A 57671-nucleotide genomic window follows, 5' to 3' on the forward strand; every position below is an offset into this window, starting at 1 on the left:
CGGCCAAGCAATCCAGGAGTAATGGGAATGAATATCGGCTTTATCGGCCTTGGCATCATGGGCCGACCGATGGCGGGCCACCTGCTCGCCGCAGGACACCGCCTCGCAGTGGTCAAGCACCGTTCGGACCTGCCCGCCGAACTGGTCGAAGGCGGCGCGCTGGTCTGCGCCAATCCGCGCGAAGTGGCCGAAGCATCCGACGTCATCATCACCATGGTTCCCGATACGCCCGACGTCGAACGGGTGCTGTTCGGGGCCGATGGCGTGGTCCATGGCCTGGCGGTGGGAAAGCTGGTGATCGACATGAGCTCGATCGATCCGATCGCGACGCGTGAATTCGCCTCGCTCATCGCCGAACTGGGGGCGGACTATGTCGATGCACCGGTGTCGGGCGGCGAAGTCGGTGCCCGCAATGCCGCGCTGACCATCATGTGCGGCGGCACACCCGAAGCCTTTGCCCGGGCGCTTCCGCTGTTCGAGGCGATGGGCAAGAACATCACCCATGTCGGCGGGGTCGGCGATGGCCAGGTGGCCAAGGTCGCCAACCAGATCATCGTGGCGCTCAACATCGAGGCGGTGAGCGAAGCGCTCGTCTTCGCCGCCAAGGCCGGAGCCGATCCGGCGCGGGTGCGCGAGGCGCTGCTCGGCGGCTTTGCCTCGTCGCGCGTGCTCGAGGTTCATGCAGAGCGCATGATCAAGCGCACCTTCGATCCGGGTTTCCGCATCGAACTGCACCAGAAGGACCTGAACCTGGCACTTGGCAGCGCACGCGCGCTTGGCCTGTCGCTGCCCAACACGGCATCGACCCAGCAGCTGTTCAGCGCCTGCGTGGCGCAGGGCGGCGCGGGCTGGGATCATTCCGGACTGGTCAAGGCCATCGAAACGCTGGGGCAGTTCAGCCTTGGCGAATGACCGGCTTGGTTCGCCGGCGCTGACGCGCTACGAACCGGTCATGGCAGTCACCTCGATCCGGCCCGAAAAGCTTGCCGACGCCGTCGCGCGGCACATCCAGGAGCTCATTCTGGAGGGCGCCCTGCCGCCCGGCGAACGCCTGCTGCCGGAACGCGAACTTGCCGCCAAGCTCGATGTCTCGCGCCCTTCGCTGCGCGATGCGCTGGAGCAACTGGTCGAGCGCGGCATGCTGATGACCGATGCCAACGGGGCCTGCTATGTCAGCGACAAGATCGGCAAGTCGATCCGCGACCCGCTGATGCACCTGTTCGACGATGCCCGCGGTCGGTTCGATTGCATGGAATTTCGCGCTGTCGTCGAAGCTGCGGCTGCCGGCCTTGCCGCCGAGCGCGCCTCCGAGGCGGACCGGGAGGAAATCACCCGCTGCTTCGGCAAGATGGAAGCCGCCCACGAAAACGGGGACATGGATGCAATTGCCGCCACCGACGGCGATTTCCACTTCGCCATCTATGGCGCAGCGCACAACGTGATGCTGCTGCAGGTGATGCGCAGCCTGGAATCGATCCTGCGCTCCAACGTCTACATGAACCGGCGCAACCTCTACGAACATCGTCGCGACCGCGAGGAGCAGCTGGCCGAACACCGCGCGATCTATGAGGCGATCATGGCCCGCGACGCCGCCGGAGCCGAAGCGGCTTCGCGCCAGCACATGGTTTCCACCATGCAGACCCAGCGCGAAATCCACGAAGAGGAACAGCGGCTCGAAGCGGCAATCCGCCGGTTGGCGCGCAATGAACTTCTCGCCACGCCCAAGGGCAAGCGCTGAAGCGGCTTACCCCCGGGTGTAAAGGTCCTCGGGGGTCAGGGGGTTGAGCATCGGTTCGCCCGCTTCGAAGCGCCGGATATTCTCGACGATGATTTCCAGCGAACGCGCCGTGCGGTCTGGCACGGCAGGTGTGACGTGCGGGGTGATCAGGGCGTTCGGCGCGTCCCAGACCGGGCTGTCCTGCGGCAGTGGCTCGACCTTGAAGGTATCGAGCCCCGCCCCGGCAATCGTGCCGGCATGGAGCGCGCGCACCAGCGCCGCCTCATCGACGACAGGCCCGCGCGCCATATTGACGAGATAGCCACGGGGCCCGATCAGCTGCAGTTCACGCTCACCGATCAGGCGGTGGGTCTTGTCCGACAAGCCGAGCGCCAGCACTACGAAATCGCTTTCGGCCAGCAGCGTGTCGAGGCTTTCGCCGGCATCTGCGCTGAATACCTTGTCCACGCCGGCCGGCGCCTCAGCATCGCGCCGCCGGTAACCCAGCACCCGCATGCCGAAGGCCTTGGCCCGCAGCGCCAGTTCCTTGCCGGTATTGCCCAGGCCGACGATGCCCATGGTGCGGCCATAAAGCCCGCGCAGGTCTTCCTGCCCCGGCACGCCCCACCGGTGCGCGCGCTGGGCATCGAGGAAATCGGGATAACGATAGGCAAGCGCCAGGCAGAAGAACAGCGCATGTTCCGCCAGCACCGGCGCCGATCGGCCCGAGGACCCGGTCACGACCAGTCCCTCGCGGAAAGCCTCGGGCTTCGCTGCCCGGTTGAGGCCGGCATGATCGACATGGATCCAGCGCAAATTGGGCGCGGACAGGATGTCGATACCCGGGTCCTTGGCCAGGATGGCAATCGTCGCGCGGTCCAGCGCCTCGGCGAAGCCGGGACTTTCCGGACTGTCGAAGCGCAGCACCTCCGCCTCGCCAAGGGCATCGCGCAGCCCCTGCCAATGTGCGCCCTGGTAGCGCAGTGTTGTAACGACCGTGTGCCCTTGCATGGCGTCCCTCACGCTTTCGCCCGCGGCAGGACGAGCACTTCGAAGTACTTCACCGGCGGCACATCGATCCAGCAATAACCTTCGGCATCGACAGACCCGGACGCGATCTCCGCTCCGCTGACCAGCGCCTTGCCGGTGCCCGAGACATCGCGCACGCCAAGTCGCAGGCCCGCAATCGCCGGCGGCTCCTCATAGGCACTGCCGCGCTGGCCGGCGTAGTTGACGAGGTGGACCATCCGGCAATCACCCTTGTCACGCACGGTAACCTCGATCGCGCCCGCACCCTCAAGCTTAATCGGTGCGCGAGTTGCCCGCTTGATGAGCTGCGCCAGCAGATCACGATGCTCGGCCAGGCCATCGCGGAAATAGAGCCATTCGGGAAGCCAGGGCAGCCAGACAACGCGCCCCTCGCCATGCGCCCGCGTGAGCACGCCCGGACCGGCGGAAGCCAGATCCTGCGGGAAGCAGAGCTCGGGCGGGCCATATTGCTGGACCGGCATCAGCGAGAGCATCGCTTCTGCACCGGGTTTGGCCGCGGCGGGGAAATACCATCCGTCGAGATGGGCAAGGCGGGTTTCGGGAAAGTCCAGTTCAGCCTCGCCGATGGCGAAATAGGTCTCAAGACCGGCAATAGCTTCGCGAGGCGCCCCGGCAGGGAAAGAGGCAAGCGCGAATTCGCCGCGCCGGTTGCCGCGATCGTCGTAAAGCCCGGTTTCGCCCGTGGCGATTACCGTGCCGCCTGCCGCGACATAGGCATCGAACGCTGCGGCTTCGGCATCGCTCATGCAGGCGGTGTTGGGCAGGACGATCACGTCATAGCGGGCGAGTTGCTCGGCAATGTCGGCATCTTCCATCTGCTCGTCGCTGACGAAGTCGAACGGGATGCGCGCTTCCAGCAGCAGGCGGTATGCCCCCCGGAAGCACTGGTTGCGCGTCTTGCCGCTGGCGGTTGCCCCGGCGTGAAGGTCCGCCGTGCGCGAATGGTACAGCGCGACGCGGGCGGCGGATCGCGTGCCGGTCAGGTGCTCGCCATTGGCCTTGTGCCATTCCATGAAGCGGTGGACCGGCTCAAGCGGTTCGCGGTTCGGCTGGTCGAAAAGGCCAAGCAGGTAATAGTCGATCTGCGCGCCATTCGCGATCTGCTGGCCGAAGCGCAGCATGTGGTTGTGCGACGTTTCCGAGGCATAGCGCCACTGGTAATCGAGGAAATTGGTGGAGGCGCAGGAATAGGCACGGCCCCGCCCGATCGCCGCGCCCCAGCGGGCAAGTTCGCCCGGCTGATGCGGCCATTCGGGTGCCGGGCGACTGACGGCGCGCTGGATTTCCAGCCGCATGAAATCGCAGGCACCCTTGCCGTTGCCCATGATCCCGGTGGAGGGGCGCAGCTGCTTTACCGTGTCGTAGATGTTCTGCGCCGCCGCCTGGCTCGTGCGGCGCTTGAACAGGATGTAATCGGCATAGGCGGGATCGCTGAAGTCCTCGCGCTCCGGCAGCTCCCGACCGAACATCCCGGCAAAGGCGGATTGGCAATTGGCGCAATGGCACATGCCGCGGTTCCGGCCGCTGTAATCGACCGGCTGGTATCCGGTCATGTTGAAGAAGGCGCCGTCGAGGTCGTAACGCGAAATACCTTCGCGCAGGATCTGCAGGGCGTAGTCCTTTGCCCAGCCACCGTTGACGCAGGCCTGATAGGTCCCGTTGTACTCCTGCGGTTCGCCTGCCCTGTTGTGCACGAACCATTCGGGGTGCGCGTCGTAGGCCAGCTTCGTTCCCTTGGAGAGATCGAAGCGACCGACCATGCGCAGGCCTTCACGGCGCGCGGCGGCGAGCATTTCGCCGGTCAGGTCGCCGGTGATGTAGGGGTTGCGGGCGTGGAGCGGCAGCTCGGTGGGATAGAAGGCATAGATCCCGCCCACGTTGAAGGTAATAGCACTTGCGCCAAAGTCCCGCGCCTGCCGGGCCAGCGATGCCGGATCGAGGCTGGCATCGATCAGGCGCAGGTTAGTCTGCACGATGCGGTAGGGCTGTTCCCACCACATTTGCTTGTCAGTCGCCAAAGTCCGAATCCCTTCATCAAGCCGCGGCAGGATCGTTCCACCTGATTTCATCATGCGAACGCGCCTGGCAAGCCGGCGGGGTAGACGACCGCGAAATCATGGTCAAATTATTTGACCGAAACTGCGGAATCGGACTGGCAAGGCGCAGCAGCGATGCTAACCAGAACAGGAGCTGGCGTCGGCACGTATCCTGGGGAGGAACTGCCGGCGCCAGTTCATTTCCGGCGCTCACGAAAAAGCGGCCCTCCCCGCCGGGGGAAGGCCGCTATTATCGAAGATTGCCGGTCAGAACTTCTTTTCGAGACTGACGCTGAAGAACCGGCCGATGAAAGAGCCCTGGCCAACGCCGCCAATCTGCCCCGTGCCCGTGGCGCGGTTGATGAATGACGGCTTTTCATCGAGCAGGTTGTCGATGTTGACCGAGATCGTCGTTCCTTCGAGGATTCCCTGCCTGGGCAGCTCGTAGCTGGCGTAGAGGTTCACCGTCTGGAAGGATTCCACATAGGTCTGGTTGGTCACGCCCAGCACCGGATAACCGCCAAGGTAATCCCACGCGACGCGCGCTTTGACCGGACCGCTGGAATAGTTGAGCGACGCGGTGAAGGCATCGCGCGGATTACCGTTCAGGAACTGGTTGACGAAGGGCGCGCCCGACGGGTTGGACAGGTCCAGCTTGATACCGTGAGTGCCGGCAATCGCCGGCGTGAAGGTGCCGATGCCGGTGTCGATACGGTACTGCAGCGAGTAATCGATCCCGGAAATGCGCGATTCCCCAAGGTTCGCAGTGCGCGAATCCACGACGATCTGCGGAATGCCGAGGCGGTCGACCGAGCCGCCGCCTTCGATCGGCAGGCCGGACAGGCCGTGGAAGGCGTTGATCTGCGCCAGCTTCTGCGCATCCGTGCCGGTGGGGATCACGTAGTAACCGGCATAGGCCGGGGTTGTCAGGAACTGGCTGGTATTGGGGCCTGCAACCACATTCTTCATGCTGATCCAGTAATAGGTCACACTGGCTTTCAGCCCCGGCGCAAAGGCAGGCGTAAAATCGATGCCCACGTCGAAGGTGCGGGCGGTTTCAGCCTTGAGGCCTGGATTGCCGCCCTGGATTGTCGCCATCGGCAGGTTCGAATTGCCGCCCGGCGGGATCAGCGCCGTCGACGTGGTGGACGACAGCACGACCGAAGGCGGCTTGGCCATCGAGTTCAGGCTCGGCGCGACGAACGCGGTGCCGTAGCTGGCGCGAAGTGCGATGCCGTCCACCGGCGTCCAGGTGCCGGCGATCTTCGGATTGAAGGTGCCGCCAAAGTCGGAATAGTCATCGTAGCGGCCCGAGATGTTCAGGATCAGGCTCTGGAAACCGGACACCGCATTCTCTGCGCTGAACAGCGGCAGCACCACTTCGGCGAAGGCCGAATAGACCGTGCGATCGCGATAGGCGATGCCGCCGGCCAGGGCCGGATCCTCCTTGCCGAGCGGCCCGACCGCTTCGATGCTGTACTGGTCTTCCCAATACCGCTCGCCGCCCACCGCCAGCTTCACGTCGCCGCCGGGCGCCGCGAACAGCGGGCCATCGAACACGATCTTGGAATGGACCGTCTCGTGATCACGGTGGGTGTACTTGTTCCAGTTGCGGATCTGTTCAAGCAGGGCCGGATTGGTCTGCGAAAGGTTGAACGGATTGAGCGCGGTTGCAGTCGTCAGCGGCGCGCCGGTCGCTCCGGGATCCAGGGCCAGCTTGTAAGCCGGGTTGATGTCACCCTGATTCACGGTGCCATCGCCGTAGCCATAGTTGAAGGTGGCAACCCCGCGCCAGCCGCCGCCGATGGTCCACTTCAGGCTGGGCATCACCTGCCAGGTCTTGAAGTCCTGGTCAGAGATCACCGAATTGCCGAAGACGCTGCCGAAGGTGAAGTTGACCGTCTGCGAGGTGGTTCCCGGAACCGGGGTCTGGAAATAGGGATTGGCCCGCGTTCCCGTGGATCGGATCGTGCCCGTCGCCGCCGTCTGCTGGAAGAAGAACTGGTCGTTCCGCTTCGAGAAATAGGCATCCACGCCGAATTCGAGGTTGTCGGTGATCTGCTGGTTGAACGAACCCAGCACGCTCCACCGCCGTTCGTGCGGATAGATGTCCTGGTAGTCATTCGGATCGCAGCGGTTCGCCGTCGTCGACCAGTTCGGATAGGCGTAGGTCGTCGTACCCACCACCACGTTGGGCACCGCGCAGCTGGTGAGGCGGAAGTCGCTGCCGCCGCGCGAACGCAGGTCATTCGAGACGAAGCTGCGGTCCGAACCGAGAATGTTCGAGTGCCCCGAATAATCGACCGCAACGAGGACATTGCCGGTGTCCCAGACCTTGCCCCAGGCGCCGCTCATGTTGAACTGGCTGTATTCGTCCGCCATGCCATAGGTGCCGCGCACCTCTGCGCCGTCGAGCGTCTTGCGGATCACGAAGTTGATCGTCCCGGCCACGGCGTCGGACCCGTAAATGGCCGAACCGCCGCCAAGCACCACTTCGACACGGTCGATCGCCGAAGTGGGGATGACCGCGGGATCGGGCCGGGTGCTGAAGCCGCCGCCGACCATGCGGTTGCCGTTCCACAGGAACAGCGTGCCATCGCCGGGCTGCGTGTTAGGCAGGTTGCGCAGCGCGGGGATTGCGAAGGACTGCGTGGCCGATGCCTGGCCGGCCGGCGCGCCACCGAAGTTGCGGATCTGCGGGATGTTGGCCAGCAGGTCCACCGTGCTGGTGACGCCGGTTGCCTTCACTTCCTCGCGATCGACGGCGACGGTGGAGGCGCCCACGGGCTTAACCAGTCCGCGGATCGACGTGCCGGTGACGACGATTTCCTCTTTGGCCGAAGCATCGCCGGCTTCATCCGCGGCAGCCTCTGCCTCCTGCGCCTGGGCAGGAGCCGCGGCAAGGATCAATGCCAGGGCAGTCCCGGCTGCGAGCGTCTGCAGGTGCTTCTTCATTTGCCCCTCCCTTGTTCAAGTGGCGATCGGGGCACCTGTGCCGGTTGCAGGCGGCTAGTTGCCTGCGCGATGCCTCCGGATGCAATTGGTATGACCGCATTTCCTAATGGTCAATCTTTTTTACCACTAGAAAGTGATGGTACTGGCGCCTGACCCAAAAGGAGGCTAATGACGGGCGGCCAGCGGGAGCCGAACAGGCTGCGCAAGTGGCGCGCAAGCCACGTTCGCAGGAGGATTGCCTTGAGTTTCATGAAGGAGTTCCGGCTCAACTGGACGGTCGTCCTGGCGACCTTCATCGGCATCGCCACCGGCAATGCGCTCAGCCATTATACGATGAGCCTCTTCGCCCCCGAACTCATCAAGGAGTTTGGCTGGTCCAAGGCGCAGTTCGCGCTTGTCAGTGCATTGCCGCTGATCACGGCCGTAATCACCCCGCTTGCCGGGCGGTTTACGGACAAGTTTGGCGCGCGTGTGGCAGCGAGCATTGGGCTTGCCGCAATGTCCTTGGGATTTTTCGCTCTCAGCACGCTCAATGGCAACATATACGAATTTTTCGCAATCTGGCTGTTGCAGCACATCTTCGGCGTGATGAGCACTTCGCTTGTCTTCGCACGAATCATTGTCGATCGGTTCGACAGGGCGCGCGGCACTGCTCTGTCGCTCCTGATGATGGGCCCGCCTTTGTCGGGCGCTGTGGTCGCCCCCATTCTCGGGTGGATAATCGCCGCCGATGGCTGGCGAGCGGGGTTCGTCTCTCTCGCCGCTGCGTCGGCTGTTGGCGGGACGATCTGCATTTTCTTCCTCGGGCGCATCGCGAAGCGCCAGGCAGACACAGGAGAGGTTCGCAATCCGCGTTTGTCGCTGGCAGAACTCGGCGCCATCGCGCGTCAACCGGCATTCCTGCTGATTGTTGGCGGCATGTTCATGATCAACATTGCCCAACCCTTTGCCGCTTCTCAGTTGAAGCTGGTGGTGCTGTCCAAGGGAATCAGCGATTCAGCGGGAACGTGGATGGTCTCGCTCTATGCGACCGGGGTCATTATTGGCCGGGCGATTTTCGGCATCGCACTCGATCGCATATCGGCAAACAAGGTGGCCCTTTTTGGACTTAGCCTGCCTGCCGTTGGCTTCGCCATTCTCGGTATGCCCGGCATGACCGTTTCGCTATGCGCCGCTGGGATCATGCTCATCGGCATCGCGCAGGGTGCTGAAGGAGACATCGGTGGCTACCTTGTCTCGCGTCACTTCAATCTGCGTAATTTCAGCCTGGTGTTCGCCTTCGTGAAGTCCGGGCTTGATGCTGGTGGAGCTATCGGAGCCCTGATCCTGAGCTTCACGCTGGCTATGAGCGGCGGCAGCTACGACGCGTTCATATGGATATGCGCGGGGACCACGCTGGTCGGCGCCTTCCTGTTCTTCCTTACCGGAGCTGATCGAACAACGCGGGACCCCGGAACAGTGCTTGAGACTGAGGCAAATTAGGGCCGACCGATGTCATTGAAAATGCCCGATGTATGCCGCGCGACCATTGCCCGCCGCCTGGAGATCGCGGCGGAATTGCGCCGCATCGTGCCCGACGGGGTCATCTGCACCGAGACAGAGCTCAAGGCTTACGAGTCCGACGGGTTGACCGCCTATCGCCAGCCGCCGCTGGTTGTCGTCCTGCCGCAGAACACCGAACAGGTCTCGCAAGTCATGGCCTGGTGCCATGCCGAGGGCATCAATGTGGTGCCGCGCGGAGCAGGAACTTCGCTTTCCGGCGGAGCCCTGCCGCTGGCAGACGGGGTGCTGCTGGGCCTGTCACGGATGAACCGGATCGTCGAGATCGACTACCTGGACCGGGTGGCCGTGGTCCAGCCGGGCGTGACCAACCTTGCCGTCACGCGGGCCGTGGAAGCTGACGGGTTCTACTATGCCCCGGATCCGTCCAGCCAGATTGCCTGCACGATCGGCGGCAACATCGCCGAGAATTCCGGCGGGGTGCATTGCCTGAAATACGGGCTGACGACCAACAACGTGCTGGGCGTGGAAATGGTGCTGGCCGATGGCGAAGTCATCCGGCTTGGCGGTCGGGGTCTGGAACCGGAGGGCCTGGACCTGCTTGGCGTGGTTGTCGGCTCCGAAGGCCTGCTTGGCGTGGTGACCGAGATCACCGTCCGCATCCTGCCGGCCCCGGAGATGGCCCGAGCCATCCTGCTGGGCTTTCCCGACACGCGATCGGCCGGCGATTGCGTTGCCGCGATCATTGCCGAAGGCATCATTCCGGCGGGCATGGAAATGATGGACCGCCCCGCGACCCAGGCTGCCGAAGCCTTCGTCCAGGCGGGCTATCCGCTCGATGTCGAAGCCTTGCTCATCGTCGAGGTCGATGGCCCGCCGATCGAGTGCGATATCCTGCTGGCCCGCATTGCCGAAATCGCCGCCAGCCACGGCGCCTCGACCTCGCGCATATCGCAGGACGAGGAAGAGCGCCTGCGCTTCTGGGCAGGCCGCAAGGCTGCCTTCCCGGCGGTGGGCCGGCTTGCTCCCGATTACTATTGCATGGACGGGACGATCCCCCGCAAGCGGCTCAGCGAGGTGCTTGAGCGCATGGCGCAGCTTTCCGACCATTACGGGCTGGGCGTCGCCAACGTGTTCCATGCCGGCGATGGCAACCTGCACCCGCTGGTCCTCTACGATGCCAACCAGCCCGGCCAGCTCGACAAGGCAGAGGCATTCGGTGCCGACATCCTGCGGATGTGCGTGGAAGTGGGCGGGGTGCTGACCGGGGAGCACGGCGTTGGCGTGGAAAAGCGCGACCTGATGCCCGCGATGTTCGACGAGACCGACCTTGCCCACCAGCAGCGCATCAAGTGCGCCTTCGATCCGGAGCTGAAGCTCAATCCGGGCAAGGTCTTCCCCCAGCTGCACCGCTGCGCCGAACTGGGCCGGATGCACGTGCATCACGGGGCTCTGCCCCATCCCGAACTACCGCGGTTCTGACATGACGCCATCCCCAGCCCTTCGCCCTGCCACAGCGGCAGAACTGGTTGACCTTGTGATGCAGGCCGCGGCGCAGGGCACGCCGCTGGAATGCCATGCCGGTGGCAGCAAGCGCAATGTCGGCAATCCCGCCCGGCGCGCACAGCCGGTTGACCTGGGCGCCTTTGCCGGCATCGTCGATTACGAACCGAGCGAACTAGTGCTCACCGTCCGGCCAGCCACGCCGCTGGCAGAGGTTGAGGCCCTGCTCGCTGCAAATGGCCAGATGTTGGCCTTCGAGCCGTGGGATGCCGGTGCACTGTTCTCGGGCACGACCGGCAAGGCAACGATTGGCGGCACAGTTGGGGCCGGAATAGCGGGACCACGCCGGTTGACCGCTGGCGGAGCGCGCGATCACCTGCTGGGCTTCCATGCGGTTTCCGGCCGGGGCGAGGCGTTCAAGGCCGGGGGCAAGGTGGTGAAAAATGTCACCGGATATGACCTTGCCAAGCTGATGGCGGGATCCTGGGGCCAGCTTGCGATCATGACCGAGCTGTCGCTCAAGGTTTTGCCCGCCCCGCGGTCGACCGCGACGGTGGTGATCGAGGGACTGAGCCCGGAACAGGCCGTGCGGACCATGTCTGCAGCCGTGGGATCGCAGGTCTCGCCGGTCGCAGCGGCCTATTTGCCGGCACAAGGCGGGCGGCCATCGCAGACTTGCCTGCGGCTGGAAGGCTTTGCCGAATCCGTTGCGCTGCGCCGCGATCAACTGGCGGCAATGGTTGCCACCGAGGGCCTCGCCACCGCCTGTCACGACGATGCGCCCGCCACGCTCTGGCAGGACATTCGCGAAGCAGCACCCTTGCGCGAAAGCGAGACGCTGTGGCGGGCCCATCTTTCCCCGTCCCGTGGCGCGGCCCTGGCAGAGGCGCTCGACCGCGCCGGAGCTGACTGGCTGCTTGACTGGGCGGGCGGCCTTGCATGGATCGGTGCTCCTGCCGGAGCGGACATCCGCGCTCTCGTTGCAGCCGAAGGCGGCCATGCCATGCTGATGCGCGGGCCTGATCATGTCCGCAGCAGCACGCCGATCCGCCACCCCGAGGCCCCGGCCCTTGCCGGCCTTTCCCAGCGGGTGCGCCGCGCCTTCGATCCCGCCGGGATACTCGATCCGGAGCGCTGGGGCTGAACCATGCAGACGCGATTTTCCCCCGATCAGCTGCTCGATCCCGAAACCGGCGCTGCCGAAGCGGTGATACGCAAATGCGTGCACTGCGGTTTCTGCACGGCAACCTGCCCGACCTATGTGCTGCTCGGCGACGAGCTCGATTCACCGCGCGGCCGCATCTACCTGATCAAGGAGATGCTGGAGAACGAACGCGAGCCCGGCGCCGAAGTTGTCCGGCATATCGACCGCTGCCTTTCGTGCCTGTCGTGCATGACCACCTGCCCGTCAGGTGTGAACTACATGCACCTCGTCGACCATGCGCGGGCTTATATCGAGGAGCGTTATTCGCGCCCGCTGCACGAACGCGCAATTCGCGCGCTGCTCGCCTGGACGCTGCCCTATCCCGGTCGGATGCGCCTTGCCCTGCGTGCCGCGCGGCTGGCCCGGTGGCTGGAGCCGCTGCTTGGCCGGATAGGCCCGGCAAAGCCGCTTGCCGCCATGTTGAGGCTGGCACCCCGCAGCATTCCCCAGCCGCGTAGCCCTGTTGGCGCCAGCGCCGATGCACGGAGGGGACGGGTGGTGCTGCTGCAAGGCTGCGCCGAGAACGTACTGCGGCCCGAGATCCGCGATGCGACCGTGCGCCTGCTCGCCCGTGCAGGCTTCGACGTCTCTTTCGCAAAGGGCGAAGGGTGCTGCGGAGCGCTGACCTGGCATCTTGGCCGCAAGGATGATGGCCTGGAATCGGCCCGGCGCAATATCGATGCCTGGCGCGCCGAATTGGCCAATGGCCTCGACGCGATCCTCATCACTGCATCGGGCTGCGGCACGACGATCAAGGACTATGGCCACATGCTGCGGCATGATCCCGACTATGCCGAGGATGCCGCGCGTCTTTCGGGCATGGCCAAGGACGTTACCGAGTTCCTTGCCGAGCGGGGGCTTCCCGTAAAAATCAACGCACAGCAGCTCAAGGTGGCATACCTCGCGCCCTGTTCGATGCAGCACGGGCAGAAGATCCTGCGCCAGCCGATCGACCTGATGCGAGCCGCCGGTTTTGATGTCAGCCAGCCGGCAGAAGCCCACCTGTGCTGCGGTTCGGCCGGCACTTACAACATCCTCCAGCCTGACATTGCCGGGCAATTGGGGGATCGCAAGGCTGCCAATCTCGAGCGCCTGGAGCCGCAAGTCATCGCCACCGGCAACATCGGCTGTGCAACGCAGATCGCCGGGCGCACCGGTGTTCCGGTGGTCCACACGGTCGAACTTCTCGATTGGGCAACCGGAGGCCCCACGCCGCCCGCCCTCGCATCCATCCCTGCTTCTACAGAAGGACTTCCCCATGGCTAAGCTGACCCTCGATCAGGCCAACCGCATGGCTGGCGCCGCCCTCGCCAAGGGCCGCGAACTGTCGCTCAAGCCGCTGTGCGTGGCCGTGCTTGACGCGGGCGGCCACCTCATCGCCCTGCAGCGCGAGGACGGGGCATCGAACCTGCGTCCTCAGATCGCCATGGGCAAGGCTTCAAGCGCGCTCGGCCTTGGCGTTTCCTCGCGCGTGATCGGGGAAATGGCGGCCGAACGCCCCACCTTCATCGCCAGCCTTGCCGGGCTGGCCGATGCTGCGATTGTGCCGGCCGCCGGGGGAGTAATCATACGCCAGGGGGATGCCGTGCTTGGGGCCGTAGGCGTGACTGGCGACACCTCGGACAACGATGAAGTCTGCGCCATGGCGGGCATCAGCACGGCAGGTTTCGCAATCTAGCCTGGTAAGCCGGGGCAGCGACCGTCAGCCCCGCCCTCAACCGCCCTGTTCCAGTGCTGCCTTTGCGGCAAAGAATTCGGGCGTGCCGGGCAGCGGCCGCGATGGATCGAAGAAGCTGGAAACGGGCACGCCATCGAAGCCGGCCATCACCCGCGCATGGCGTTCGGCAACCGGCTTGGCATATTCGCCATGGGTGAAGATGTAGAGCCGGTTGGCGCGGATCGCTTCGAGCACCATGGCCGCGACCGTATCGGCCTCAATGCCGTAATGGATCAGCGCGCGGGGTTCCTGCCCTGCGACCATGCGCGAGGATACCGACAGGCGGGTGGCGACAACGCCCGGACAGAGGACCGAAACGCCGACGCCATTGCCGGCCAGCTCGTCGCGCAGGCATTCCGAAAGCGCAACCACGCCGAACTTTCCGGCGCAATAGGACGCAACGCCGCGCGCACTGATGACGCCCTGCGTGGACGAGGTGTTGACGATATGGCCTTCGCCCCGGTCGCGCATAGCCGGGCCGAACGTGTGAATCCCGTTATAGACGCCGGTCAGGTTGATGCCGATCATCATGTCCCAGCTTTCGGGCGACTGATCCACCAGGCCGCGCTTTTCGATCGCATCGCCGCTGTCATTGATGATCCCGGCGTTGTTCATCAGCACGCTGACCGGACCGAACCGACCTTCCACCCGCTCACGCGCGGCCTGCCACATCGCGCGGTCCCGCACGTCGAGCACCACCGGCTCGACCTCTCCGGGAAATTCTCCCGCAACCTGATCGAGCCGGGCGCCGTCGATATCGGCAATCGCCACCCGCAACCCCGCACCGGCAAGGGCATGGGCCACGGCAAGGCCGATGCCGCTGGCGCCGCCGGTAATAAATGCGGTTTTTCCCTTCAGCTCCATCCCACCTGCACTCCGGTCAGAGAAGGGCGCCGCCATCCACCTGGATGACCTGGCCCGTAACGAAGCTGGCCTGCTCGGATGCCAGGTAGACCACCATGCTCGCCACTTCCTCGGGCTTCGCAACCACCTTGCCGAGCACCGTCTGCTTGCCGCGCTTTGCCCGGTCCTCGGGCTTGGTGTCGGCAAAGGCCTTGGCGAAGAAACCGTCCTTCTGGAACCGGCTGCCCGTGCTGAAAGCGCCCGGGTCGTCGGACACTGTGCCATAGGGTGCCACGCAGTTCACCCGCACCCCATGCTGGCCCACTTCCTTGGCAAGCACGATGGAAAAGCTGTGCACCGCACCCTTCATCGCGGAATAGACGGGCAGCATGTAATCGCCGACAATGCCGGCGGTCGATCCGATGTTGACGATCGAACCGCAGCCGCGCTCAACCATTCCGGGCAGGACCGCGCGCGTCAGGCGGAGCATGGTGCCAAGGTTGAGGTCATAGTCCCCCGCCCAGCTTTCCGGATCGGAATCGACGAAAAAGCCGGCACCGACATTGCCGCCGACGTTGTTCACCAGCACGTCGACCGGACCGATGGCTTCGGCTGCGGCCAGCAGCATGCCGGGCGTGACCGGGTCAAGCATGTCTGCCTTGACGAAGACCGCGCGCGCCGCCCCGGCAGCCAGCGCCAGTTCGGCAACCCTGGCGCCCGCTTCTCCGTCACGGCCGGTGATCACCAGGTTGCAGCCCTCGCGCGCAAGGCCCAGAGCAATGGCCCGGCCAATGTTCGCCGTTGCCCCGGTCACGATGGCGACCTTGCCGCTCAGTCCCATATCCATTCCGCACTATCCTCTCTACGCTTTCCACGCAGGGCCGATCACAGCCCCATTCCCAGCAACTCGCCACCATCCACGAGCACGTCCGTCGCGGTTACGAAGCTTGCTGCCGGCGAAGCAAGGAAAACCATCACCGCCGCCAGCTCTTCCGGCCGGGCAAGACGCTTGATCGCCGCGGTTTGGACGATGCGCATGGCGCCGCCGCCTTCGTTGACCTCGTTGCGGACCATGTTGGTATCGGTTGCCCCCGGCGAGACCGAAACGATGCGCGATCCGCGTTCGCCGAAAGCCATGGCATATTGCCGGACCAGCGCGATCACTCCGCGCTTGGACAGCGGATAGGCCGACAGCGGACTGGCGACGAGGTGCATCAGCGCCGCCGTGCCTTCGGGCGGCAGCGGCTGGCTGAAGGCGGCATCGGCTTCGGGCCCCATCGGCATATGGCCGGAGTTGGAGGCGACAAGCACGGCCGCCGATCCCTCTGCCATGTGCGGCAGCAGGGCGGGGACAAGCCGGGCCGCGGCATCAAGGTTTATCTGCATGATCCGCTCCGCCGATCCGGCGCGCGGAGATATGCCCGCCGCGTGGATCAGGGTGCCCACCTGCCGCCCGGCCAGTGCCGCGATCACGCGGGCCGGAAAATCGGCAGCGGAAACGTCGCCCGCTACGATAGCCACCGTGGCTCCATCCGCGCGCAGGGCATCGGCAGCCTCATTCAGCGCAGCTTCGTCCAGGTCGCAAAGGATGAACTGGCCATGCCCGCCCTCGGCCAGCAGGCGGACCACTGCCGAGCCCATCCCGCCGGCCGCGCCGGTAACGATCGCTACGTGCTGGCTCATTCAGCCTCTCTCCCGTTCGTCAGATGATTGCCGCGACATCCGCTGCCGAGCGCACCGCGCCAATGATGTATCCCACGCCCCGGCAGTCTCCCACCATATGCGTGGCAAAGCCTGCTTTGGCGAGTTCGTCATGCAGTGCGGTATCGGGCTCTGCACCTTTGGCGATGATCACCGTATCGGCAGGCAGCGTCTGCGCCGTGCCGCCATTGTCGGTTAAGGCCACGGTCTTGCCTTCGATCCGGATATTGCTCGCACCGGCGTGGAAAGCGATGCCGTGCAGTGGCATCTCGTCCAGAAGCACCGCGCGGCGAGCGGGCGAAAGGCCTCGACCAAGCTGCTCAAGGTCATCGACGACGGTCACCGCACGGCCGCGATCGTGGAGGAATTCCGCCAGTTCGATGCCGACCAGTTCGCCACCGATGATAACCACCTGCTTGCCGATCGGCATCCACAGGCGACTGGCCTTGCGGACAGCATCCGGGCTGCTGGTAATGCCAAGCGTGCGCGCCGCGCCCAGGGCCAGCCGCGAAGCGAGGCCCGCCTTGCCGGCAGCGCCCGCGGCCTCCTCGCCCAGCAGCATCGCCCGCAGCGATTGCCCGTCATGGACGTGCGGCAGTTCCTTCCCCGCAATATCGGGCGCGCGGCGGATGGCGCCGGTCGCCACGACGACGGCATCGGGGGAGAGACGGCGGATTGTTTCGACATCGGCGCGGTTGTTGAGCCGCACGTCCACACCCTGCCGGCGCAGTTCCCGCTTCAACCATGCGACAAATTCGCCGTTCGGTTCATAGGCAATCGCGGCAATCCGCGCGGTTCCGCCCAGCTCGCTGCCCGCTTCGAGTAGCACCACCTTGTGCCCGCGCAAGGTGAGCCGCCGCGCCGCTTCCATGCCGCCGGGGCCGCCGCCGACCACGACAACCCGCTTCGGCTCGGTTGCAGGGGCGAGCAGGTTCGCGCGCTCATAACCAAGGTCGGCATTGACCGCGCAGCGCAGCGGCGAGGCCATCATCGCCTTGCTGAAGCAGGTGTAGCAGACGATGCAGGGGCGGACCGCCGCCTTCCCGCCCGCCGCCAGATTCTTCGCAAAGTCGGGATCGGCAAGCTGCTTGCGGCCCATGGCCATGAAATCGAACTTGCCCTCCCCGATCGCTTGGTCCGCCCTTTCCGGGTCGATGCGGCCAACGGCGATCACCGGGATTTTCACGGCGGCCTTGATCGCCGCAGCATAGGGGATCAGCTTGGCCGGCTCGTGCGGCAGGTAGGAACTGGTGAGCCCGCGGGCGACGCTGATGTCGTGGTTGGCCGAAGCCGTGATGGCATCGGCACCGGCGGCTTCGGCCACCTGCGCGAAATAGCAGGCTTCTTCGCTGGTAAGGCCGTTGTCCGTGAAGAACTCCACCGAATCGAGCTTGCACCACACGGGATAGTCCGGCCCGACGCGGGCTCGCACTGCCTCGGTCACCTCGCGCAGCAGGCGGGCGCGGTTCTCCAGCGAGCCGCCGTAGTCATCGGTCCGCCGGTTGCTCCCGCGCGAGAGGAAGCCGGCAATGATATAGCCGTGGCCGCCGTGTATCTCGACCGCGTCGAAACCCGCCTGCTTTGCGCGCAGGGCACCGGCGGCGAACCATTCGACCAGCTGGGCAATTTCTTCCGGTCCGATTTCCCTGAACCTGGGTGGCGAGGTGATCCTAGCCGCCTGGGTCAGCGCACGCTCGTCAGGATAGAGTGCGCCCTGAAAGCCCCTGCCCTTGGGCGGCAGCGGCATGGAGGGAACCCAGACATCGCGCCCGTCGATCATGTCGCGCGCAGCGTTAATTCCAGCGAAGTGCAGTTGCAGCGCGATCCGCGCCCCATGCTGCTTTACCGCTCCGGCCAGCCTTGCCAGGCCCGGAATATACTTGTCGTCCGAAATGCCGATCTGGTTGAAAAGCGCGGCGCCCTGCGGCCAGCCCACGGCCACAGCCTCGGTAATGATCAGGCCGACGCCGCCGCGGGCGCGCGCTTCGTAATAGGCGACCAGTTCATCACCGAAGAAGCCGCCCGGTTCGGCCAGGTTGGTGCCCATCGCACTCTGCATCAGCCGGTTGCGGATCTCCAGGCTGCCGATCCGCCCGGGCGAGAGAAGGTGCCTTAATGCTGTCACTGCTTTCTCCCCCATTCCATCCTGGTCCGGCTGTTCCGCAATCCGGCGTCTCTTCGTTGCGGCTCTGAACGCACCATATCACCGCGGCATGGGTCAAGCGCCGATTTGTACTGGGGCCAGTGAGGCACTTGTAGTAGACTTCGGTGATGCCCGACGCGCAATGCAGACCCTAGTGACCGGCCTGATCGAGCTTGGCAACGCGGCCTGCAGGCTGGTCCTCGATCCCGATCGGGGAGGCTCGATTGTCGCGTTCGAATGGAACGGCAATGCCGTCATGCGGCAGGCCTGCGGGCCGGGCGTGCTGGATGCGGCCTGCTTTCCGCTGGTGCCGTTCTCCAACCGCATCGCACAAGGGCGCTTCACCTTCGAAGGCAAGGAAATCACGATCGCGCCGAATTTTCCCGGCACGGGAAACCAGCCCCACCCGATGCACGGGTTCGGCTGGCTGGCGAACTGGACCGTCGCCCAATCGGCGCCAGACCGCGCGGTACTGGCGCATGAATATGACGGCGGGGAGTGGCCCGGGCCATACCATGCCGAGCAGGTCTTCACCCTGCTGCCGCAGGGCCTTGAGGTTGAACTGGCCGTCACCGCACTGGGCAACGATCCCATGCCGGCAGGCCTGGGCTTTCACCCCTATTTCCCGCGCGATGCGGACACGGTCTACCACGGCCTGCACCGCGGCGAATGGCAGACCGGCAATGATGGCCTGCCCCGAAGCCTGCTGCTGAAGGACCGCGCCGTAGACTGGTGGCATGGCCAGCCCGTTGGCGGGCGCACCGTCGATATGGTCTATACCATGCGCGAAGGGATGCTGCGGATCAGCTGGCCCTCGCGCGGGATGGCCGTGACGATCGATCCCGATCCCCTGCTATCCTGCACCACCGTCTATGTGCCGGAGGGCGAGACGTTCTTCTGCGTCGAGCCGGTGAGCCACCGCACCGATGCGATTAATGCCCGAGGGCTTGACCGAATGCGCGTGCTCCAACCGGGGGAAACGCTGAAGGCTGGCATGCGACTGCGCATTCAGCCACTGGCTGCGAGCTAGCTTCGCGAACGACAGGCGGATTCAGCTTTCTGCGCGCGGACCGATCGTTATCCGCGTATCCGAGAGCCCGGCAATCGAGACAACAATCTCGTCTTCCGGCGTCACCGGGCCGACCCCCGCAGGCGTGCCGGTGTAGATCAGGTCGCCCGGCTCAAGCCGATAGGCCTGCGAAACATAAGCGATGATATCGGCAACCGGCCAGATCATCTCGGCAAGGTCGCCATCCTGCCGAACCTCGCCGTTGACCGTAAGCCGGATCGATCCGGCCGTCGGGTGCCCCGTCTCGCTGGCGGGGTGGATCAGCCCCAGCGGCGCGGCCTGCTCGAAATTCTTGCCGGTATCCCACGGCCGCCCCTTGTCGCGCGCCTCGAACTGGAGGTCGCGGCGGGTCATGTCGAGCCCGGTGGCATAGCCGTAAACATGCGAAAGCGCCTGTGCCGGGTCGATATTGCGCCCGCCCCGGCCGATCGCCACGACCAGTTCCGCCTCGTAATGCAGGTTCGAGGTGAGCGGAGGATAGCAGATCGTCGTGCCGCTTGGCACCACGGCCTCAGCCCACTTGGTGAAGTAGAACGGTGCCTCGCGGTCGGGATCCATGCCCATTTCGCGCGCGTGGGCGGCATAGTTGCGGCCGATGCAGAACAGCCGGCGCACCGGGAACAGATGCCCGTCGCTGGTCGGGGCGAGTACCGGTTCGGGGGCGGGGAACAGCAGGCTCAACGGATGTACTCCCGGTATGGATCGCGACTGGTTTGCGGCGCCGGCGTGGCTCGTTGCGCAGTCCACGCCCTGTCCGGCATTCCATGCCGCGCCAGGTCTGTAAGGGCAACCGGGAGCTTAAAGCAGGTGTCGCCTGTCTCCACACTAATCGACCGCACCGGATCAGCTTGGCTTTTCGGACGCTCGGCAAAGTTCCGGCACCCTTGCGCGTCAGGCATGGATAAATTACACGGTATTACACAAATGCGGAGCGGCCTGATCCGACTCCGCAAAGGGAAAGGATGACCATGACCGGCACCGTCGAACAGCTGCTTTCCCACATGCCCGCGCGGACAGGCTTCGACCTGCCCTATGCCGAGGTCCGCGAGGCACAGCTGGCGGCGCTGGGTGAACGCTTCCGCCAGGCGGTGGAACGGATCAAGCTGGTGCGGCACCGCGCAGAAGAGGCGGGCATCACCGGGATCCGCACCCTGGAAGACGTGGTGCCGCTGCTGCTGCCGCACACGGCCTACAAGAGCTATCCGGAAAGCTTCCTGACCAGCAAACGCTGGGACCGGCTGACGCGCTGGCTGGGAACGGTGAGCAGCCAGCCGGTCGACAACATCGACGTGTCGGGCGTGGAGGATGTCGATGGCTGGATCGCCGCATGCGAGGCTGCGGGACATTTCGTTTCCTGCACCAGCGGCACTACCGGCAAACCGGCCATGCTGCCCGCCAGCAAGGCGGATCTGGAATTTGCCGCCCGCGAAGGGGTGGAGGCGGTGCAATGGGGCAGCGCCATCCGCGCCGGTGACAAGCGCATCGTGGCCGGTTTTGCCGCCACCGCGCAGACTTCCCGCAATGCCGCCAACGGCGGCGCGATGATCCAGGCCTTCGTCGATTTCACCAGGATACCGGCGCCTAGCGATGCACCTGTCATCACCATCGGTTCGATCACCAGGATGATCGAATTGCGCAAGGCAATCGCCGACGGCACCGCCGCGCCCGAGGAAATCGCCGCCTTCGAGCGCGAAAGCGCCACGCGACAGGCCGGGCTCGACGGCGCGCTGGATGCGGCTGTAGAGCACATCATCGCCAGCCGCAGCGAACGGCTGATGATCATGGCCATGTGGGCGCCCCTGTTCCAGCTTGCCGAAAAGGTCCGCGCACGCGGCCTTTCCGCCAAGGACTTCCATCCGGAAAACGGCGTGTTCCTGGGCGGCGGCCTGAAGGGCGCGCGGCTGCCCGAAAACTACAAGGAATACATCTACGAGACGTTCAATCTCTCGCCCGAATACATTTACCAGATGTACGGCATGCAGGAGACGCAAACCTCGATGGCCCGCTGCTCGCACGGGCGCTATCACATTCCGGCCTGGATGGTCTGCCTGCCGCTCGACAAGGAGGGTTCCTCCCTCCTGCCCATCGGCGACGAAGAAATCACCGCGCGTGCGGCCTTTTTCGACCTTTCGCTGGAAGGGCGCTGGGGCGGCATCATCTCGGGCGACCGCATCGAGGTGGATTTCCGTCCCTGCACCTGCGGCTCGCCATCACCCTCGATCCGCGACACCATCGCGCGCTTCGCCGACCTTGAGGGCGATGACAAGATCGCCTGCTCCGGCACGGTCGATGCCTATGTTCGCGGCGTAGCCTGAGGAGATCAGTCCATCGCCACGTGCCGGGGGACGAGCATCGGCTGGACAATCAGTTCGCGCAGCAGGGTGATGACGTTGGCAACGGGATAGTCCTCGTCCTGCGCCAGCCACCAGGCTAAAATTTCGAATAGGCCGCTGGCCACGAAGCGCGAGGCGAGCGACACCGGCAGCCAAGAGTTCATGCGTGGTCCGGTATCGCCGGTTTCCTGTGAAATCCGCGCGAATTCGGCACGCATGGCGCCAGCCGCCGCGGTGGTCAGCAAGGACTTCCACAGGGCACGGTGCTGCTCGACATAGCCGCAAAGCTGCGCGAGGCTGGCTTCCGGCTGGCCGGGAACCATGGCCGGATAGGTCGTTTCCAGCAGCCGCCGGACCTGGTCTGCGGCGATATCCTCAAGCAGGTCTTCCTTGCTGCCATAGCGTCGGAAGAACACCGGATAACTGACCCCGGCGCGGCCAGTGATGTCGCGGATGGTGATTTCGTGGAACGGACGCTCTTCCAGCAGGGCCAGCAGAGCTGCACGCAAGGCCTCGCGCGAGCGCAAGGCGCGGGCATCGTCGGGACGCGACATGCGCTGGCTGGCTCGGCTGGTGGTCATCGTCGGTCTGGCGGCCTCGTCAGGGATTCCGCATCCGGTCAAGCAGGCGCATGCAAGTCTGACAACAAAAAAGGGCGGCGCAGGACTTGCCAGCACCGCCCCTTCTGCATTCCGCCTCGCTCAGCGCGAACCGAACGAATAGCGCATGGTCACACCGAATTCGCGCGGGGCGGTAACCGCAACCCCGCGATAGTTGCTGGTATAGGTCTGCGAGCCGATCGGCGATGGCGTACCACCCGCGCTGAACAGCATGGTGGTCGAATTGTCGAGCGCCGCGCCGTCGCCAGAGACGAGCCGGGTAACGTTGCCCACGTTCTTGACATAGGCGCCCAGTTCCCACGAACCATCGGCAGCGCGCAGGCCGGCATAGAGGTTGACGATGCCATAGGAACCGACGTCGTCGATCGCGTTGGCCGGATCGTTCTTGGTGCTGCCTTTCCACGCCAGCAGGCCACGGACATAGCCCTTCATGCTGTCGGTCAGGTCAGCGTTGTATTCGGCCTGAACGGTGCCGCTCCATTCGGGCAGGAAGGTGGCCGAACCGCTGGCCGCGCACTGGGCGAGATGTTCGGTTCCGTAAGCCGCCTGGAGCTGAGCCAGTGTCGGGATGGCGGTATCCTGGATGCCGTCCTTGTTGACGTCGGTACAGGCCACCTTGGCGTTCTTCGAGATCGCGCTCTTCGACCAGTTGAGCGTCGTGCTCAGGCTGAAGTTGTCGGACGGGTTGTAGGCAAGATCGGCTTCCACGCCATCCACCTTCACCGGCACGGCGCTGATGAAGTTGAAGCGGCTGCGGGTGTCCTGGTTGCTGCTGTTGACGTTGATGTAATAGATGCCCGCGCCCGCCGCGCGGAACGGATAGTTCTGGAACGTCTGGTGGTAGTAGGTCGCGTTCAGGCGCACCTTGCGGTCCAGCCAGCTGGACTTGAAGCCCGCTTCATAGGACTTCGAGGTTTCCGAACCGAAAGTGGTGTGCACCAGTTCGAGCGGCGAATACCGGATCGAGAAGTTGCCGATGGCGCGTACCGGCGGACGGGCCGAGCTGCCGGTCGATGCATAGACCATCAGGTCGTCGCTGAAGCGATGGCGGATCGATGCGCTGTAGATCGTGTGCGACAGGTCATAGTTGTTGTTGGTATTGGGCGTGACCGTGCACGAACCGGCGGCATAGGCCGCAGGGGTGCAGCTGATGAACAGGCCCTTCGCGTCGTTCTTGAACTTGATGTGACGCAGACCGCCCGAGATTTCCGTGCCCTGGCCAAGATAGGCGGTCAGGTTACCGAAGAACGATTCTTCGCGGGTGGTGCCCGGTGCGAGGTAGATCGGCGTGTTGTTGGCCAGCGTCGCCACGTTGTATAGCCGCATATCCCCGCCGCCAGCGAAGATCGGCGAGTAGATTTCCAGCACCGAGGGGCTGGAGAGGACGGTTTCCGATCCGCCCTTCTGGTTGAAATAGCCGATCACGTAATCGAACATGCCGGCGATCCGCTCGTCATTCTGCAGGCGGACTTCGTGGCTGACGTCGTTGCTCTTGGTCTGGGTATCCTGGCGCAGGGTCAGGTTGGGCCAGACGGCGCCGATATCGGAATTGGTGATCGGGTGGAACTTCGTGCGGGTATCCGCACCGACATAGATCAGGCGCTGGCCGGCAAAGCTTGCCTCTGCATTCCACTGGAAGAAGCGGAACGTGGTGGAAACGATGCGCGGCGAGAACATCACCGCCTTGCGATCGGCCAGGGTGATCGTGCCATAGTTGCCCGCCAGCGAAGTTGAGGGGAACGGCGCGGTAAAGGGCGCAATCGAGGCGGTAATCGCCCGGTCGACTGCAGGAACCGTGAAGCCCGGTACAGCCGCCTTCATGGATTCGACCTGATCGAACTGCGTCGCGTTGAAGCGCATGCCTTCATAGACGAAGCCGGCCTTGAAGAAATCGACCGGTTCGAAGGCGAGCGAAGCGCGGATGGCGTCAGTCTTTACCCGCGGCTCCTCGTTGTGGTTGATGCTGCGGATGCGGTTGCCCTGGCTGACATCGCGCAGGCCTGCGACGCGGATCGCCAGAACGTCCTTGATGATCGGCGCGCCGACCCCGAACTGCACGTTGCGGGTTTCCCCCTCGCCGAAGGTGAGCGAGGCGGTGCCGCCGACTTCGCTGAGGTCGGGCTTGCGCCAGTTTATGTTGATTGCGCCCGACGGCGTGGAACGGCCGCGCAACGTGCCTTGTGGGCCGCGTTCCACCGTGATCTGCCCGATATCGAACATGGCTTGGAGCGCCAGGTTCGAACTGACCGGAACGTCATTGATGTAATACTGGATCGTGCCGTTGTTGCCCGAAACGTTCACGTCGTGGTTGACGCCGCGCATCGACGAGGACGAGCCGATGCCGTTGGAGTTGGAGACGAGCGACAGGCCCGGCACCACCGTGGTGATTTCGCGCACGTCGCGGATGTTCAGCTTGTCGATCTGCTCTGCGGTTACCGCGTTGATCACCTGCGGCACGTCCTGCACGCTTTCGTCGCGGCGGCGGGCCTGGACGATGATGGTATCATCGACGCTGGCGTTTTCGTCGTTGTCGGCGGCTCCGGATGATTGTGCCTGTGCAGAGCCCGCAAGGGCAACCAGGCTGATGCTCGCCAAGGCAATCGAACGCAGGATACGCATACACCCCTCCTCTGTCTCTCCGCCGGGATCTTCTGACCGGCCAGAATTTATGCTATTTACTGTCGCATAGGCTGTCCAGCAAATTATGCCACACAGTGAAGCACAGGCAGCAGCCAGGGGTACACGGCCACAATCGGGATAGAGGGGAAGGAGGAAAGCAGGCCGCGGCAGATCGGGGTCTCGCCCCGATTGCGGCTTGGGCCAAACTGACGCCATTTGGCCAACGGGCGGTGCCGGTATGTCCGACACCGCCCTTGGGAGGAATACGCAGGCTATCGCTGGCGCGAAACACTGTCCAGAATTTTGTGCGTCATTGTATAGCGCAAGATGGACGAACGGGGAGAGTTACACGCCCTCGGTCCAGGAGCGCTCAGCGCTCGCGCCTCGGCCCTTTGGGTCGGCCGAACTTCCTGTCGCGTGGTTGCGCATTCCGATCGTTGCCGCGAGGCGCACCACGATGACCGCCCTGCCGCTTGGCTTCCATGCGCGGGCTGCCTTCGACTGCGACGATCTCCACGCCGTCGTCCTCTTCGGCGGTGCGGCGCACGGCATCAAGGAAGCGGGCGGCAGCGGGGCCTGCCACTTCGAACAGGCTTTCATTGGCGGTGATCCGGATCGCACCGATCTCGCGGCGGGTGATATGGCCGCGGCGGCACAGCAGCGGCAGGATCCAGCGCGGATCGGCATTCTGCCGTCGTCCCACGTTGAGCCGGAACCAGGCGCTGCCTTCGAAACCGGGGCGCGGCCCCTGCGGCGGCGGGGCATCGCTGGCCAGCAATTCCTCCGGCTGCGGCAGGCGCGAGCGATGGGCCTGGACCAGCGCCAGGGCAATTTCCTCTGCACTGCGCTCTGCCATCAGGCGCGATGCGATCTCCCGATCGCCCTCACCGGGCTCGACCGGCGCCAGCAGGGCAGAAAGCAGGCGATCGGCGTCTGCCGCACGAATTTCCTCGGCAGAGGGGGGCGATCGCCATTCGGCCGGGACCCGCGCGTTGCGCAGCATCATCTCCACCCGGCGGCGGCGCGGATAGGGCACGAGCAGGATCGCGGTGCCCTTCTTGCCCGCGCGGCCGGTGCGGCCCGAGCGGTGCTGAAGCGTTTCGGCATCGCGCGGCACTTCCACGTGGATCACCAGCGAAAGGCCGGGCAGGTCGATGCCGCGCGCGGCGACGTCGGTTGCCACGCAAACGCGTGCGCGCCGGTCGCGCAGGGCCTGAAGCGCGTGGTTGCGCTCGTTCTGGCTGTGCTCCCCGGAAAGCGCCACCACGGCAAAGCCGCGCTCGGTCAGGCTGGCGTGAAGGTGCCGGACATTGTCGCGCGTGGCGCAGAACAGGATCGCAGTTTCCGCTTCGTGAAAGCGCAGCACGTTGACCACCGCATTCTCGATATCCGCCGGCGCGATCGCCATGGCCTGATAGGCAATATCGCCATGCCCGCGATCGGCATCGACTGTCGATATCCGCAGCGCATCGCGCTGGTAACGGCGGGCAAGCGCGACGATGGGCTTGGGCATGGTGGCCGAGAACAGCAGCGTCCGGCGACCTTCGGGCGTCGCGTCGAGCAGTTCCTCAAGGTCTTCGCGGAAGCCCATGTCGAGCATCTCGTCCGCCTCGTCGAGCACGGCGACAGCAAGGCTGCCAAGGTCAAGCGCACCGCGTTCGAGGTGATCGCGCAGGCGCCCCGGCGTGCCGACCACGATGTGCGCGCCATGCGCCAGTGCGCGCCGTTCGCGCGAAGGGTCCATGCCGCCCACGCAGGTGGCAACCCGGGCACCGGTGCCCTCGTAAAGCCAGGCGAGTTCGCGGCTGACCTGCAGCGCCAGTTCGCGCGTTGGCGCGATCACCAGCGCCAGCGGCGCACTGGAGGACAAGGCGCGGCCATCGGCTTCGAGCAGTTCGGGCGCCATGGCGAGCCCGAAGGCAACAGTCTTGCCCGAACCGGTCTGGGCCGAAACGACCAGATCACGGCCCAGGGCTTCCTCTTCGAGGACGGCAGCCTGAACGGAAGTGGGGGCCGCATAGCCGCGCGCAGCCAACGCAGCACCAAGCAGCGCGAAAGGGGTCTGGAAAGTCATGGTAACAGGGAACTCGTCTTGCGCGGCCAATCCGGCCGGAATCGGGCATCTGGCCCGCGTGATGCGGCCGCGTTAGGCGCTTCCGTCCGCCGGAACAACGGCAATTTCCAGAATCTCGATTGCCTCGTCGTTTCCGCCGAAGGGACGCAGCTCCCCTTCCTCCGCTCCCAGCATGGCCCGGGCGATCGGCGCGGAGAAGGCAATACGGCCCGCAGCAGGGTCAGCCTCGTCGTCGCCGGTGATGCTCAGGCTGCGGTCGCGGCCGTTAAGGCAGAAGGTTACGCGGGTGCCGATCTCCACCGTATCGCCTCTGGGCACGGGCACCGGCTCGGCGGTAATCTGCCGCGTTTGCCAGTAGCGAAGATCCCGCTTGGCCACATCGACCTGCGACTGTTCGGCCCCGGCGGCGACCAGCTCGGCAACCCGTGCCTCCAGCTCCGCCACCCGCTCGTTGATCTGAGCAAGCCCGCGCGCGGTAACCAGGTTCGGCCCGGGCGGTATGGGGATTTCGAACTTGGGCTCAAGGTGTTCCTCGTCACCATCGCGCCGGAATGCCACGCTCATGCCTGTTCTCCCGTCACGCTGCGACGGCTTCAAGCGCTTCGCTGGCCTCAAGCCAGGCAGCCTCCGCCTGCTCGATCTGCGCTTCCAGGGCGGCGCGGCGCTTCATCAGCTCGGTCATCGTCAGCTTGGCCAGCGCCGGGGCGGCGGCCGAAGGATCGAACATCGCCCGGTCAATCGCGCTGCGATCGGCAGTCAGTCGTTCGAGCTCCGCTTCGGCGGCGCGGGCCTGCTTGCGCAGCGCCTGGCTCTTTTCCCGCGCCTCGGCATTGGCCTTGCGCTGGTCCTTCTTGTTGACCCCGCGAGTGCCCTCGCCCTTTTCCGCCACCGGATCGCGGGCGAGGACGAAGGCGATGTAATCATCGATCGAGCCGTCGAATTCCTTCGCCGTCCCGCTATCGACCAGCACCAGCCGGTCGGCGGTCATTTCCAGCATGTGCCGGTCGTGGCTGACGATGATTACCGCGCCGGTATAATCGTTGAGCGCCTGGACCAGCGCCTCGCGCGCATCGACATCCAGGTGGTTGGTCGGCTCGTCCAGGATCAGCAGGTGCGGCGCATCGCGGGTGATCAGCGCCAGCGCCAGCCGCGCGCGCTCGCCCCCGGAAAGCTTGCCGACCTCCGTCGTCGCCTTGGGGCCGGCGAAGCCGAACCGGCCAAGCTGCGCCCGCACCGCAGCGGGACTGGCGCTGGGCATGGCCACGGTCATGTGCTGCAGCGGCGTTTCGCTGCGATCCAGTTCCTCGACCTGGTACTGGGTGAAATAGCCCACGCGCATCCGGCCACTGGCGGTCATGCCCCCGTCCATCGGCGCAAGCTGCGCGGCCAGCAGGCGCGCCAGCGTGGTCTTGCCGTTGCCGTTGCGGCCCAGCAGGGCGATCCGGTCATCCGGATCGATCCGCAGGTTGAGCCGTTGCAGCACCGGCATATCCCCATAACCGACCGAGGCGAGGTCAAGCGTGATCAGCGGCGGGCGCAATTCATCGGGCGGCGGGAAATCGAAGCTGAGCGAGGGATCGTCAATCAGCTCGGCAATCGGCTGCAACTTGGCCAGCGCCTTGGCGCGCGATTGCGCCTGCTTGGCAGTGGAGGCACGCGCCGAATTGCGCGCGACGTAATCGCGCAGCCGCTCCCGCATCGCGTCCTGCCTGGCCTTGGCCGAGGCAAGCTGCGCCTGCCGCTCTGCGCGCTGGCGTTCGAAGGCATCGTAGCCACCGGGATAGAGCGTCAGCTTGCCGCCTGACAGGTGCAGGATGTGATCGACAACATTGTTGAGGAAATCGCGCTCGTGGCTGACCAGCAGGATCGTTGCCGGGTATGAGCGCAGGAAATCCTCCAGCCACATCACCGCTTCCAGATCGAGGTGGTTGCTCGGTTCGTCGAGCAGCAGCAGGTCCGGCTGGGAGAACAGAAGCGCGGCCAGCGCCACGCGCATCCGCCAGCCGCCCGAAAAGCTTTCGAGCGGACGGTGCTGCGCCTCCTCGTCGAACCCAAGGCCCACCAGAATGCGCGCCGCACGCGATGGCGCGGAATGCGCCTCGATGGCGATAAGGCGCTCATGCACCTCGGCAAGGCGCTGCGCATCGGTGCAGGTTTCACTCTCTGCCACCAGCGCAGCGCGCTCGGTATCGGCCGCCAGAACGGTCTCGAACGGCGTGGCATCCCCCCCGGGAGCCTCCTGCGCGATGTAGCCCAGCCGGCTGCCGCGCGGCATGGTGACGCTGCCCGCGTCTGCCTCAAGCATCCCGGCGATCACCCGCACCAGCGTGGACTTGCCCGCGCCGTTGCGACCGATTAACCCGATCCGCCCGCGCGGGGGCAGCTTGGCGGTTGCGTCGTCGATGATCGTCCGCCCGCCAAGGCGAACCGTGATGCCGGTAAGGTTAAGCATGGCCGCGCGTCTAACAGCACCTGCGCTTTCGCAAAAGCGTGTTCGGCCCTTTCGGCGACGACCGCCTGCGCGGGGCCGTCGAATTCTTCGCCACAGCCCCGTGGGGAGTTCACAAAGCGATACGATCAGCTATGCGGGCAAATGCCTATTTTCCCGGAGCGGGCACAGACACACGGAATGGAAAATCTGCGCTTCCTTGAACCGGCTGACGCAGAGGCATTCGCGCATGACGGCTTCTTTGTCCGGCGCCTGTTCGAAGTCGAAGAAGCAGCGTCCATGGCTGCGGAGTTCGAAACCCTTACCGCGGGCAGTCCGCTAAGTCCCAACGAGGCGGGCAATTACTATTCCGTGATGGATGCCGATCAGGCCTTGTCTGCAGCGATACAGGAATGGTCCGCCGGAAAGCTGTCTCCGGCAATGGATCGCGTCGCCGTCGGCTGGAAGCCGATCCGCACCGGCGTGCTGATCAAGCCTGCCCATGGCAAGGAAACGCGCTTCCATCTCCATCAGCCGATAACGGATCATCCATTCGGCCTGTCCGTGATCGGCTGGTGTGCCTTGCGGGATTGCGACGAGCACAATGGCTGCCTTCGCGTGATCCCCGGTTCGCACCTGCTGTTCCGCCACATCGGCGCGGGAAGCGCGATCTATCCCGAAAATGCAGAAGACCAGAAACTCCTGATCCAGCGCCATGCCATCCCCGTTCCGTTGAAATCGGGGGAGGCGATTTTCTTTCACAACGGCCTGCTCCATGGCGCACATCCCAACAGCACCGGACAGGCCCGGCCGGCAATCGGGATCCACTTCACAACGCCAGACCAGAATCCGGCACTTTACCGGCCGCATGGCGATGGCATGGCCGCTTTCCGTCTTCCTGACGGGAACTATACCGGGCTCTTCGGCGCTAACCGCATTACCGAACTCGACAAGGCGGACATCCTGCGAACCTTTCCGGCCTGGAACCCGAGGCCCAACCTGGCCCAGGTCGAAGCCTTGCTGCAGGCGCGAGGACCCCGCGCCCGCGAGGATTACGAGCCACTGGACCTTGTCCGCCACCTTGCCACGCCAACCGGACCGGACGCCACCGAAGATGCCTTACGTCCCTTGGCATTTCGCCGCCTGGTAGCGAAAATTCCGGGTGCTCGCGCCGTTTATCGCCTTGTCCGTTCCCGACCCAGGATCTCGAAATGAACACCCCCTCCCGAACGATCTTCCGTGACCCTGCCATCGAGGCCGAATTTCGCGAAAACGGCTTCGCGCGGACAAGTCTGCTTTCGCCAAAGGCCGTGGCCGACCTGCTGGGCGAACTGTCTTCGCTCAAGCCGGGAGACGGCTTTGCGCCCGATGGCAGCAGCCTGGTCGGGAACACCTATCACTGCACCTTCGTGGACCCGAACCTCGACTACAAGCGGGCGGCCTTTGATTTGCTGGCGAAGCATTGCAGCGAGCCGATTTCCCGTATTCTCGCGGATTACCGGATCCTGGCAGCGAATTTCCAGATCAAGCAGCCGGGGCAAGGCTATCTTCAGCTGCACCAGAACTGGCCCGTACTGGAGCTGGACGAGACATCCGTTTCGGTGTGGTGCGCGCTGGTCGACGTCGATGAAGCAAACGGCACGCTGCATGTGATACCGGGGAGTCACAAACTGGTTCCGCATGTCGAAAGCGCGGGCAATCCCTGCTTTATCTCCGATGTCATGGCAGAAGCGGAAGAGCTGCTGGAACCCGTTTCGGCGCGGGCGGGCGAGGCTATCAACTTCGATGACAGCCTGCTCCATGGCTCACCCCCCAATGGCAGCGATGCCCCCCGGATCGCCATCCAGCTTACCTGCATCCCAAAGGAAGCTAGCCCCGTCTACTTCTGCCAGCACAGCGCCACCCATCTGGAGGCAGTGCACGCAGACACTGATTTCTACACTGGCCAGCACGTTAGCGAACTGGCCAGGCGATCGCCGGACTGGAAAAGCGTCGGGTTCGTCGAAAACCGCAATCGCCAGATTTCCATCGCCGAACTGCAAGACCTGATTGCCCGCGGGCCACAGATCCGCAGCGAAGGATTTGGCCTGAAGATCCAGCCGGATGCCGTTCCGCCCTTCAACGCCAACCCAGCGGGCGCGCCAACCCTGCGCCAGCGCATCCGGGCCGCCGCCGGGCGCCGTGCTCCTGTCCCGCTCAAGCGCCTTTATCGCCGGCTTCGGGGCCGCCCCTTGACCGACACGCCACCCAGCCCGATCCGCGATGCCCGGTCGAACTCCGCTCCGCACGCAGTGAGCGATGTACGCGACTATTACGAGGAACTCACCGGCGACTATCTCGCGGGTTTCGGGCAGGTGTTCCAGGGGAGCCGTCCTGAATCGACCGAGGAACTGCTCGATTACCTTGTCGATGCGGCGGCGCTGGAAGACGGCATGACCGTTCTTGACGCCGGTTGCGGGGTCGGCGGCCCGGCCATGGGCCTCGCAGCCCGGCGCGACATCCGCGTAGAGGGCCTGACGCTCGCCCGCGCGCAAGTCGAACGCGGAACCGCGCTGATTGCCGAGCGAGGGCTCAGCGACCGGATTACACTGCGGCAGGGGGATTTCCACCAGCTGGACAGCATTTTCCCGGCCGAGCACTTTGACCGTGTGCTGTTCCTGGAATCGATCTGCCATGCACAGGACTATGCGGCCGTGTTGCGCGGCGCCTACCGCGTCCTGAAGCCCGGTGGAGCGCTCTACATCAAGGACTTCCACTGCGTCGATAACCGGGCCCGGCCTTCCATGGCAGCCGGGCAGGCGGCGGACCTTGCCAAGCTGCACGACGTCTACCGCCTGCAGATGCCGGACCAGGCCAGCATGGTCGACGTCATCACCGGCCTTGGCTTCATGATCCGCTACATGCGGATGCCGGACTATCAGCCAACCTACACGCACTGGGCGCATTACGAGCACGTTTCCGGTCGCGGATGGCACCCCACCAGCGCGGAGCCGGGGGACATCATCCAGGCCGTGGAATTCCTGTGCCTCAAGCGATGATGGCGCCGCCGCGTGCGTCTTGCGCGTTTGCTGTGCAAAGCTCTGGAAAACGCCGGCGTGGCGCTTGGCGCGAATCTGCCTGACCCACTAGGCCGGCTCCGGTGAGCGCCCCCATCCAAATCGGTGTCGACCCGAACGACAGCCCGATCACCATCGACGTCGAAGAACTTCTCGCCACGCGTCTGCTGGTGCAGGGCAACAGCGGCTCGGGCAAATCGCACCTGCTGCGCCGCATCCTTGAAGAAAGCGCCACGCTCGTCCAGCAGATCGTGATCGACCCGGAGGGGGACTTCGTCACGCTGGCCGAGGTATTCGGCCATATCGTGATCGATGGCGCCGCCTATTCACCGCCGGAGCTGACCCGCCTTGCCGCGCGTATCCGCAAGCACCGCGCCTCCGTGGTGCTTGCGCTCGACGGGCTGGAGATCGAGGCCCAGATGCGCTGCGCCGCCCAGTTCCTTGCGGCCCTGTTCGATGCCCCGCATGAACAGTGGTTCCCCGCACTCGTCGTGGTGGACGAGGCGCAGTTGCTCGCCCCCGCTGCAGCCGGGGAAGTGAGCGACGAGGCGCGGCGGATCAGCTTGGCGGCCATGACCAACCTGATGTGCCGCGGCCGCAAGCGCGGGCTTGCCGGGATCGTCGCCACGCAGCGCCTGGCCAAGCTGGCCAAGAACGTTGCCGCAGAAGCATCGAATTTCCTCATGGGCCGGACCTTCCTCGATATCGACATGGCCCGCGCGGCGGACCTGCTGGGCATGGAACGCCGGCAGGCCGAACAGATCCGCGATCTTGCACGCGGGCAGTTTCTTGGCCTTGGCCCGGCGATCAGCCGGCGGCCGGTTTCGGTGCGGATCGGCTCTGTGCGCACCGGAGCCAAGGTGGTGATGCAGAAGATGATCCCGCCGCCAAATGCGCTGCCGGACGAACTTCACGCCCTGCTCCACGAAGACCTCCATATCGACGAGGCCACGCCTTTCGAACCCGCCCCGGCTCCGCAAAGGCCCGCTGCCGACGAACTGATCGAAAAGATAGCCGGCCATGCCATCGAAGCGGAAGAGTTGCCGGCAGCGCCAGCCGCACCCACCCTCTCGCAGGCCGAGGTCGATGCGGCGATCGCAGCGATCCTGTCCGACATCGCGGCAGAGGAAGGCTGCACCTTCCAGCCGCAATCGAAGCTGTTCCAGGATTTCACCGTGCGCTGCCGGATGCAGCGGCTGACCGCCGGCCGCGTGGACATGAACCAGTTTCGCCGCCGTTTTGCCATGGCAGTCGCCGGCGTGACCGACGAGACCAGCGACAGCTGGCGCGATATCCTGCGGGTGGCAGCCGTACTGGCGGATGACCTGCTGGCTCCCTTCCTCGCCATCGCCGGCGCAGCGCGCGATGGCCTGCCCTGCCCCGCCGATGAAGAACTGGCGCGCATCTATGGCACCAATTCGCTGGGGCGCATCCGCCGCCTGCTGGACCATTACGAACGCTGCGGCCTGATCGTCGTGCGCAACGATTTCAGCGGTCGCCGCTCGGTTTCGATACCCGAACTGGGCTTCGCCACGGAACCGCTTGAGGCATGAGCGACCTGCCGCCAGGCCGGTCCGGGCAGGCCGTGGCAGTCGTCATGCCGGTATACAATGCCCAGCCCTATCTGGACGAAGCCATCGCCAGCATCCTGGCGCAGACCCACGCGGACTTCACCTTTCACATCTACGACGATTGCTCCACCGACGGGTCCTACGAACGCGTGCTCGAATGGGCGGCGAAGGACAGTCGGATCCGGGTAAGCAGGGGCGCGGTGCGGATTGGGCCGAGCGCCAGTTCGAATGCGGCCATGGCGATGACCGATGCCGAATTCGTCGCCCGCATGGATGCAGACGATATCGCCTGGCCGCCCCGGCTGGAGCTGCAAGCCAAGGCACTGCGCGATAATCCCGATGCCGTGATGGTGGGATCGACCTTCCGCCTGATCGATGCCGAAGGACGGGTGCTGCGCGAAGAAACGCCCAGCCGCATCCTGGGATCCGCACCGCCCTTTGCCCATCCCAGCATCATGCTGCGCAAGTCGGTGTTTGATGCCATCGGAGGCTACAGCCCTGAGAGCGACTATTTCGAGGACGCGGACCTTATCCGCCGGATCGCAACGAAGGGGCGCATCCTGGTATACCGGCAGCCGCTGCTGGAACTGCGGTTCGCGGGCCAGAACGCGCGTCTGCGCGATGAACGGATAGAAGTGCTGCGCAAGATCGACCGGCTGTACAATCCGCAGCGATCGGCCAGTGCATCGTCAGGCAGGGACGGGAGGCCCGAGCGCATTTCGATCATGCCGTTCTATTCGATTGCCGTCCTGCACATCCTCGCACTGCAAAGGCCGAGGCTGACCCGCATGATCCTGCGCCACGCCGACCTGCGGGACGTGCCGCGCCTGCTCGCCGTGCTGTCGATCATCGCCATCGCCAACCTTTCCCCGCGACTGGCGCGGGGGATCAGCCATGCCGTTTCGCAGCTGCGGGAATGGATCAGCGGCCCGCGGCTCGGATCGCAGGACCTGCTGTGCTGGGCACCGCCCGGTCAGGAGCGATAGGGGCGGCGGATATAACGTGGATCGAACATCTTCCTGACATCGCTGGCAATCTGCCGGATCCGGACCGGAAAAAGGATCAGATGAAGGCCGAGGACCGCCAGCACCGCCGGATCGCGGAACAGGCCGACCACGAGCAGGGCGAGCGGCAGGAAGACATCGTAGTATTCATGCAGGGCGATGCAGCTGCGCTCTCGCGGCACCACCACCACCACGCGCATTTCGAACCGATAGATCCGCTCATGCAGAAGTCCGGCGTAAAGCACGGCGGCAACGGCCCCCGCCACCTGCACCAGCGGCCCGGCCATGACGGCAATTGCCGCCAGGGACAGCATTTCGATGGGAAAGACGATCCGGCTGGCGATGCGGGCGGCGCGATCGGCCCCATGCCGCGCGACAAAGGTCTGCGCGCCGGCCATGCGGTCTGCGGCAAGGTCACCGATCTGGTGCCACAGGATGCCGCGCAGCCCGAACATCAACGACCAGATCGCGATGATGCCGGCCATCGCAGCGGGCAACTGCTGGTCAAGCGCGTGGGCAGACAGTTGCGCACACAGCAGCGCCGGAACCACGTTTGCGCCGATGGCATCGCACAGCACCCCGGCAAAGCCCCGGTGCTTGAAGCGGAACGGCGGCAGCGAATACAGCGTATAGGCCGTCCAGCCCAGGGCATAACTTGCCACCAGCAGCGGATCGTCCCGCCAGGTCCAGGCAAGCACCAGTCCGGCCGCGAGGCACAGGGCTATGAGCGCGATTGCGAATATGGGGTTGCGCCCCGCCTGCCGGTTGGCCTTTCCCGCCGCGGCATCATCAGCAAGGTCGGTGAGATCGTTCAGCAGGCTCACGAACACGGCACCCGGCACCAGCGAGACGATGGCCCAGCCAAGACCCGACAGGCCTGCCCAGGGGCTTGCCCCCAGCGCGAGGCTGACCGCATAGCCAATGCCGATGGCGGGCAGCAGCTTGTACTCCCACCACTCCGAGGCGCGGCCCATGGTAAGAACGCGCCGGATCCTGCCAAGCAGCGCCCGTAGGAGCTGGCTGCTGTTCATCGCCGAATGTCTCCGTTTAGGCCCTTGCCCCGAAGGTGGAGCTTGGCGCGCCATATCCTTCCTGTATTAGACGGTTCGTGCTGGCAATGTCACGCCGGCCGCTTCCCCGGGGGTATCCGCTCATGCCAGGCGCAGCACCGCGCATCTTTTTCCTGAGTTGCAACGAAACGCCCTGGGGAGGCAGCGAGGAACTGTGGGCCCGCGCGGCCCTGTCTCTTGCCGAAGCGGGAGTCGAGGTGCGCGCCGCCAAGCCGCGCGTCGATCGCGATGCGGCTCCGGTCCGCGCGCTCGAACAGCGCGGCATCAGGGTATCCGATCTGGGCCGCGTCAGCCTGCTTCCCGGCAAGCTGATGATCCTGCTGCAATACCTGCTCCGTCCCGCCAGCCGCGCCTTCCAGTTGCTGCCGCTGTGGCTGCAGATCAAGCGGGCAAAGCCGGACCTGGTTGTCCTGTCGCAGGGCGGTAACTGGGACGGGGTGCACATGGGCTGGGTGCTTGGCCAGATCGGCGTTCCCTATGCCCTCATCTGCCAGAAGGCGACCGACCTTTACTGGCCGCCCGACCATATCCGGCCGAAGGTCAAGGCCATGGCGCTTGGAGCCCGGCACATGTTCTGCGTGTCGCGCCACAACCTGCAACTGTTCGAGGAACAGATCGCCGCGCCGCTGCCGCGTTCCACGGTTGTCCGCAACCCCTTCCTGGTCGATCACGCGGCACCGCTCCCCTGGCCCGACAGCGCGGACGATACCGTGCGCCTGGCCTGTGTCGGCAGGCTCTACCCGATGGAGAAAGGGCAGGACTTGCTGCTGCGGGTCCTCTCGCGGCCCAAGTGGCGCGATCGCAAGCTGGTGGTCGATTGCTATGGCGCCGGGGTCAACGCGCAAGGCCTCGCCGAAATGGCGCAGTTCCTGGGCTGCAACCAGGTGCGCTTCCACGGCCATGTCGATGACGTGAAGGAAATCTGGCGCACCCATCACGGGCTGGTGCTGCCCTCGCGCGCCGAAGGCCTGCCGCTGGTGCTGGTCGAGGCGATGCTGGCCGGTCGCGTGGCCGTGATCAGCCGCGCAGGCGGCAGCGGCGAAGTGGTCGATGATGGCAAGACCGGCTTCCTGATGGCCGGCTACGACGAAGACGGGCTCGACGATGCGCTTGAGCGCGCGTGGCAGGCGCGCAGCGATTGGCAACGGATTGGCGAGGATGCAGCCACCGCGATCCGCGCGCAGGTGCCCCTTGATCCGGCAGGAGAGCTTGCCCAGCAACTGCTCGCGCTCGCCCAGCAATCGCGCGTTTTGGCGCAGACGATGGACGAGGCCTTTGCGCAGGATCGTGGAACGGTCCTCGCCGGCGACGCCGCCAGCCAGTAAGCCGCAGTTTCAGGCCACGCCGCGCACGCCCCGGTAGAGCTCGCGATAGGGTGCGTAGATCGCTTCTTTGAGCAGTTCCGGGCAGACCTTGTCGGCATCGATCGCTGGTGCCCAGTCAAACTCGCTGACCGACTCCGCAGGCCGTTGCCCCAGCAGTCGCAGGACAGGCAAGACGGGCTTCCACCCACCGATGGCGATCATGCGCCGATGCAGTCCAAGCAATTTGCGGGCAATCCAGGGCTGCGGGAAACGCCTCAGGAAACGCCCCATGCGGGGGTACCAGTACAGCTCCTCTTCCGACAGCGAAGGATTGACCTTCTCTGCGGCGATGTCGAACGGATCGACGCCGATGAACCGCTCTATCTGGGCCAGAAATTCGCGCCGGTCGGCAACCAGCAATTCATAGGGCAATGCCAGCACCCTGCCGCCAAAGCGATTGCGATAGGTGCGCAGCACAAGGTCGAAATCGCTCATTTCCAGCGCGAGCTTCGCACTGATCGCAAGCAGGTCAGTGGCAGAAAGATCGCTGCCCTGCCGGATCATCTGCGAATAGCCCGATCGCAGAAGGTCGGTGTGATTGCGCGTGACCATCAGGATCAGCGCATCGGGATACATCCGCGCCAGTCGATCGCACAGCGCGGCCGTCCGCTCATGCTGCAGGGCGTTGTCGGTCGCATCGACAGAACCATAATTGGCAGGATCGCGGGGGGCCGACAGCTGCTCCGCACTGGTCACCCTGCACCGCTCTTCCCCGGTGCCCTCGATCACCTCCTGGATCAGGTCGAACACCGAGTACCTGCCGGCAAGACCGCCGGGTTTGTAAGCGATCTGCGGATGGGCCGCGAACCACTGCTGCAGGAAGGTGGACGCGCATTTGGGAAAGCCGATGTGGATCAGATGGGGTTGCATGATCTCTTGGCTATAGGGGACCGTAGGCGATTGCGTCACGGGCATTCGCTGCGCCGTTGCCGCAAGACGCAGGAAAGTGCCTCGATGGCAAAGGCGGTGGTCAGTTCCTCCGATCCCCAGCGGGGGGTATCCGGGTGTGCCGGCGCGAGGCGGCCATCGGCAATCCGCTCTCGCCCGCCAAAATATACCGCGGCGCGGCGCCAGCTGCCATCGGCGCGCTGGGTATCGAGCAGCGCGGCAAGATCGGCCGGACCAGCCGGCTGCCCGCACCGGGACCGGGTGGTGACGGCCAGCGCGTGCTCCAGTCCGTTGCTGGGCACTGCGCCCCGCATCCGGGCAAGGATCAGCGGTGCAGCTTGGGGCTCCAGCGGAACCAGCGCGCGGGCCAGAAGGTACCACAGGACAAAGCGGTTATCGTACCACTTGTCAGCATCCGCCTCGGTCCCGTTGCGCAGGATTGCCATCAGGTAATCGACCACGGCCCTGTGCCCGGGAAAAGCGCCAAGGTAATACAGGGCATTGGCATTCACGCCAGCGTCGACATCGTCCGGTGCTGCGGACGTCTTGCGGAAGAACAATGTCAGCAACAGGGGATGGAGCAAGCGCGGCAGGGTTGCCCGCGCGTGTTGCCAGCCCCGCCAGCGCCAGCCCGGAACGAACCAGGTCAGGAAACGCCCCTTGCCGTCGCGATTGGCCAGCAGCAGTTCGGCGCAGGCCCCCTCCCCCAATCCGGCCTGCGACAGCACCCGTGAGGCGCAGCAGGTATCGTCCATGTCCGCTGGCGTCGCCTTGAAGGCGGGGTGCGAGCGCGGCCAGTGGTGCCATAATCCCGCAGCCGAACGTTCGCCCAGCAAATAGGCTGCAACCCCGGCCCGCAGCGCTTCGGCATCATCCACTCCGGCAAGGCACTGGCCGATGAGAGCCGTCGGGAAGACGGAAGGATCGGCAGTGCCTTCGTCGTCCATGTCGACGAGGAACGAGGTGTAGGCGTTGAACGAACCGTCCGGCAGCTGCGCAGCCGTCAGGAACCTGACTGCGCTTCGCAGCGCGTCCGACACACGCTGTTCCGAGTCCGGACCCTGCAACGGGTCTTCGCGGTTTGCCGGCATCACCTGCGTTGTCACCGGCCCGTGGCCAAGCGCAGCAAGGAGGCGATCCGATTTCTTGCCCTGCGGACGAAGGACGGCCCCTCGCCGGCCTGCTTTCCCTGCACCGGCTCGGCGGGGCGCAATGCGCTTTGCGCTCGCGAGGTGGCGACCAGCTGTTCGATGGTAAGGGTGCCGCTGCGAATGTCTTCGGCACGCTCCAGCACCAGCTCCACCTCTTCAGGCTGAAGGCGGGTGGCAGAGGCGGGTCGCGTCCTGACCAGCGGTGTTTCGAACTGGCCCTTCAGCAGGCCTTCCGGCCCAAGATCCAGGTAGTCCTCCGTCTCCATGCGGAAGGTCTCGATGATACCCGGGTCTTGCGGCGAAGAGCGGTGCATCACCCCCGTCTGATCTGCCGGGATGCAGGTAAGCCGGAAGGCAAAACGCGGTGCACCCGAGATGTTGGGCCGCGAGGAATGGAAGATCGAAGCATCGAAGACCAGGGCTTCACCGGCCTTGAGCGGAACCGGCACGGCCCTTCCGGCGATCCGTTTCAGGCCGCGAAAATAGCCCGGATCGATCGTGGCACCATAAGGCCCGCGAAACAGTCCGTGACTGCCGGGAATGACGCAAAGGGTCCCGTTCTCTTCGGTCGTATCCTGCAAGGCGCACCATACATAGACCGTCGGCTGAATGGCCTCGTCCTGAACCGTCGGATCGATATGGATCGGAACTTCCGCGCGTTCGGGCATCTTCACCGCCAGCGTGGACGCAAGCAGGCGGTAATCCGCAAGCAGGCCATCGACAAAACCCGAAAACCAAAGGTTCGACAGTTCGGCAACCCGCTGCTTATAGGCGCGGTTGCTGTCCAGTTCGGACTGATGATAGCCGCCGCTCAGCGCGGCAATGTCGGGTGCGGGATCAAACCGGTCATCGGGCTTGAGCGCGTTAACTGCATCGCGCAGCTCCGCAGCCCGCTCGGCGGACAGGACGCGGGTCACGACAAAACCGTCGCGATCGAACCGCGCTCGCAGTTCCGGATCACGGAAAGGGGCGCTCGCGCTGCACTGGCTCATGACCCAACTCCTGCGGGGTTGATGGCTCAGGCGCCCCCCGGTGCCGTTTCGGGCTGCGACCATTCATGGTCAATTGCCACGATTTGCCCGATATGTCTCGTCAACAGGTTCAGGCGCGTGACCGGTTCCTCAACTTTCAGTTCCGAAGGCGATGTATTGTAACCCCAGCGGGCAATGGAGATCATCGTTTCGGAATCGAGCAAGGTGGCGCGCACCTGGTACGTACCGTGCGACAGTGGAAGCGCCGGTATGCGGCACGATTGCCGGTAAGATCCGGGCTGGTACAGTATCGCTTCGGGCTCGGTGAAAGTGGAAATGCAGCACGATCCGTCGCGCGTCCAGATGCCCAGCGAGCACGCCACGCGAACCGGCTGGCGCACCACGAATTCCATGACGATCGTGGTTTCGGCACCGCTGAGGGCGGCACCATCGCCGGCGCTTTCAAACTTGACAGCCGCAATGGACGCCAGGCCTTCCCCGGCGCTTTGATGGGTTTGCGGCGTTGCATCGGCCTGCAAGGCGAACATGGTGTCGATGCAGTCCTCGATGGAGCCGTCGAACACCAGTTTGCCGTGGTCGAGCAGGATGCCACGTCGGCAGAGCGCCTGCATCTGCACCGGATTGTGCGAGACGAGGATGAGCGCACCTCCGGCATCGAGATGCTGCCGCAGGTTGGCGAAGCACTTTCGCTGGAAAGCCACATCGCCGACTGCCAGAACTTCGTCGAGCAAGAGCAGGTCGCAGGGAACAGCCGCCGCTATGGCATAGGCCAGGCGCACCTGCATGCCGGCGCTGTAACTGTGCACAGGCGCATCGAACATGGCGCCCAGTTCGGCAAATTCGGCAACCGCCTCAATCGAACCGACATTGTCGGCACCGCGCCAGGCAAGGCCGATCTCGGCATTTTCGCGCCCCGTCAGCATCAGGTTGAGGCCTTGGCCCAGCTCAATCACCGGATTGACCGTGCCGGATACGGCAAGGTGGCCGCCATCGGGCTTCAGCAGGCCCGCCAGCACCCGCAACAGGGTTGTCTTTCCCGCACCGTTGCGCCCGCCGATCGCCACGGCTTCACCTGCATTGATGGTGAAGCTGGCATCGTCGAGCGCCCAGAATTCGTCCTTGCGAAGGGCTGGCTTGCCTCTTTCGCCGGGCAGGAACTCGCCCGCGAGATCCGCGAGCGCATAGTGTAGCGATCGCCGGGTATTGCGGCAGAAGCGCTTGGACAGCGAAACCGCTTCAAGCAGGGGGCGCGAACCGGTCATGTCAATGCGCCCGCGCGGCAATGTGGGGGCGGGAAATGGCGTTGAACAACCAGCCGGGCACCAGCAGCAGCAAAGCGCAGGCCAGCGCCGGCAGCAGTCCTGTCGGCGCGAAGGTACCGGCAATGGCCAGCCGGGCGGTTTCCAGCACCCCGGCAAACGGACTTGCCGCGAGCAGGCTGCCGGCCGGCACCGGGTAGAATACCGGCGAAACGAACATGCCGAAGGTGATCGCCATGGCGACCAGCGAGCCGATATCGTCGAACAGCTGGGCGAAAGGCGCCACGAGCAGGGAAAGGGCAAATCCGCAGAGTGTCATCGTCAGGCCGCAGGCGACGATTGCCAGCCAGGCCGCGGACGGTGCCAGCCCGAACGCCAGCATCGCGCAGGCAAGGATCACAAGCCGCACGCACAGGTTCAGCAGGGCTTCGGCCAGTGCCGCCAGCAATACGGCCTGGAACGGCGCTGGCACGATGGCCAGGAACCGGCGCTGATAGTTGAGTTGCTGCACCGGCACGTTCACGCCGTCGCCCAGACTCTGCCACAGGAACACGCCCGAAAGCACGAACAGCGCATAAGGCACCCCGACCTCACCCGTGCCGATCAGCGCATGCTTGCGCAGCAGGGCAAATGTCAGGGCCGAGACTGCGCCCGGGATTGCCAGCCACAGATAGCCCAAAGCCATGCGGCGGTGGCGCGCACGCAGGTTGGCGCGGAACAGCAGCGTGGCAATCCGCAGCGCCGTATCCATGCGGGCGAAAGCTCCCGACAGCGTGCGGCGCGGAACCGCTATGGCCGGCATGGAATCGCAATGGACCTGCGTGTCCGCGGGCATTCCTGTTGCTCCCCCTTGCCGCTGGATGGACCGGGCGCGGCCTTGCCGTCCTGCCTGGTTCAGCTTTGGCACTCAGCGTGCGCTGGCCACCGCAGGCGCTCCGTCAGCCTCGGCCAGCTTTGCGAAATCGTCAACCAGCCGCGCGAAGCCCGCCTCGACCGGGATTTTCGCCTCCCAGCCCAGCAGCTCCCTTGCGCGGGAGGGATCGCCGACGAAGCGCGCCACATCGAACCGGCGCGGCGGTGCTTCGCGCAGGGTTACCGGGCGACGGGCTTCCTTGACGGCCATGGCAGCCAGTTCGCCGAGGGTGGTGCCCTTGCCGGTCAGGAAGTGGATGCTCGGCAGATCGCGCCCTTCGATCATCGCCACGATCGCCTTGAACAGGCCAAGCGCCGCATCGTCGACATGGGTGAAATCGAACAGGTTCTCCGATCCATCGATGCGCAGTTCGCCGCCCAGCGCGGCGGTGCGCGCAAAGGCCGGCACGACCCGGTCTTCATGGTCGGCTGTCGATCCATAGACGTTCGAAAAACGCACCGTCTGTGCGCGCATGCCGCCGCCCCTTGCCGCCGCGGTCTGTTCCTCCCCTGCAACCTTGGAGCGGGCGTAGGTGTTGAGCGGCTCCAGCGGATCATCCTCGACCACTGGCAGGCGGGCCTGTTCGCCATAGACCTCGCGGCTGCTGGCGAAGATCAGCCAGGGCGAAAGCGGGCTGTCCTGCATCAGCCCGATCAGCGAACGAAGCGCCTCGACATTGACCTGCTGCGTCAGATCCGGATCATTCTGCGCCCAGACCACGCGCGATACTGCGGCAAGGTGAACGACCCCGGTGGCACCATCCAGCGCCTCGGCAAGGGCGCTACTGTTCCGCGTGTCCTGGGCAGCATCCTCACGCATGTCGAAACCACGGGCAGCGATACCCGCCTCGGCAAGAAGCCCGAGCACGGCCGTGCCGATCAGACCGGCAGAGCCAGTAACCAAAATCATGAAATAGTCCCCGCCATCGAGTCCGTGATTGCTGCCCCCTCCTCTGGATTTTGCACCTAGCGTCAAGCGGCATGCGATAAGCTAAACCGATTTACGGGTTTTTACTATTCGGTTTCCCCAAGAATCTCGCGCGCACGCCGGATTTTGCGGCGAACCACCACACCGGATCGCGCATGGCGAATGCTCAAATGATGCGACAAAGCCACGCCCCTTCCCTGTCGCCACCTCGCTGCCGGACAGCTCAGTTCCGGCGCTCCATTTCTTCCCGCAGGACGGCGTTTTCTAGGAGGGCGTCCGTCAGCATCTGGCGAAGGCGGCGGTTCTGCTCTTCGGTGTCTTCGCTCGGAACGGGGCGCGGCAGGAGGCCGTTGAGGAACAGCTCGATCGAGCTGTATGTCCGGCGTTGCAGTTCTGCGGCATCGAATTCCACCCCCCAGGCCGCCATGCTCGATGGCCCGCCCACGACGAGGTGAAGAAAGGCATGGGCCGCTTCGCCGGCATCGAAGCCCGACCGGTCCGAAAGTTCGACCCGCCGCGCAAACAGGTCCGTCAGGAAGGCGACAGTCGGCTCCGTCCCCTGCCGGACATTCGCGGCTGCCAGTTCGGGCATGCGGCTGGAGACGGTGTTGGTCAGGCGAAACAGCCGCAAACCCGAAGGGCTGAGAATATTTTCGACGAGTATCCCGCCGACATTGCGCAGCGTTTCGCGCAGGTCATCGCACTCTGCCGCCTGAAGGCGCTCCACAGGCACGATCCAGTCCTCGATCGCGCGACTCAGCGCGGAGCGGAACAGGGTCTCCTTGTCGGCATAGCGGGCATAGATCGTACGCTTCGCCATTCCTGCCGCGAGCGCGATAGCTTCTACGCTGGTGCCCTCGTATCCGTCGTTGAGGAACAGATCGAGCGCGATATCGAGCAATTGCCCGTCACTCAGCGTCGGCCGGCCGATCTTGCGGGGCCTGGCCGCCTCGTCCGCGCCGCGCTGCACCAGGCTCTGTTGCGCTTTCGACGCCCGCTGCATCGCAATCTCCATCCGTTCGGGCCCGCCGGGAACGAGCCATGACGATGAAACTGATTAGGTGCTTAATGCTGGAGTTACAAGCGTCGCACCAGAAAAATACGTCATGCAAAGGTTGACTTTATCCCGGTTACGGTAACAAAATTACCAGAGACTCAAGGCGCGATTCGGAGAAAGGGCCGGGTAGCGTCGGATTTGAAACGACTTGAGTGCTAAAGTGGGATGGGAACGCAGCACACCTCACCTTTTGCCGGTGCATCCAGGCGGATACCGGCCTCCGGAGCAGAAGGCGCATGCAGCGATGCACGCTCCCGGTCCGGTTTTTGCCGCTGCGCGGAACATGTGAGCCAGCCATGAAAACAGACTGCGAACCGACCGACATTCCGGCAATCGAAGAGATCGATGTGCCGCGACTGCTGGAAAAGTACGCGCATGAGCGGGACCGGCGCATGCGTCCCGAGGCGCAGGAGCAATATGTCTCGCCACGCGGCAAGTTTGCCGAGATCAGCGATGCCGATCCGCACATGCCGCTCATCGAGCGCGAACCGATAGCGGAAGACCTCGACGTCATGGTCCTGGGCGGCGGCTTTGGCGGCGTGCTGGCCGGTTATTACCTGCGCCAGGCGGGACTGGGCGATTTCCGCATCGTCGACCACGCCGGCGATTTCGGCGGTTGCTGGTACTGGAACCGCTATCCCGGCGTGGAGTGCGACAACGTCTCCTACGTTTACCTGCCGCTGCTCGAAGAAATGGGCTTCATGCCCTCGAAGAAGTTTTCGCCAGGCTATGAGATCCGCGAGTATATCCAGAGCATCGCCAGCAAGGCCGGGCTTTACGACAAGGCCCTGATGCATACCCGGGTCAACGCGATGCGCTGGGACGAAAGCATCAGCCGCTGGCGCGTCACGACCAACCGCGGCGACGAACTGCGCCCGCGCTTCATCGTTTTCTCGCACAGCCCCGCAAACACCCCGAAGCTGCCCGACATTCCGGGCCTCGACGCGTTCGGCGGCACAATTTTCCATAGCTCGCGCTGGGATTACGATTACACCGGCGGCAGCCAGAAAATGCCCGTGCTCGACAAGCTGCACGACAAGCGCGTTGCCGTGCTGGGGACCGGCGCCTCCGCTGTCCAGATCGTGCCCTTCCTTGGCGAATACGCGAAGCACGTCCACGTGATCCAGCGCACGCCTTCGAGCGTCGATGCCAGGGACAATCGCGATACCGATCCGGACTGGGCGGCATCGCTCAAGCCCGGCTGGCATCAGGAAATGCTGGTGAATTTCCAGCACGGCCTGTGGAACGGTCTCGGCCGGGACGAGCCTGACCAGATCTGCGACATCTGGACCGAGATCAATCGCAACATCCGCCACGAGCGCGAACAGGCAGGCTGGCCGGAACTGGGCCTGGAAGAACTGCTCGCCCTGCGTGACCAGCACGATCACCGTACGATGGAACGGATGCGGCGGCGGGTGGACGAGATCGTTGCCGACAAGGACACCGCCGAGCGGCTGAAGCCCTATTACCGCTATCTCTGCAAGCGGCCCTGCTCGAACGACAATTACTACCCGGCCTTCAACCGGCCGAATGTCGATCTGATCGACGTGTCGGATACACGCGGCCTTGAAGGCCTGACCGCCAAGGGTTTCACCCACCAGGGCAAGGAGCACGAGGTCGACTGCATCATCCTTGCCAGCGGTTATGAGCAGACCAGCTCGTTGCGCAAGCGGTGGTCATTCGACGTTGCCGAGGGCCGCAACGGCCTGTCGCTCTTCGACCACTGGGACGCTGGCTACAAGACGCTGCACGGCATGAGCACGCACGGCTTTCCGAACAAGTTCTTCATCGGTTTCGTGCAGGGCGGCGTTCACGCATCGACCACCGAGACTTTCCGGCGCCAGGCCGAGCATATCGCCTATATCATTTCGACGGCGAAGCAGCGCGGCATCAAGTCCATGGAACTGACCAGGGAGGCGGAGGACGCCTGGGTGGCGCACCACCGCGCCACCGAACTGGACGTGGAAAGCTTCGCACGCGCCTGCACGCCGGGCTACTACAACAGCGAAGGCGGCGAGGTTTTCCGCTATTTCCTCGGCGATTCCTACGGCCCCGGGCCCTATGCCTTCTGGGAGAAGCTGGCCGAATGGCGCGCCGACGACCGGCTCGAAGGCTTTGACTGCAAGTTTTGAAATTGACCGAGAGGAACAGGACCATGGCTTTGCAGACCCGCAAGCTTACTGAAACCATCGGCACCGAAGTGATCGCGCCGGTAGAGGAATTGCTCAAGCCGGAGGTCGCCGCGCAGGTGCGGCAGATCCTCGTCGAACGCGGTGTCCTGCTCTTTCCGCAGCTGGGCATTTCCGACGAGGACCAGGTGCGGCTCGCCAGCCTGATCGGCACGGTGCGCGAGGAAGGCGAGAAGGGCATCTTCAAGATCACGCTCGACAACAAGGCGAATGCCCAGGCCCTTTACCTCAAGGGCTCGTTCAACTGGCACATGGACGGCACCCATGACCATGTGCCTGTCTTCGGCAGCCTGCTGACCGCGCGCGTGCTGTCCAAGGAGGGCGGCGATACCCTGTTCGCCAACAGCTACGCTGCCTATGAAGCGCTGCCGCAGGCGATGAAGGATCGCATCGCCGACCTGCGCGTGGTCCACAGCTTTGCCTATTCGATGGAGCAGGCCGGCATCGAGAAGACCCCGGAAACCGAAGCGCACTGGAATTCGATCCCGGACCAGACCCACGCGCTGGTCTGGCCGCACAAGTCGGGCCGCAAGTCGCTGGTGATCGGCTGCCATGCCAGCCATGTCGTCGGCATGGACCCGGATGAAAGCGCGGCGCTGATCGCGGAACTGATGGACTGGGTGACGCAGGAACGCTTTACCTATCGCCACAAGTGGACCGTTGGCGACATGCTGATCTGGGACAATACCGGCGTTTTGCACCGCGCCACCCCCTATGCTCTTGGCAGCGGCCGAATGATGCACCGCACGACGCTGATGGGCGAAGAAGCCTTCGCCTGATCGACCAAAATCAGAACAGTTCTCTGGAGAGTTAAGGCAATGCTGAGCAATCTTCCCGCACATTGGGACATGGAGGCTGATCTCGTCGCGATCGGTTCGGGCATCGGCGGGCTGTCCGCCGCAATCACCGCCCATGAAAACGGGCTGAGCGCCATCGTGCTTGAACGCTCGAACGAAGTCGGCGGCGTCACCGCCCTTTCCCAGGGACAGGTATGGATCGCGGGCAGCCGCCACGCTGCCGAACTGGGCGTCGATGACAGCGCAGAGAGCGGCTTCCGATATCTCCAGCGCCTGGGCATGGGCTATGCCGAGGACAGTGCGATCCGCAACTTCACCACGCACGCGCCGGTGGCATTGCACTGGTTCGAGGACACCATCGGCCTGCGGATGGTTCCGATCCGGGGCTGTCCCGACTATTACTACGGCCTCACCAACGACAGCGTTTCAGAGGGCAGGCTGCTGGAAGTGGAACCCTTCCCCGGCGCCACGCTGGGAGAATGGCAGAGCCGCACCCGGCTATCGCCACAGGTTCCTTATGGCCTGACCACGCAGGACATTGCCGACAAGGGTGGCCTTGCCGCAATGACCAAGTGGGATTTCGAGCTGATGGGCCGCCGCATGATGAATGACGAGCGCTGTGCCGGTTCGGGCCTCGCCGCCTATTTCGTCAAAGGCGCGATCGACCGGGGCATCCCGCTGGAAACCGGCGTGAACGCCCAGGAACTGATCGCCGATGGCGAGCGCGTGGTTGGCGTGCGCTGCACGCGCGATGGCGCGGACCTGTTCGTCAAGGCGAACAAGGGCGTGGTCATCGCCGTCAGCTCCTATGAACGCGAACAGAAGCTGGAAAAGCACCTCGGCAACCAGCTCGATGCAATCTCCATGCTGTTCACGGCGGTCGATGGCGCCAACATCCGCCTTGCCGGACCGCTTGGCGCACGGGTTTCGCGGGTGCCGGAAATCAGCATGGCCGGGTTCAACCAGCCCGGAGAAGAGACCGAGGAGGGCCAGCCCCTCTGGCGCAGCTCGATGCCGTTCATCGGCTTGCCGCACACCATCGTGGTCAACCGCCGCGGCAAGCGGTTCGGCAACGAAAGCTTCTACCGCTCGTTCTTCTACCAGCTCGACGTGATCGATGGCACCACCCAGACGCACCCCAATTTCCCCTGCTGGGTGATCCTCGATAGCCAGGCCCGCGCCAAGTACGGCTTCGGCTCGATCGCACCGGGCCAGGATTGGCCCGAAGGCTTCGGCGTGGTGGCGGACACTATCGAGGAACTGGCGCGAAAGGCGGGCATCGATGCCGAAGGCCTTGTCGAAACGGTGGCCCGTTTCAACCCCAACGCCGAAGCGGGCAAGGATCCCGATTTCGGCCGGGGCGAGCAGCCGTGGGGAGCCTGGATGACCGGCGACAAGGAGCACCAGCCCAACCCCAACCTGGGACCGCTGTCCAAGGGGCCGTTCTTTGCCGTTCAGCTGCGGCGCATGGGCGCAACCGGCATTCCTGCGGCCGGCCTTCAGATCGATCGCAATGCCAACGTCGTCGGCTGGGACGAAAAGCCGATCCCCGGCCTCTATGCGGCTGGCAACTCGGTCGCCCGGCTTGAAACCGGCGCGGTGATGCAAAGCGGCGTCTCCAACGCCCGCGGCATGACTTATGGCTGGCTGGCTGCCCTTCACGCCGCCGGGCAGCCCAGCACCCTGCTGGACAGCGCCCGGTGATCGAAACCGAACAGACGGTCACCGTCGGCTGCGATATCGACAGCACCTGGGCCTATGCCCGCGACTTCCAGCGCTGGGCCAGCATCATGCCGGGCTACCAGTCCTGCGAGATGGAAGACGAAGACAACTCGCTCTGGGTGCTCAAGGTCGGCGTCGGAGCCATGGTCCGCACCGTAAAAGTGAAGGTCAGTGTCAGCGAATGGGCCGGGCCGGAGCGCGTCGATTTCACCTACAAGCTGGTCGGCGATCCGGTGGAAGGTCACGGATCCTACCTGGCTGCACCTGCGGGGAGCGGCCAGACGGCCATGACGCTCAAGGTGCGCATCATCGGCAGCGGCCCGCTCGCCCCTATGTGGGAGGCGATGTGCGGCCCGGTCCTGCCCAAGTTCGCCCGCAGCTTTGCCGAGCAGTTGCGGGACCGTATCGAGGAATTCAACGGCGCCCCGGCGCACGACGCAGACGTGCTCACCGCACCCGTCCGGGCGGGAATGATCGACCGCCTGATAAGCTGGCTGCGCAGGTTGCTGGGGCAGGCTTGAGCCCGCGCCACCCCGGCACAGGCGAATTGCGATCGGGCATTCGGCCCGATGGGCCGAGGTAGGGGATTGCATCGCGTGATGCTGCGCTGCACAATGGCCGTATGCGAATTGCGATTGTCGATGAAAGCGCTTCGCGTGCTGCTGTGATCCACGAAGGCCTTGCGGCGCTAAACGACTGCGAGATCTTTGTCGTTACCGAGCGCTCCGGCCTGGTGAAACGGATCGGCGAGATCGCACCCGATATTGTCCTGATCGACCTTGGCAACCCTTCTCGCGACATGCTGGAGGAATACTTCGCAGTCACGCGCGCGCTGGCGCGCCCCATCGCCATGTTCGTTGACGAATCCGATGATGAGGCAATTGCCGCCTCGATCGATGCAGGGGTTTCCTCCTATGTCATCGATGGCCTTGCTCCGCATCGGATCCGGCCCATCCTCGACCTTGCCGTGCGCCGCTTCAATGCCTTTACCCGACTTCAAGCCGACCTTGCCGAAGCACAGGGCAAGCTGGCCGAGCGCGAATGCATTGACCGGGCCAAGCGGATCCTGATGGACAGCCGCCGAATGTCGGAGCCCGAAGCCTATGCCGAACTGCGCAAGACGGCGATGAACCAGGGCCGCCGGATTGGTGAAATTGCCGAAGCGGTCGTCACCGCGCACAAGTTGATGGGAGGCGCATGATGGCCGAATTGACGATCGGTTTCCTCCCTCTGGTCGATGCCTGCCTGCCGATCCTTGCGCGCGAACACGGCTTTGCCGAGGCCGAGGGGATTTCCCTGCGGCTGCTCAAGGACATGAGCTGGGCCACGGTGCTCGACCGGCTACTCTATGGCCACAGCGATGCCGCACACATGGTCGCGCCGCTGGCGATTGCGGCGACTCTGGGGCGCGGGCGGCCGGCGCAGCCTCTCTCGGTGCCTTTCGTGCTCGGGCTGAATGGCAATGCGATCACCCTGCGGCCCGAGCTTGCCGATCAGGTCTGCCCCAAGGGGCAACTCGGCGATCCCCGGGAAGTTGGCGCATCGCTGCTCAAGGTGGCAACCGCGCGGGCGCAGCAGGGGCGCCCCCTGCGCTTTGGCGTGGTCCATCGCTATTCGAGCCACAACTACATGCTGCGCTACTGGCTTGCGGCCAGCGGCATCCGGCCCGACCATGATGTAGAGATCGTCACCATCGCGCCGCCCTTCTGCACCGATGCCCTTGATGCTGGCGAAGTGGACGGGATCTGCGTGGGCGAGCCGTGGAACTCCGTCGCTGTCGAGCGCGGCGCCGGCCGCATCGTACTGGTCACGGCTCAGGTCTGGCGGCGCGGGGTGGAAAAGGTGCTGGCCCTGCGCGAACCGGTGCTGGAAGCACGGCACGAGGAGGTGGAAGCCTTGGTCCGCGCGCTGATCGCCACCGCGCGCCATTTCGTCGATCCGGAGAATTGGGACACGAACGCCGCAATCCTTGCCCGACCCGAATACCTTGACGGGTCGGCCGAGCTGATCCGCCGAGCCATCGCCGATCGCCTGCTATTGGCGCAAGGCGAGGAACCGATCCATTTTCCGGATTTCATGTTCCAGTATCGCGAAGCTGCGAACTTCCCCTGGGTCAGCCAGGCCGAGTGGCTATATACCCAGATGGTGCGCTGGGACGGCGGCGGATTCGTCGCCGCCGATGCCGCCAAGGCCGCCCGCGTGTTCCGGCCCGACGTATACCGCAGTGCACTATTGGGCACGGCCGAACCGCTGCCGGGCGCCAGCTCGAAGGTCGAAGGCAGCCTTGGCGGACCGACCGTGGTGGGCACCCAGCAGGGCCTTATCACCATGGAACGAAACGCCTTTTTCGATGGCCGCGTGTTCGATCCGGCTGACCTTCCCGGATATCTCGCCAGCCTGCCCTGACGAAAAATTTATGCTGCACTGCAAAAATCGCTTGCCGATGCATCCGCGAATCGCTTAGCAATAGCTCTGCAGGAGCGGGGCGGACCAAGGAAGGGCCGCGGTTTTCCGCCTTGCAACCAGTTTCACATTGCGTGGCAACGGAGCCGCCCGACCTGACCCTCTACCGGGGTCTGTTCGAGGCGGTTTTTTGTTGTTCGCGCTTCAGACGGGGTACGGCGCGATGGCACAGTGTTCGGCAATTCGTTTCGACAGGCGCGGCATGGTGGCAGCGCTGCTGCTGGCAAGCGCACTCGCCGGCTGCGGCAGCTCCGGCGGCGATGACCCGGCCCCGACCGGCGACATCGCCAGGATCGCGGGCGAAAAGGGTATCGAGAAATCGAATCTGAAGCTCGGCTTCATCAAGCTGACCGACATCGCTCCGCTGGTCGTCGCCAAGGAAAAGGGCTTCTTCGCCGAGGAAGGACTTAACGTGACGCTAGAGCCGCAGGCCAACTGGAAGGTGCTGCTGGACGGCGTGACCGGCGGCCAGCTCGACGGCGCACACATGCTGGCGGGCCAGGTCCTCGCATCGGGCGCAGGCATCGGCGCCAGGCAGAAGCTGGTAACCCCCTTCAGCCTCGACCTCAACGGCAAGGGCGTGACAATCTCCAACCAGGTCTACGGCCTTATCGCCCCCGGCCTGCCCAAGGGGCCGGATGGCAAGGTTACGCACCCCGTTTCCGCCGCAGCGCTGAAACCCGTGGTCGAAAAGTTCAAGGCCGAGGGCAAGCCCTTCAAGATGGGCATGGTCTTCCCCGTCTCCACGCACAACTACATCCTGCGCTACTGGCTGGCGGCTGGCGGGCTGAACCCCGGTTACTACCTGCCCGGCGACACCGCGGGCACCACCCGCGCGGAAGTGCAGCTTTCGGTCACCCCGCCGCCGCAGATGCCCGCCACGCTGGAGGCCGGCACGATCAACGGCTATTCGGTGGGCGAACCCTGGAACCAGGCCGCCGTCGCCAAGAAGATCGGTGTGCCGATCATCGTCGACCCCGACATTGCCGGGACGACGGGCGACAAGGTCTTTGGCCTGACCGAGGACTTCGCCAAGGCCAATCCCAAGACCACCCAGGCGCTGACCCGCGCGCTGATCCGCGCCTCGATGTGGCTCGATGCAGAGGGCGGCAAGAACCGGCCCGAGGCGGTGAAGCTGCTCGCCTCGCCCAAATATGTCGGCGCGGACGAGAAGGTGCTGATGGCATCGATGACCGGCAAGTTCACCTTCGGCGAAGGCGACACGCGCGACACGCCGGAGTTCAACCTGTTCTTCGACCAGCAAGCGAGCTACCCCTTCTGGTCGGACGCCATCTGGTTCCTGACGCAGATGCGCCGCTGGGGCCAGATCGCCGAAGCCAAGCCCGACCAGTGGTATCTTGATACGGCCAAGGCGGTCTATCGCACCGACATCTACGATACCGCCGCCGCCAGCCTGGTGGCCGAGGGCAAGGCTCCGGCCGCTGCCTTTCCCAAGAGCGACGGCTTCCGCACCTACACTCGCAAGGCGATCGACGGCGTGACCTTCGATCCGAAGAAGCCCGCCGCCTATGCGGCCGGTTTCGCCATTGGCCTGAAGGACGGCCAGACCGTTACCCCGGCCGGCGTGAAGTAAGGACCCCGATACCATGAACGCTACCGCAGCAGTGAAGGACACCTTCGAAGTGGACCAGGAGATTGCCCCACCTGCCGAGATGGCGAAGCCTGCTCCGGCAGAGCCGGTGAAGGCCGGCCTGCCCTTCGGCCTAAAGCTGCCGCCGGCCCGTGCCGTCTTTGACGCAACATGGCCGCCGGCAGCCGGTATCGGGGGCTTCCTGCTGCTCTGGGCCCTGCTCGCGCCCCTTGTGAAGACCTCGCTCGGCACCCTGCCGGGACCGGGCGATGTCTGGACCGCCTTCACCGGCCTGATGGGCGAGGCAGCGGCATCACGCGCCGAAGCGGCAGCCATCGAGGCGAGCGGCGGCAGCTTTACCGGGCCGCCCAGCTTCACAGACCAGATCGTCACCTCGCTGCACACGGTTGCGCTCGGCTTCATCCTCGCCAGCCTTGTCGCCGTACCGCTGGGGCTGGTCGCCGGAATGTCGAAGCGGATCAACGCGGCGATCAACCCCCTGATCCAGGTCATGCGCCCGGTCAGCCCGCTGGCATGGCTGCCGATCGTGACGATGTTGGTCTCGGCATCGATGTCGAGCGGGGATGACAGCTTCCTGCCGAAGAGCTTCGTGATCTCGGCCGTGGTGGTCATGCTCTGCTCGCTGTGGCCGACACTCATCAACACCGCCGTCGGCACCGCCTCCATCGACAAGGACCTGATCAACGTCGGCCGTGTGCTCAAGCTCGGCTGGGCAGCGCGGCTCACGAAGCTGGTCCTGCCCAGCTCGCTGCCCTTCATCTTCACCGGCATGCGCCTTTCGCTCGGCACTGGCTGGATGGTGCTGATCGCGGCGGAAATGCTGGCGCAGAACCCCGGCCTGGGCAAGTTCGTCTGGGACGAGTTCCAGAACGGCAGCGAAAAGTCGCTCGCCCGCATCATGGTCGCCGTGGTGGTCATCGGCCTGATCGGCTTCGCCCTCGACCGCATCATGATGGTGCTGCAATCCTTCGTCAGCCGCAACCGGACCTTCTGACCATGACCCAGACCCCCATCCTTTCCCTTCGCGGCGTGACCAAGCGCTACGCCTCGGCGAGCGGCACCAGCGAAGTCCTCGGCGGTATCGATCTCGATGTGCGCGAAGGCGAATTCATCGCCGTCCTCGGCTTCTCCGGCGCGGGCAAGACCACGCTGGTTTCGACCATCGCCGGCTTGATCGAACCCGACGAGGGCGAGATCCTGCTTCGCGGCGTGACCGTAGACGGACCCGGCAAGGACCGGGGCTTGGTCTTCCAGTCCTACTCGCTGTTCCCCTGGCTGACCGTGGAGGCCAATGTCGCGCTCGCAGTCGACGCCGTCCACAAGGACCGCAGCGCCGAAGACCGGGCCGCTCTGGTGCGGCAGAAGGTCGAACTGGTCGGGCTCGGCCACGCGATGGACCGTAAGCCCGCGCAGCTTTCGGGCGGCATGCGCCAGCGCGTCGCCGTGGCCCGCGCGCTCGCCATGGAGCCGGAAATTCTGCTGCTCGACGAGCCGCTTTCCGCGCTCGATGCCTTGACCCGCGCCAAGTTGCAGGACGAGATCGAGCGCATCCGCAAGGAAGAGAAGCGCACGATCATCCTCGTCACCAACGATGTCGACGAGGCGCTGCTGCTGGCGGATCGCGTGGCCGTGCTCACCCCCGCCCCCGCCGCCACCATCGGCCGGATCTTCGACGTCGCCATCCCCCGCCCGCGCGATCGCGAGGCGGTGAACGACGATGCCGCGTTCCAGGCCCTGCGGCGCGAGATCGTCAATTACCTTGGCTCGCTGGTGGCGCAGAAGCAGGCGGGCGGCAGCGACTATGGCAACCTGCCAAACGTTACTCCGCTCGACCTTGCACCGCTTCCCAAGGCCTATGTCGAGGCCGCCAAGGGCAACAACGCGCGGCGCTATCTGGAATTCTACAACCTCCACAAGGTCTACCCCACGCCCAAGGGGCCGCTGATCGTGGTCGAGAATTTCAACCTGCTGATGGACAAGGGCGAGTTCATCTCGCTGATCGGCCATTCGGGCTGCGGCAAGTCGACCGTGCTGACCATGGCCTCGGGCCTCAACGCGATCAGCAAGGGTTCGATCATTCTCGACAACCGCGAGGTTGACGCAGCTGGGCCGGACAAGGCCGTAGTCTTCCAGGCACCCAGCCTGATGCCATGGCTGACCGCACGGCAGAACGTCGCGCTCGGCGTGGAGCGGGTCTATCCGCACGCATCCAAGGCCGAACGCCGCGAGATCGTCGACTATTACCTCGAACGCGTCGGACTTGCCGATGCGCGCGACAAGCTGGCGGCGGAGATGTCGAACGGCATGCGCCAGCGCGTCGGCATCGCCCGCGCCTTTGCTCTGAGCCCGCGCCTGCTGCTGCTCGACGAGCCCTTCGGCATGCTCGACAGCCTGACCCGCTGGGACCTGCAGGACGTGCTGGTCGAAGTGTGGAACCGCACCAAGGTGACTGCGATCATGGTGACGCACGATGTCGACGAGGCGATCCTGCTGGCCGACCGCGTGGTGATGATGACCAACGGCCCCAACGCCACCATCGGCAAGATCCTGAAGGTCGACCTGCCGCGCCCGCGCGACCGCAAGGCGCTGCTCAAGGACCCGCAGTTCTACGCTTACCGGCAGGAGGTTCTGCACTTCCTCGCCGAATACGACCACGGACCGGACGCAGAGGCGGCCTGACGCTATCCGGGGAGGATGCCTGAAGGAGTCAAGGCTTCTCAGGAGGGAAAAAGATGAGGAAAATCGTTCTGGCGGCGACCGCACTCGCGGCGCCGGTCGCCCTTGCTCACCCTGCGCTTGCTGCCCCCGGAGATCCGGTAAAGATCGCCGGCGGGCTCAGCCTCGATCCGATTTTCGACATGCGGCTGCGCTATGAGAATGTCGACCAGCCGGCGACCAATGCCGATGCCGTGACCCTGCGCGTGCGCGCGGGAGCGGAGCTGAAGCATGCCAGCGGCCTGTCGCTGCTGGCGGAGGCCGAGGGCACGCTCGGCGTGGTCAATGATTACAACGCCTTCCCCTTCGTCATCGCCGACAGCCAGCGCCGCCCCGCCTTCTCGGTCGTTGCGGACCCGATGAACATCGACCTCAACCGCCTGCAGGTGCAGTACAAGTCCAAGCCGCTCACCGCCACGGTCGGGCGCCAGCGCATCAACCTCGATGACCAGCGCTTCGTCGGCTCCGTCGCCTGGCGCCAGAACGAGCAGACTTTCGACGCGGTGCGCGCCGAGGCCAGCCTCGGTCCGGTCAGCCTGGATGCGACCTATGCGATCAGCCAGCGCACGATCTTCGGCTTCGATGCTGGTCCGCGCACGGCCTATGACGGCGATTTCGTGTTCCTCGGCGCAGGCGCAAAGCTGGGGCCGGTGAACCTCAAGGCATTCGGCTACCTGCTCGATTTCGACACCAAGGAGCAGGCGGGCGCCCTCGCCACCACCAATGCCGATACGATGACGCTGGGCGCAAGGGCGACGGCGAGCTTCAAGCTTGCGCCCAAGACCACGCTGAACCTCGCCGCCAGCTATGCCCGCCAGTCCGACTATCAGGACAACCCGGCGAGTTACGGCGTCGATTACATCGCGGCGGAAGCAGGCTTGGCCTTTGGCCCGCTGGGATTGACGGCGGGCTATGAACAGCTTGGCTCCGATGGGGTGCGCAGCGTTCAGACGCCGATGGCTACCCTGCACAAGTTCCAGGGCTGGGCCGACCTGTTCCTTACAACCCCCGCAGCGGGGATCGAGGACATCTACGGCGGCCTGTCCTGGAAGTTCGCGGGCGTGAAAGCGCTGCCGGGACTCAACGCGGCCTTCACCTATCACCGCTACGAAAGCGCATTCGGATCGGTGCATTACGGTGACGAATGGAACGCATCGATCGGCTTCAAGCTGAAGCGTATCACGGTGTTCGCCAAGTACGCCGATTACGACGCGGACCTGTTCGGCAGCGATACGAAGAAGTTCTGGCTGCAGCTCGAAATGGCGTACTGAGGTGAAATTGCTGCACTGCAAAAAAGTCCTTGCCAGCAGGGGGCGGGTTCCATAGTCTTCCCCTGACCCGGCACACCGCCGCCCAAGGAAGGGCGGGCAACGGCGCCGGACATACAATCGAACACACGTGGCAACGAA

General features: G+C 64.8%; 46 protein-coding genes (1 of these 46 running past the window's edge). 25 read left to right on the forward strand and 21 right to left on the reverse strand.

What is annotated here, in order from left to right; translation table 11 throughout:
* The 3 genes in view from C0V78_RS07445 to C0V78_RS07455 are tightly spaced (at most 5 nt apart) and all read left to right on the forward strand, a layout consistent with a single transcriptional unit that may run on beyond the window.
* A protein-coding gene (locus C0V78_RS07445; protein WP_254049851.1) for a glycerate kinase crosses the window boundary here: on the forward strand, positions 1-22 show its final stretch. The gene continues 1301 nt to the left of window position 1, outside the view; only the last 22 of its 1323 coding nucleotides appear in the window; its start codon lies beyond the left edge, outside the window; its stop codon occupies positions 20-22.
* A 5-nt stretch (positions 23-27) separates the two neighbouring features.
* A complete protein-coding gene (locus C0V78_RS07450) occupies positions 28-912 on the forward strand; it encodes a 2-hydroxy-3-oxopropionate reductase (protein ID WP_101797140.1) in 885 nt (294 codons plus the stop codon).
* Complete coding sequence (locus C0V78_RS07455) at positions 902-1738, forward strand: FCD domain-containing protein (protein WP_101797141.1); 837 nt, start codon at positions 902-904, stop codon at positions 1736-1738. The genes C0V78_RS07450 and C0V78_RS07455 overlap by 11 nt, the downstream gene beginning before the upstream one ends.
* Positions 1739-1744: 6 nt before the next feature.
* Here the strand turns inward: C0V78_RS07455 and C0V78_RS07460 are convergent, their stop codons facing one another.
* The 3 genes from C0V78_RS07460 to C0V78_RS07470 form a co-directional block, all read right to left on the reverse strand.
* The gene (locus C0V78_RS07460) at positions 1745-2728 is read right to left on the reverse strand and encodes a D-2-hydroxyacid dehydrogenase (protein WP_101797142.1); all 984 of its coding nucleotides are present in this window, start codon (positions 2726-2728) and stop codon (positions 1745-1747) included.
* Between the two features lie 8 nt (positions 2729-2736).
* Positions 2737-4785: an alpha-amylase family protein gene (locus tag C0V78_RS07465; RefSeq protein WP_158241500.1), complete on the reverse strand. Its 2049-nt coding sequence runs from the start codon at positions 4783-4785 to the stop codon at positions 2737-2739.
* 285 nt (positions 4786-5070) lie between these two features.
* Positions 5071-7758: a TonB-dependent receptor domain-containing protein gene (locus tag C0V78_RS07470; protein WP_101797144.1), complete on the reverse strand. Its 2688-nt coding sequence runs from the start codon at positions 7756-7758 to the stop codon at positions 5071-5073.
* Between the two features lie 249 nt (positions 7759-8007).
* Here C0V78_RS07470 and C0V78_RS07475 point away from each other — a divergent pair, with 249 nt between their 5' ends.
* Genes C0V78_RS07475 through C0V78_RS07495 form a run of 5 tightly spaced genes read left to right on the forward strand, consistent with a single transcriptional unit; the run spans position 8008 to position 13643 of the window.
* Entirely contained in the window at positions 8008-9240 is a 1233-nt protein-coding gene (locus C0V78_RS07475; protein ID WP_254049935.1) for an MFS transporter, read from the forward strand.
* 9 nt (positions 9241-9249) lie between these two features.
* Positions 9250-10740 (forward strand): FAD-linked oxidase C-terminal domain-containing protein, encoded by a 1491-nt coding sequence (locus tag C0V78_RS07480; RefSeq protein WP_101797146.1) that lies wholly within the window; start codon positions 9250-9252, stop codon positions 10738-10740.
* 1 nt (position 10741) lies between these two features.
* Positions 10742-11905 (forward strand): glycolate oxidase subunit GlcE, encoded by a 1164-nt coding sequence (glcE, locus tag C0V78_RS07485; protein WP_101797147.1) that lies wholly within the window; start codon positions 10742-10744, stop codon positions 11903-11905.
* A gap of 3 nt (positions 11906-11908) precedes the next feature.
* On the forward strand, positions 11909-13231 hold the full coding sequence (gene glcF, locus C0V78_RS07490) for a glycolate oxidase subunit GlcF (protein WP_101797148.1): 1323 nt from the start codon (positions 11909-11911) through the stop codon (positions 13229-13231).
* A complete protein-coding gene (locus C0V78_RS07495) occupies positions 13224-13643 on the forward strand; it encodes a heme-binding protein (protein ID WP_101797149.1) in 420 nt (139 codons plus the stop codon). The genes glcF and C0V78_RS07495 overlap by 8 nt, the downstream gene beginning before the upstream one ends.
* Before the next feature lie 36 nt (positions 13644-13679).
* On the opposite strand, the gene C0V78_RS07500 is transcribed toward C0V78_RS07495, so the two are convergent.
* Genes C0V78_RS07500 through C0V78_RS07515 form a run of 4 tightly spaced genes read right to left on the reverse strand, consistent with a single transcriptional unit; the run spans position 13680 to position 18351 of the window.
* Positions 13680-14546, reverse strand: a complete 867-nt coding sequence (locus C0V78_RS07500) for an SDR family oxidoreductase (RefSeq protein WP_101797150.1) — start codon at positions 14544-14546, stop codon at positions 13680-13682.
* Positions 14547-14562: 16 nt separating this feature from the next.
* Positions 14563-15372: an SDR family NAD(P)-dependent oxidoreductase gene (locus C0V78_RS07505; protein WP_101797151.1), complete on the reverse strand. Its 810-nt coding sequence runs from the start codon at positions 15370-15372 to the stop codon at positions 14563-14565.
* Positions 15373-15410: 38 nt separating this feature from the next.
* The gene (locus tag C0V78_RS07510; RefSeq protein ID WP_101797152.1) at positions 15411-16208 is read right to left on the reverse strand and encodes an SDR family NAD(P)-dependent oxidoreductase; all 798 of its coding nucleotides are present in this window, start codon (positions 16206-16208) and stop codon (positions 15411-15413) included.
* A gap of 19 nt (positions 16209-16227) precedes the next feature.
* Positions 16228-18351 carry an FAD-dependent oxidoreductase gene (locus tag C0V78_RS07515; RefSeq protein ID WP_254049852.1) on the reverse strand — a complete coding sequence of 708 codons (2124 nt, stop codon included), beginning with the start codon at positions 18349-18351 and terminating at the stop codon, positions 16228-16230.
* Positions 18352-18511: 160 nt separating this feature from the next.
* Here C0V78_RS07515 and C0V78_RS07520 point away from each other — a divergent pair, with 160 nt between their 5' ends.
* A complete protein-coding gene (locus C0V78_RS07520; protein WP_158241501.1) occupies positions 18512-19399 on the forward strand; it encodes an aldose 1-epimerase in 888 nt (295 codons plus the stop codon).
* A gap of 21 nt (positions 19400-19420) precedes the next feature.
* Here C0V78_RS07520 and C0V78_RS07525 read toward each other — a convergent pair whose 3' ends face one another.
* Entirely contained in the window at positions 19421-20119 is a 699-nt protein-coding gene (locus C0V78_RS07525; RefSeq protein WP_101797155.1) for a fumarylacetoacetate hydrolase family protein, read from the reverse strand.
* 287 nt (positions 20120-20406) lie between these two features.
* Between C0V78_RS07525 and C0V78_RS07530 the strand changes: the two genes are divergently transcribed.
* Entirely contained in the window at positions 20407-21753 is a 1347-nt protein-coding gene (locus C0V78_RS07530; RefSeq protein WP_101798251.1) for a hypothetical protein, read from the forward strand.
* Between the two features lie 5 nt (positions 21754-21758).
* Here C0V78_RS07530 and C0V78_RS07535 read toward each other — a convergent pair whose 3' ends face one another.
* The 5 genes from C0V78_RS07535 to C0V78_RS07555 all read right to left on the reverse strand — a co-directional run bounded on the left by C0V78_RS07535 (position 21759) and on the right by C0V78_RS07555 (position 29536).
* A complete protein-coding gene (locus C0V78_RS07535; RefSeq protein ID WP_101797156.1) occupies positions 21759-22352 on the reverse strand; it encodes a TetR/AcrR family transcriptional regulator in 594 nt (197 codons plus the stop codon).
* A 120-nt stretch (positions 22353-22472) separates the two neighbouring features.
* Complete coding sequence (locus tag C0V78_RS07540) at positions 22473-25010, reverse strand: TonB-dependent receptor (RefSeq protein ID WP_158241502.1); 2538 nt, start codon at positions 25008-25010, stop codon at positions 22473-22475.
* 370 nt (positions 25011-25380) lie between these two features.
* Positions 25381-27084, reverse strand: coding sequence for a DEAD/DEAH box helicase (locus C0V78_RS07545; RefSeq protein WP_101797158.1), 1704 nt, complete (start codon positions 27082-27084; stop codon positions 25381-25383).
* A gap of 72 nt (positions 27085-27156) precedes the next feature.
* The gene (locus C0V78_RS07550; RefSeq protein ID WP_101797159.1) at positions 27157-27648 is read right to left on the reverse strand and encodes a GreA/GreB family elongation factor; all 492 of its coding nucleotides are present in this window, start codon (positions 27646-27648) and stop codon (positions 27157-27159) included.
* 13 nt (positions 27649-27661) lie between these two features.
* Positions 27662-29536, reverse strand: a complete 1875-nt coding sequence (locus C0V78_RS07555) for an ABC-F family ATP-binding cassette domain-containing protein (RefSeq protein ID WP_101797160.1) — start codon at positions 29534-29536, stop codon at positions 27662-27664.
* A gap of 177 nt (positions 29537-29713) precedes the next feature.
* Between C0V78_RS07555 and C0V78_RS07560 the strand changes: the two genes are divergently transcribed.
* The 4 genes from C0V78_RS07560 (at position 29714) to C0V78_RS07575 (ending at position 35125) form a co-directional block, all read left to right on the forward strand.
* Entirely contained in the window at positions 29714-30727 is a 1014-nt protein-coding gene (locus C0V78_RS07560) for a phytanoyl-CoA dioxygenase family protein (protein WP_158241503.1), read from the forward strand.
* The gene (locus C0V78_RS07565; protein WP_101797162.1) at positions 30724-32550 is read left to right on the forward strand and encodes a phytanoyl-CoA dioxygenase family protein; all 1827 of its coding nucleotides are present in this window, start codon (positions 30724-30726) and stop codon (positions 32548-32550) included. Before C0V78_RS07560 ends, C0V78_RS07565 begins: the two co-directional genes overlap by 4 nt.
* A 101-nt stretch (positions 32551-32651) precedes the next feature.
* Entirely contained in the window at positions 32652-34121 is a 1470-nt protein-coding gene (locus C0V78_RS07570) for a helicase HerA domain-containing protein (RefSeq protein WP_101797163.1), read from the forward strand.
* Positions 34118-35125, forward strand: a complete 1008-nt coding sequence (locus C0V78_RS07575) for a glycosyltransferase family A protein (RefSeq protein ID WP_101797164.1) — start codon at positions 34118-34120, stop codon at positions 35123-35125. Before C0V78_RS07570 ends, C0V78_RS07575 begins: the two co-directional genes overlap by 4 nt.
* On the opposite strand, the gene C0V78_RS07580 is transcribed toward C0V78_RS07575, so the two are convergent.
* The gene (locus C0V78_RS07580; protein WP_158241504.1) at positions 35113-36174 is read right to left on the reverse strand and encodes a UbiA family prenyltransferase; all 1062 of its coding nucleotides are present in this window, start codon (positions 36172-36174) and stop codon (positions 35113-35115) included. The genes C0V78_RS07575 and C0V78_RS07580 overlap by 13 nt on opposite strands.
* A 122-nt stretch (positions 36175-36296) precedes the next feature.
* Between C0V78_RS07580 and C0V78_RS07585 the strand changes: the two genes are divergently transcribed.
* A complete protein-coding gene (locus C0V78_RS07585; protein WP_158241505.1) occupies positions 36297-37538 on the forward strand; it encodes a glycosyltransferase family 4 protein in 1242 nt (413 codons plus the stop codon).
* Positions 37539-37547: 9 nt separating this feature from the next.
* On the opposite strand, the gene C0V78_RS07590 is transcribed toward C0V78_RS07585, so the two are convergent.
* From C0V78_RS07590 to C0V78_RS07620, 7 genes are all read right to left on the reverse strand, one after another.
* Positions 37548-38447: a sulfotransferase gene (locus C0V78_RS07590; protein ID WP_158241506.1), complete on the reverse strand. Its 900-nt coding sequence runs from the start codon at positions 38445-38447 to the stop codon at positions 37548-37550.
* Between the two features lie 35 nt (positions 38448-38482).
* A complete protein-coding gene (locus C0V78_RS07595) occupies positions 38483-39556 on the reverse strand; it encodes a hypothetical protein (RefSeq protein ID WP_144039852.1) in 1074 nt (357 codons plus the stop codon).
* Positions 39557-39567: 11 nt separating this feature from the next.
* Positions 39568-40608, reverse strand: a complete 1041-nt coding sequence (locus tag C0V78_RS07600) for a phytanoyl-CoA dioxygenase family protein (RefSeq protein ID WP_158241507.1) — start codon at positions 40606-40608, stop codon at positions 39568-39570.
* 26 nt (positions 40609-40634) lie between these two features.
* The gene (locus C0V78_RS07605; RefSeq protein ID WP_101797170.1) at positions 40635-41870 is read right to left on the reverse strand and encodes an ABC transporter ATP-binding protein; all 1236 of its coding nucleotides are present in this window, start codon (positions 41868-41870) and stop codon (positions 40635-40637) included.
* A 1-nt stretch (position 41871) separates the two neighbouring features.
* Entirely contained in the window at positions 41872-42702 is an 831-nt protein-coding gene (locus tag C0V78_RS07610) for an ABC transporter permease (RefSeq protein WP_101797171.1), read from the reverse strand.
* 72 nt (positions 42703-42774) lie between these two features.
* Positions 42775-43689, reverse strand: a complete 915-nt coding sequence (locus tag C0V78_RS07615; RefSeq protein ID WP_101797172.1) for an NAD(P)-dependent oxidoreductase — start codon at positions 43687-43689, stop codon at positions 42775-42777.
* Positions 43690-43930: 241 nt separating this feature from the next.
* Entirely contained in the window at positions 43931-44677 is a 747-nt protein-coding gene (locus tag C0V78_RS07620; RefSeq protein WP_254049853.1) for a TetR/AcrR family transcriptional regulator, read from the reverse strand.
* Positions 44678-45060: 383 nt separating this feature from the next.
* Here C0V78_RS07620 and C0V78_RS07625 point away from each other — a divergent pair, with 383 nt between their 5' ends.
* The 10 genes from C0V78_RS07625 (at position 45061) to C0V78_RS07670 (ending at position 57533) form a co-directional block, all read left to right on the forward strand.
* Positions 45061-46896, forward strand: a complete 1836-nt coding sequence (locus C0V78_RS07625; RefSeq protein ID WP_101797173.1) for an NAD(P)/FAD-dependent oxidoreductase — start codon at positions 45061-45063, stop codon at positions 46894-46896.
* Between the two features lie 23 nt (positions 46897-46919).
* On the forward strand, positions 46920-47732 hold the full coding sequence (locus C0V78_RS07630; RefSeq protein ID WP_101797174.1) for a TauD/TfdA family dioxygenase: 813 nt from the start codon (positions 46920-46922) through the stop codon (positions 47730-47732).
* Positions 47733-47771: 39 nt separating this feature from the next.
* A complete protein-coding gene (locus tag C0V78_RS07635) occupies positions 47772-49454 on the forward strand; it encodes an FAD-binding protein (RefSeq protein WP_101797175.1) in 1683 nt (560 codons plus the stop codon).
* Positions 49451-49993: a CoxG family protein gene (locus C0V78_RS07640; RefSeq protein ID WP_158241508.1), complete on the forward strand. Its 543-nt coding sequence runs from the start codon at positions 49451-49453 to the stop codon at positions 49991-49993. Before C0V78_RS07635 ends, C0V78_RS07640 begins: the two co-directional genes overlap by 4 nt.
* Before the next feature lie 101 nt (positions 49994-50094).
* Positions 50095-50673, forward strand: a complete 579-nt coding sequence (locus C0V78_RS07645) for an ANTAR domain-containing response regulator (RefSeq protein ID WP_101797177.1) — start codon at positions 50095-50097, stop codon at positions 50671-50673.
* A complete protein-coding gene (locus C0V78_RS07650) occupies positions 50670-51878 on the forward strand; it encodes a CmpA/NrtA family ABC transporter substrate-binding protein (protein ID WP_101797178.1) in 1209 nt (402 codons plus the stop codon). Before C0V78_RS07645 ends, C0V78_RS07650 begins: the two co-directional genes overlap by 4 nt.
* A gap of 220 nt (positions 51879-52098) precedes the next feature.
* A complete protein-coding gene (locus C0V78_RS07655) occupies positions 52099-53529 on the forward strand; it encodes a CmpA/NrtA family ABC transporter substrate-binding protein (RefSeq protein ID WP_101797179.1) in 1431 nt (476 codons plus the stop codon).
* A gap of 13 nt (positions 53530-53542) precedes the next feature.
* The gene (locus tag C0V78_RS07660; protein ID WP_254049854.1) at positions 53543-54541 is read left to right on the forward strand and encodes an ABC transporter permease; all 999 of its coding nucleotides are present in this window, start codon (positions 53543-53545) and stop codon (positions 54539-54541) included.
* A gap of 2 nt (positions 54542-54543) precedes the next feature.
* Positions 54544-56226: an ABC transporter ATP-binding protein gene (locus C0V78_RS07665; protein WP_101797180.1), complete on the forward strand. Its 1683-nt coding sequence runs from the start codon at positions 54544-54546 to the stop codon at positions 56224-56226.
* Between the two features lie 53 nt (positions 56227-56279).
* A complete protein-coding gene (locus C0V78_RS07670) occupies positions 56280-57533 on the forward strand; it encodes a porin (RefSeq protein WP_101797181.1) in 1254 nt (417 codons plus the stop codon).
* Positions 57534-57671: the final 138 nt, after the last annotated feature.

The organism is Novosphingobium sp. TH158 (assembly GCF_002855555.1).
Lineage (GTDB): Bacteria > Pseudomonadota > Alphaproteobacteria > Sphingomonadales > Sphingomonadaceae > Novosphingobium.

Bases quoted from the DNA above. Each gene is read 5' to 3' on its own strand.
- C0V78_RS07535 (WP_101797156.1), bottom strand. From the start codon at position 22,352: ATGACCACCAGCCGAGCCAGCCAGCGCATGTCGCGTCCCGACGATGCC.
- C0V78_RS07545 (WP_101797158.1), bottom strand. From the start codon at position 27,084: ATGACTTTCCAGACCCCTTTCGCGCTGCTTGGTGCTGCGTTGGCTGCG.
- C0V78_RS07585 (WP_158241505.1), top strand. From the start codon at position 36,297: ATGCCAGGCGCAGCACCGCGCATCTTTTTCCTGAGTTGCAACGAAACG.
- C0V78_RS07505 (WP_101797151.1), bottom strand. From the start codon at position 15,372: ATGGATATGGGACTGAGCGGCAAGGTCGCCATCGTGACCGGGGCAACG.
- C0V78_RS07480 (WP_101797146.1), top strand. From the start codon at position 9,250: ATGTCATTGAAAATGCCCGATGTATGCCGCGCGACCATTGCCCGCCGC.
- C0V78_RS07630 (WP_101797174.1), top strand. From the start codon at position 46,920: ATGGCTTTGCAGACCCGCAAGCTTACTGAAACCATCGGCACCGAAGTG.
- C0V78_RS07530 (WP_101798251.1), top strand. From the start codon at position 20,407: ATGACCGGCACCGTCGAACAGCTGCTTTCCCACATGCCCGCGCGGACA.
- C0V78_RS07450 (WP_101797140.1), top strand. From the start codon at position 28: ATGAATATCGGCTTTATCGGCCTTGGCATCATGGGCCGACCGATGGCG.
- C0V78_RS07495 (WP_101797149.1), top strand. From the start codon at position 13,224: ATGGCTAAGCTGACCCTCGATCAGGCCAACCGCATGGCTGGCGCCGCC.
- C0V78_RS07500 (WP_101797150.1), bottom strand. From the start codon at position 14,546: ATGGAGCTGAAGGGAAAAACCGCATTTATTACCGGCGGCGCCAGCGGC.
- C0V78_RS07550 (WP_101797159.1), bottom strand. From the start codon at position 27,648: ATGAGCGTGGCATTCCGGCGCGATGGTGACGAGGAACACCTTGAGCCC.
- C0V78_RS07665 (WP_101797180.1), top strand. From the start codon at position 54,544: ATGACCCAGACCCCCATCCTTTCCCTTCGCGGCGTGACCAAGCGCTAC.
- C0V78_RS07625 (WP_101797173.1), top strand. From the start codon at position 45,061: ATGAAAACAGACTGCGAACCGACCGACATTCCGGCAATCGAAGAGATC.
- C0V78_RS07555 (WP_101797160.1), bottom strand. From the start codon at position 29,536: ATGCTTAACCTTACCGGCATCACGGTTCGCCTTGGCGGGCGGACGATC.
- C0V78_RS07605 (WP_101797170.1), bottom strand. From the start codon at position 41,870: ATGACCGGTTCGCGCCCCCTGCTTGAAGCGGTTTCGCTGTCCAAGCGC.
- glcF (WP_101797148.1), top strand. From the start codon at position 11,909: ATGCAGACGCGATTTTCCCCCGATCAGCTGCTCGATCCCGAAACCGGC.
- C0V78_RS07635 (WP_101797175.1), top strand. From the start codon at position 47,772: ATGCTGAGCAATCTTCCCGCACATTGGGACATGGAGGCTGATCTCGTC.
- glcE (WP_101797147.1), top strand. From the start codon at position 10,742: ATGACGCCATCCCCAGCCCTTCGCCCTGCCACAGCGGCAGAACTGGTT.
- C0V78_RS07670 (WP_101797181.1), top strand. From the start codon at position 56,280: ATGAGGAAAATCGTTCTGGCGGCGACCGCACTCGCGGCGCCGGTCGCC.
- C0V78_RS07510 (WP_101797152.1), bottom strand. From the start codon at position 16,208: ATGAGCCAGCACGTAGCGATCGTTACCGGCGCGGCCGGCGGGATGGGC.
- C0V78_RS07460 (WP_101797142.1), bottom strand. From the start codon at position 2,728: ATGCAAGGGCACACGGTCGTTACAACACTGCGCTACCAGGGCGCACAT.
- C0V78_RS07575 (WP_101797164.1), top strand. From the start codon at position 34,118: ATGAGCGACCTGCCGCCAGGCCGGTCCGGGCAGGCCGTGGCAGTCGTC.
- C0V78_RS07470 (WP_101797144.1), bottom strand. From the start codon at position 7,758: ATGAAGAAGCACCTGCAGACGCTCGCAGCCGGGACTGCCCTGGCATTG.
- C0V78_RS07475 (WP_254049935.1), top strand. From the start codon at position 8,008: ATGAAGGAGTTCCGGCTCAACTGGACGGTCGTCCTGGCGACCTTCATC.
- C0V78_RS07560 (WP_158241503.1), top strand. From the start codon at position 29,714: ATGGAAAATCTGCGCTTCCTTGAACCGGCTGACGCAGAGGCATTCGCG.
- C0V78_RS07520 (WP_158241501.1), top strand. From the start codon at position 18,512: ATGCAGACCCTAGTGACCGGCCTGATCGAGCTTGGCAACGCGGCCTGC.
- C0V78_RS07615 (WP_101797172.1), bottom strand. From the start codon at position 43,689: ATGATTTTGGTTACTGGCTCTGCCGGTCTGATCGGCACGGCCGTGCTC.
- C0V78_RS07645 (WP_101797177.1), top strand. From the start codon at position 50,095: ATGCGAATTGCGATTGTCGATGAAAGCGCTTCGCGTGCTGCTGTGATC.
- C0V78_RS07600 (WP_158241507.1), bottom strand. From the start codon at position 40,608: ATGAGCCAGTGCAGCGCGAGCGCCCCTTTCCGTGATCCGGAACTGCGA.
- C0V78_RS07565 (WP_101797162.1), top strand. From the start codon at position 30,724: ATGAACACCCCCTCCCGAACGATCTTCCGTGACCCTGCCATCGAGGCC.
- C0V78_RS07595 (WP_144039852.1), bottom strand. From the start codon at position 39,556: ATGCCGGCAAACCGCGAAGACCCGTTGCAGGGTCCGGACTCGGAACAG.
- C0V78_RS07590 (WP_158241506.1), bottom strand. From the start codon at position 38,447: ATGCAACCCCATCTGATCCACATCGGCTTTCCCAAATGCGCGTCCACC.
- C0V78_RS07660 (WP_254049854.1), top strand. From the start codon at position 53,543: ATGAACGCTACCGCAGCAGTGAAGGACACCTTCGAAGTGGACCAGGAG.
- C0V78_RS07610 (WP_101797171.1), bottom strand. From the start codon at position 42,702: ATGCCCGCGGACACGCAGGTCCATTGCGATTCCATGCCGGCCATAGCG.
- C0V78_RS07655 (WP_101797179.1), top strand. From the start codon at position 52,099: ATGGCACAGTGTTCGGCAATTCGTTTCGACAGGCGCGGCATGGTGGCA.
- C0V78_RS07580 (WP_158241504.1), bottom strand. From the start codon at position 36,174: ATGAACAGCAGCCAGCTCCTACGGGCGCTGCTTGGCAGGATCCGGCGC.
- C0V78_RS07650 (WP_101797178.1), top strand. From the start codon at position 50,670: ATGATGGCCGAATTGACGATCGGTTTCCTCCCTCTGGTCGATGCCTGC.
- C0V78_RS07540 (WP_158241502.1), bottom strand. From the start codon at position 25,010: ATGCGTATCCTGCGTTCGATTGCCTTGGCGAGCATCAGCCTGGTTGCC.